Genomic DNA, 56,290 nt, shown 5'->3' on the forward strand with positions numbered 1-56,290 from the left:
AAACCTGATTTAGAACTCCGAAACCTGATTTAGAACTCCGAAACCTGATTTAGGACTCCGAAACCTGATTTAGAACTCAGAAACTTGATTAGGGATATTGTCTGGAGCGAATGATTTAGAATTGGGTAATGACATATTTACGTCTCGAAAATATTACCAAACGTTTTGGCTCTTTTCTTGCCAACGATAATATCAGTATAAGTATTGAACCAGGAAAAATTCACGCTATCTTAGGTGAAAATGGTGCTGGAAAGACTACTTTAATGAATATTATCAGTGGTCTTTATCAACCTGATGATGGTCAAATTTACCTACAAGAGAAATCAGTCACTATCGCATCTCCAAAAGAAGCTATTAAATTAAGTATAGGCATGATTTACCAACATTTCATGCTTGTACCGCAGTTGACTGTTACAGAAAATATTATCTTAGGAATAGAAAAAAACTGGCGTCTCAATTTACGTAAAAAACAAGCAGAAATTGCTGCTTTATCGCAAGCTTACAAATTAGATGTTGATGTCTGTGCTAAAGTTGGAAATTTACCCGTAGGTACGCAACAGCGAGTTGAAATTCTCAAAGTTCTTTACCGCCAAGCTAAGTTATTAATTCTCGATGAACCAACAGCAGTTCTCACACCAATAGAAGTAGAATCTCTATTTAGGATTTTGCGCCAACTTGCAGCTAATGGTAACACAATTATTTTTATTAGTCATAAATTAGAAGAGGTAATGAATCTGTGTGATACAGTTACCGTATTACGACGAGGTCAAGTAGTAGCAACAACAACAATACAACAAACAACGCGGCAAAGGCTAGCAGAGTTAATGGTAGGACGTGAGGTTTCTTTACAACTAAATAAATCTCCTATCTTGCCAGGAAAATTAGTATTATCTGTGCAGGGATTACACGTTACAGATCACCGTGGTGTGATTGCTGTCCGTAATGTATCATTTAATTTGCGCGCCGGGGAAATTTTAGGTATTGCTGGCGTGGATGGGAATGGACAGCGAGAATTAGCAGATGCGATCGCACAAGTCAGAAGTATTAAGCAAGGAAAAATTGAGTTTGTAGATCCCTCGTTTAACAAAGTAGAAAAGATCATTGGTTATATTCCAGAAGATAGGCAAAAAATGGGTTTGGTGTTGCAGTTTAATATTGCTCAAAATTTAATTTTGAAGGATTTTCAGAAATTACCATTTTGCCGTCGCTTTTTATTGCAACCCACAGCAATTAATCATAATGCCAAATCTGCAATCCAAGAGTTTGATATTCGAGGTGCGGGAATTGATGTTAAGGTAAGTCAACTGTCGGGAGGAAATCAGCAAAAAGTAGTATTAGCGCGAGAATTAGCAGGAAAACCCCAGTTAATTGTGGCGATGCAACCAACACGAGGACTGGATGTAGGAGCGACACAAGCAGTACAACAGCGGTTGTTAACTCAAAGAGAACGAGGTGCAGCGATATTATATATTTCTACCGAATTAGAAGAAGTAATGGCAATAAGCGATCGCATTGCTGTAATGTACAAAGGTGAGTTTGTAGATATTTTGGATGCACCGAGGGCGACGATAGAGGAGATTGGTTTGTTGATGGGGGGAGGAAAAACAAAGGTAAAGGATGAAGAGTGAAAGGTGAAAATTACTGATACAACCTCTATTTTTAAACCTATTATCTCACCCCTGATTGCGATCGCATCTGCGTTAGGAGTCGGCGCAATTCTTATTTTAATTGCTGGTGCTAATCCCATTGTTGCCTATACAACTTTATTTCAGGAATCTCTATCTACATATTTTGGATTTGGCAATACACTTACTAAAATGGCACCACTATTATTAACTAGTTTAGGTGTGTTAGTTGCCTTGCGTGCAGGTCAATTTAATATTGGTGGAGAAGGACAAATTTATCTGGGTGCTTTGGGAAGTGCTTTAGTTGGGTTGTATGTGCAAGGATTACCACAAATAATTCATATACCATTGGCGTTGTTCGCTGGATTTCTATTTGGTGCAGTTTGGGGTTGGATTCCGGGTTATTTGAAAGCTGTACGCGGAGTAAATGAGGTAATCACGACGTTGTTGTTGAATTATATTGCAGTGAATTTGGTTAGCTACTTAGTTCAAAATCCCCTCAAAGCACCAAATGCACCTAGTCCTTATTCACCACTGATTGCAAAATCTGCCCAGTTACCGATTATTTTACCAGGTAGTCTCGCCCATGCAGGTATTTTACTGGGGTTAATTGCAGCGGGAATTTTATGGATATTGTTGGTGCGATCGCCTCTAGGTTATCAAATTACCACTGTGGGATTTAACCCCGTTGCTTCCCGTTACGCAGGTATTTCTGTGGAACATACGATTATCATGGTGATGGCGTTAGCTGGTGGTTTAGGTGGATTAGCTGGTGCTTCTGAAGTTATGGGGTTGAAATATCGCTTATTTGAACAAGTTTCCCCTGGTTACGGTTTTGATGCGATCGCGATCGCTTTCCTCAGTCGCGGTAGTGTTTTCGCTGTAGTCCTCACATCTCTATTCTTTGCTGCATTGCGTAGTGGTGCAAATGTCATGCAGCGCAGCGCAGGAGTTCCCGCAACTATAGTTTACGCAATCCAAGGTTTGACTGTTTTATTTATTGCCATTAGTCTAGCAGTGGAAAGACAAGGAGTGAGGAAATAAGGGACAAGGGAGACAAGGGAGACAAGGAGGACAAGGGAGACAAGGGAGACAAGGAGGACAGACTGGACGCAGAGAAAAACTAATCCCTAATGACCAATGACAAATGACCAATGACAATTGACCAATGACAATTGACCAATGACAATTGACTTCTTTTCAGATTACCTCATTGCCAGTCTGCGTCTTGCTGTACCTTTGGCATTTGCTACTTTAGGGGGGCTGTACTCGGAACGTTCGGGGGTGTTGAATATTGCCCTAGAAGGAATGTTATTGACTGGTGCTTTTACTAGTGCAGCTGCTGCTTTTTACACCGAAAATCCCTGGATTAGTATGCTGGCAGGACTGATTTCTGGGGGAATAGTTGGTCTACTCCATGCATTTTTATGTGTGAGTTTATACGTTGATCAATTGGTGTCTGGTTTGGCGATTAATCTTGTGGCTGCTGGGTTTACATCTTTTTTGGCACGGCTGGTATTTCATGGTAGTAGTACTCAGCGTCTTGTAGGAATTGAACCGATCATTATTCCTGGATTTGCCAATATTCCTTTTTTAGGTGCTTTACTGTTCCAACAAAATATTTTTGTATATTTGATTTTTATTTTAGTGATATTGACTACATATATTTTATTTCATACTAGCTTTGGTTTGACTTTACGCGCCGTAGGAGAATATCCCAAAGCTGCTGCAACAGCTGGGGTGAGAGTACAACTTGTACGGTATTTGGCTGTTGTGTTCGGTGGATGTCTTGCCAGTTTGGGAGGTGCTTATTTAAGCTTAGTGGATGTGAGATATTTTGCTGAAGGTATGAGTGCTGGCAAAGGATTTATTGCGATCGCAGCCTTGATTTTTGGTAGATGGAATCCTATTAGTAGTGCTTTTGCTTGTTTACTATTTGGTGCAACCGAAGCTTTACAGTTGCGGATTCAGGCATTAGGAACAAATGTACCATACCAATTTTTGGTAATGTTACCCTATGCGATCGCACTTCTTGCCCTAATTAGTAAGAAAAATAGAGCAACTCCACCAGCAGCGTTAGGTGTTCCGTATTTTCCAGAAAGTCATATCAGCTAACTTAAATCACTGAATTTGCATCTAAACTGTTGTAGTTGGCTACCAATCCAAGTAGCACCCCTAGCTATACATTCAGGACAAACATCACCGTAGCTGTCACCTTTGTCGCTGCACACAATTAATCTCGCTGCTTCCGTTTGAAACAAGCGATCGCATACTAAACACATTTGGTTGTTTGTTAACAAGCTGTTACATTCTATTTGAAACTTCATTTTTTTACTTCCGAAGAAAGTTTTTATTTAAAAACTTATTTGATCACATAAATATAATATTAGTTTCTACTTTAATCAACTAAAAGTCCCTTTAAATAAAAATGCCCCAGAATTTCTGAGGCATATTCAAGTAGCTGCTTAAAGAGAGGTTTTGCTCTTCTCAACATATAGTTTGATTATAAAATCACCTGTTTTAAATAACAGCTTCCTAAAGAGGTAGCTTATACAATTAGTTTTAAATTTGATAAAATTTGACTAGAAATTATAGATTTAATTTGTAAAAGAAATAACTTCAACAAGGCTATAGCCAATAATTTATCTGAAAAATATTCATTTTTCATTTGTTATAGCTGTTCTCAAGAAAAATATATTTATTGCTACCAATATATTAACTCAATATTTTATTGGTATAGGTCAACACTGAATTATTTAATATTTTTTATAACTTTAGTCGGATTAGAGTTAACTATTTATACGAATATATTGGTTTTGAGGTAAAGTCAAACCAATTATTATATTAATAATTGGTGTCCAAAGTGATGAAAGAGGAGTAAAAGTCTTTGTTAGACTTGACTCCTCTATTTTTAAAATCAATTCCACTGGACACACACAGATAGATAATCTGTACTTCTCTTTGGTTAAATTCATAAAATTGACTTTTGCAAGAGATTTGTAATTACTATGTACAATTAGCTATCTCTTTCTCAAATACACCAAGCGCCCGAACTACAGCCTGATCCATGTCGTAGTACTTATATTCAGCCAGTCGTCCAACAAAGATTACTGTACTATTTAGTCTTTCTACCTCTTTGAGGTAAAGAGCTAGCCGTTCACGATTCTCTTCACGAGTTATAGGGTAATAAGGATCATTTTTTCCTGGTACATAAGCTTGAGGATATTCCATTACCAAAGTAGTTTTGGGTAAGGTTTGTCCCGACAAATATTTTTGTTCAGTGATACGAGTAATATCATAATCGTTCGGGTAGTTGACCGTCCCTACTTCTTGATAATACTCTTGATCCAAAGTGTCAAACTGAAAACGCAGACTACGATAAGGCAACTCACCATACATATAGTCAAAGAAAGTATCAATCGGTGCGGTACAGATTATCCGGTTAAACTTAATGTCATCGATAATTTCCCGATAATCTGTATTCAGCAGTACTTTGATATTGGGGTGATTCAGCATTCGGCGAAACATCTCAGTATAACCGTGTTTTGGCATAGCCTGATATCTATCTTGAAAATAACGGTTATCTCGACTGATATAAACCGGAACACGTCCTGTTACTCCACGGTCTAATTGCTCAGGTTTTAATTCCCACTGCTTAATTGTGTAGTGGAGAAAAACATTCTCATAAATGTAGTTAGCTAAAAACTCTAAATCTCCACTGGCGCTTTCACGCAACTTGAGAATAGGGACTTTAATTCCAAAACCGAAGTGTTCTAAAAGCAAGTTTTCCAGCTTCTGTGCATACTGTGGAGGAAAAAGAGCATAGAGGGAATTGAGATTAAAAGGAATAGGTACTTTCTTTCCTTCCACTACTCCCAGCACATGATGATAGTAGTGTCTCCACTCAGTAAACCTAGAGAGATAATCCCAGGCTTTTTTAGACTTGGTGTGGAAGATATGGGGACCATACTTATGTACTAAAATGCCATGCTCGTTGTAGAAATCGTAAGCATTACCACCGATATGATCCCGCCGTTCCACAACTAGCACTCGTTGTGCTAATTGAGTTGCAATCCGTTCAGCTAGCACGCAGCTTGAATACCCAGCCCCTATAATCAGCCAATCTACTTTCATGCTGCTTCTCCTTACTTGTCATAGTTTGGATGTTGAAAGTTTGTTTTACTTTTGAGGTTCCAGATACTTCTGCCAAAATTGCATAGAAGTGAAATCATTGAATGCTTTTTTCCACTCTGCACTGACACTTGACCATCTCAAACAACTCCCAATTGCAGAGTTAAACCAGGTAAATAAAATATGAAGACCAGCTTTTTGATCAAATTCGTACTGATAAGAGTTAGGATTTTCGTCTATCACATAAATAATTCTTTTTTTAGCTAGCGCTTTACAGATAGAATCACGTTCTTTTTCTTTAACACCAAATCGAATAATCACACTTTCATCAGTAATTAGAAAATGTGGAAGTAAATGACCATTAAGTGTTAATAAAGTCAGAATTTTTTGAAATATACTGGCTTTAGTAACTTGATAAACCTCACTCCGTAAACCTGAATTAGCCAGTATAGTTTGGTTTTTATAACTTCTACTAAGTTCAAAAATATTAGAGTGCAGAATCTCTGGATAATTGCTGATAATGAAATTAGGACCTTGCATATAATCTTCAAAAGCTTTAATTACCATTTGTGCAGAATTGTAATCAAAGATGCATAAAGAATAGAGTATGGATTGTGTGAAAGCTTTAACTGTTTTCAAATATTCTAATGAACTATGAATTGAATTAGTTATTAAGTGATTGCGAATGTAATAGTATGAATCCCAAATGGGTCTTTTAGCATAAAATGGTTCGTGCCACACAGCGATAGAAGGAAAAGCCACTATTCCATGATCAAAATGTTCGTTGATTCTTAAACCAAATTCCATGTCATCAATTTTGATAAACAAGGGAAGCGGTAATCCAATCTTTTCGACAATTTCTTTAGAGAAGGCAAAAAACCAAAATCCTCCATAATCTATATTGTCTTCTAACAAAAGTGAGGTAAGTGTGGTGGTATTTCGTAAATCAAGATTGTGCTTGAGAGGATAGCCTGTGAATTTATCTTGCTTAATTTTTCCTTCATCGTCGATAGATTTGTTATATATTGCTCCTGCTTCATATAAGATGTGTTTTTTGTATAAATCAAGCATACTACCAGCTACAGCAAAATCCTTATTTGCATACTCATATAAAGAAAAAAGCCTGTAAATAGCTTCACTGTCTAACTCTATATCATCATCCATGAATAAGAAGTGCGTATAAACCTCTTCTTGTAAAGCTTCAATCAGTCCTTTAGTAAAACCGCCACTTCCACCGACATTGCGATTATAAATAAGTTTAACTTTAGAGTCTTGAAAATCACTTGCATTTAGAGTGACGCCATTGTCCACTACAAAGATTTTGAAATTTTTATCCTGTAATAAACTGTCTTGCAAAATAGTATTTACTGTCTTTTTTAGATAAACTTCTTTTTTGAATGTACAAGTGATAATTGCTAATGACACATCCTGAGAATTTTCTTGTTCAGTTACCACTAAACCTTCTGTAAATAAACCTTGTTTGCTAAAGCAAGTTATTTCTAGATAAATACGACTAGCTTCTTGATATTGCTGGAGATATGGTAAGGAAAATTTCACATAATCTGATAAACTACAATTTTGAAAAATTTGACTGGAAATAGTTTCTCTTGTACTTGCTTCAGAAGTTTCTTTATAAGCACAAACCTTAAAATCTCCCTCTAGTTTCAGCAAATAAGAGAGTGAATTAATATATGTATATTTAGTATAGAACTTTTCGTATAATGAGTTGAAATATGTATTCAAAGAAATGGTACTATCTTCATATAAAATGATTTGGTTTTTGTCTTCATGAAAATTGATTGATACATCATGAGAAATTTTGAAATATAAATCAGAAATTTCAGCAGTTTTAGGAAATTGTACTCTGTTCACTATATGCATATGCTTCCTACCTTTTAGGTGGTTTCCTAAAAAAAATTAGTTTCGGTTCTGTTACCGTCGGAATATCTAAGCTTTAATTGATACTTGATCTAAATGTTGGTGAATGTAATCTACAAAAGGTTGATAGGCTGCTTGAGGAGAAAGTTTGGCGATCGCATACCTATGAGCTTGTTCCTGCATCCATTGACGTTTTTCTTTGTTGCTTAGCACTGTGTGTATGGCTGCTGCGAAATCTTCAGGTGTATCTGCGACAAGAACAGCACTATCTACAACTCCACTCAGTCCTTGAACGCCTACACTGGTGGAAACGCAAGCACGACCATAGGACATAGCTTCTACGAGTTTAATTTTCAATCCGCTACCAGCCAGCAAAGGAACCAGACAGACTTCAGCAGCACCATATTCCGGTTTCAAATCGTTCACTCTACCTAAAAAGCGAACATTTGGATAATTTCCTTGAATTAAATCACACACACTACCGCATACGTGGAGACTGGAATTAGGTATTAACTCTATAACCTTTAGCCAGACATCCTCAAGAAACCACTTAAGACCGTAGTAATTGTGATCCACAGCATTACCAACAAAAAAGCAACGGTTAGCTACTTGCTTAACAGTATGATAGTTATTCAGCTCCGCAGCCTTGGGCATACAAATCACCTCAGACTCTGGTGCCATTCGCTTAAGGTCGTAAGCATCTTCTTTCTGAATTGCTAACAGTATCTGCGCCTTGCGTAACTGTATGGCTTCTGATTCCCAATCCCAATTGCCTGCATCTATGAAAATGCCTATTTTCTTGAAATTAGCAAATCTTTTGTGAAAAATATCGTGAGTGAGGATAACTTTTAGAGCAGTTTCATTAGGAGAAAAGGCATCTAAAATATTAGCTAAAAAAACATAGTTAACAATTACAATATCTGGTTTAAACCGATAAAATTGAGCTTTAGCAAAATCAACTTCTTCGGATGTCGCTAGTAGATCCTGCCATTCTCGAACATGGACATTTGTAGTAGTAGCTTGCTGTTTTTGTAGTAGTCTTTTGAAAGCGTCTCGAACAGCACGATAAATCTTTTTTTGCTGCTGGGGAAGGTAAAAATAAACCAATCGTAATGGTACAGTCAGCCAATCTGATAATGAGTTAAATCTAAGTAAAACACGAGCAATTCGTAAGTTATTACGAATCCATATTTTGTCAGTTGTTGCTAATGCATTCGGAATAAAGCTCCACGGAAATTTCAGACCAGGGAAAGGATCAAGTGATACAAACCCAACTTCACAACCCGCTTTTTGCAAGTAGCCTATGAAATCTAGTAGATACATGTTACTACCACTTGCATAATCAGTGGGAAAATTTCTACTAATAATTTGGATCTTGATTGGTCTATTTAATCCATGTTGTGTTTTTAAAGTAATCATAAAAAAATAATATTTGTACTTTCCTGTATTGAGCAGTTAAAACTTAAATCACAGATTATGAGAAGAAGTTTGTATTAATTTGTGCCAAACATCTAAGGTTTCTTGTACCATTCTTTCTTCAGAAAACTCTTGAGCGCGTATTTTGGCATTCTTTGCCATCTGCTTGATAGGAACAGGATTTCTGAGTGACCATCTCAATTTCTCAAGCAAATCCTGGGTATCTCCAGTTCTAAATAACAAACCGTGAACTCCATGTTCAATTACCTCTGGAATTCCACTTGCATCTGAGGCAATAATTGGTAAACCATATACCATTGCTTCAGCGATCGCATGAGATTGACCACCTTCATAGTGAGTTGGAAAAACAAACAGATTAGCAGCTTGCAACCACCTACGAACATCAGATCGATAACCCAGCATAAAAACTTTGCTCTCAATACCGTACTCTTGTATTTGATTAGATAATTTTTCCCTTTGCTCACCTTCACCAATCCAGACAAATTTCACATTTGGGAACTCTTTAACAATATCAGGAATGATTGGAATGATATCCATGTAACCTTTTTGCTCATGTAAGCGTCCGACTGTGAGAAGAATTTGGCTATTTTCAGAAATTTCTATTTCTTTGGTTAACTGAGTGTAGAGTTCTACATAGTTTGTTTGATTTGTGCCAGGAATAGGCTTGATACTAGCACCGTTATAAATGCAGAGTATTTGATGTTCAGGAATTTGAAATAAATTAGCCACAAGTTTACGATTGTTTTGAGAAATAGCTAATAATTTTTGGTTCCTATTCCTTGCCCAGGCATATGCTTTTAATTTCTTGGGACTATAATTTTGACATCTAGGTGGAACTAGTCCAAAGCGAACAATAGTTGGTACTTTTAGAAATCCACAAGCCATAATACTGCCAAAACAATATTCAGGTAACGGAAGAATAATTTGTACAATATCTGGCTTGACTTTGAGCAGTAATAAAATTGTTCGCACAAAGTATGGTAAATATTTTTTAAAAATTACTTGATTATGATACTGTTTTTCATCAATTTCTAAACGATGATATTGTACACCTGCTGTGATAAAATCCTTAACTAAAGCTTTTGTGCCATCAGATTTTGGAAATGCTACATGAACATTCCAACCTAATATTACAGATGCTGATGCAATTTTTAAAGTATACTCTTCTACTCCACCGCGTATAATTGATGGAATGATCAGTAAAGCTTTCATAATTTTATTTTTTATATTTGAATATTTTCATTTAGTTCCCATATTCTTGGCTGATAAAATAAGCATTGACTCATATTGACATACTCATTAACTCTAAATTGGAAAACTTCGACTGCATCAAGATAATTGTGTCCAGGTTGACCGATGAGTACTTTCATAATATATAAACCAGGTCTCAAGCTAAGATATGGCATCTGGAGTTGAATTTCTTGCCTTTTTGGTATTAGATTAAATTTCACCTGATCACTAAAACTACTCAATCGGAGAATAATTCCTCCCTCTCCAAATTTTTCTTGAATTAAAATAATGACACCCACATCTTCGATATAATTATGAGCTTGATATCCTATGCAAAAATTAATGTGTTGACCACATATGGGTGATTCAATTATTTTTCCTTGATTATCTTTAAAACACAGATAAGTAATATCCAATCCTAGACTTTGATTCTGAGGTTTTTCTGGTATGAATAATGCATTTGTAGAGTATTCTGACTGTTCCCTCAAAAAAAGATCTGCTTCGTACTTACTCATGATTAAATGAGGTTCTCCAGATGCAATTACATTGCCAAATGAAAGATAAACTGCCGTATCACATGCGGTTAATATAACATTTGGATCGTGAGAAACTAGTATTAGAGATGTACCATCTTTGCGTAACTCAGCAAGACGGTGAAAGCATTTAACTCTAAACTTCATATCTCCGACAGCTAGCACTTCATCAATTAGTAAAATATCTGGATTTGTATGAATTGCACTAGCAAATCCTAATCTTGCAGCCATCCCAGAACTATAACTTTGTACTGGTGCATCGATCGCATCTCCAATTTCAGCAAACTCTACAACTTGATCAAATCGTTCATTAATTTCCTTATTAGACAAACCCAAAATTGACATATTGGCATAAATATTTTCTCGCCCTGTCAAAATAGGATTGAAGCCAGCACCTAAAGCAATCAATGGTGCTACCCGACCATTAACTTCTACAAAACCAGTATCAGGTTTAATCAACCCTGCAATCATCCGCAATAGGGTAGATTTTCCACTGCCATTTTTACCAACTAAACCAAGTGCTTCTCCTCGGCGTAATTGAAAATTAACGTCCTTCAACGCCCAGAATTCTTTTGGTCGAATAATATCGTTTTTCTCTCGCAAACCAAATACTTCAGAAGCGATATCTTGAATACCATAGAGTAGCGATCGCTTTAAATCTCGACAAAACTTTTTAGAAACATCGTTAACTGAAAGAACAATTTCATGGTCATCTTTGTATAACTTTGGTGAAATTTTTTGCTCATTGATCTCAATCATGATTAAGAACTCATTCTCTCAACTACATAAGGCATCGCTAGACGATAGATAATCCAAGCTAAAAGTAATCCCACAATTGCAATGAGACTGGCGATCCAAAATCCTTGGGGATTGGATATTACACCTGTTGTTGCCAACTCCCGTGTTGTGACTAACAAAGGTGTAACGGGATTTAGATTGACAATAGTGCCGAATACGCCATGATTGGGAACTGGATAAACTACTGGCGTCAGAAATAGCCAAAATCCAGTTATTAAGGTTAGCCCAATAGAAAAATCTTGATAGAGAGCGCTGAGTGGAGCTAACAGCAGACCAAAAAACGTTCCTAGCAATACTAAATGAATTAATGCGACTGGCGCTAAAAATACGCTCCAAGTTATAGGAATTTTAAACCAAATAAACAAGCCCACAATCAGAATTAGTTTGATGCCAAAATTGAAAAAAACTTCACCTAATTTGGCAAGAATTAGCGCTTCTCTAGGGAAATTAATTCTAGAGAGCATCATTTTGGCAGCGATTACTGCTTGAGGTGGGCCATTCAGTGCTTCGACAAAAGTTTGCCACAATGTCATACTGAACATGACGTAAGCAGGATAGGGTAAGTCGGTAGCACCAAGATTGACAACTCCACCTCCTTGGGCAAGGGTAAAGCCAACTGCCATGAGAATCGGAGGTATAATTGCCCAAAAAATACCTAAAAATGACTGACGGTATTTAGCGCTGATATCTCGAATCATCAGCCGCCAAGCCAACTCTCGTGAGCTTAACAAGTCCCGTCCCATTTGTTTGAATAATTGAAGCGGACGCCTCATTTGACTCTCAGGTCGATGCACTACCTTATAAACTTTGGGGGTTAAATTTTGAGTCTGTTTCGAGGATTTATTTTGTCTCAAATAACGCTGACTTTTGTGCATTATTATTAACTATTTACTGCGGTGAATAAAAAGCATAAGATCGCAAAATTAATTGAGTTCAGATCCTAATCATGGATAAAATTGCTATCAGATTGACACACCAAACATGCGTCGGCGAAAGATTTGAGTCAAGGATCGTACTCCATCGTAGCCATTAGCACCAAACCAACGTATCATTGCGATCGCTAGACTCAAACGTAGATATTTCTCGCTGTAACGTACTTGAGGATAGTGTAAAAGAGCTTGCTCACGGAAATGAATTGCTTTTTTCCAATCTCCATCGTCTACAGAAAACCATGCTAAACCAAAAAATATACTTGCATAACACCGATTTCTCAAATACAACTGCTCTAAAGAAACTGATGCAAATGTTTTTTCAATAACTGCGCTAATATCTTTTATCATTCCTTGACGATTTCTAGAGAAACTGTTAGGAAGTTGACGATAACGCAGTAGAGGTTCCTTAACAACTGCAACGGGATAACGAAGAGCAATACGAACCCACATATCTAAATCTGGTGCATAAGCTAAATCTCTATCAAATAGCTCAACAGTATCAAAGCAAATACGTCGAACCATTGCTGAACTTCCACTAGCAATTGGGTCATTTACAAGAAGTTCATTCCATATATTACCTTCTAAATGGGAAGCAAAAATTCTACCCGTAGGATTGTTTTCTTTATCAACTAAAAGTGTCCAAGTATATACTAAACCTACTTCCGGTTTTTCATCTAAACAACGTACCTGTTTTTCAAGTTTTGTTGGCTCCCACAAATCGTCCGCATCCAAAAATGCGATATATTCTCCTTGAGCATGAGCAATACCAGTATTGCGTGCTGCGGAGACACGTTGATTTGCTTGCGAAATTAATTTGACTCGCGAATCTCCAATATCAGAAGCCCATTCCACAATATTATCTGAACTGCCATCATTAACAATAAATACTTCAAAATCGGTGAAAGTTTGCTGCAAAACACTTTCTAAAGTTTCTGGCAAAAAAAGCATAGCATTATATGCAGGAATGACAACAGATACTTTAGGCATATTTCAACTCCTTTTAGTTAATTCACACCCTTTGCCTTCAGATAAAATCATGCAATTATGTAGTTAATAAATTTAGAAGATTGTATTATCTATCTGATAAATTTTTGATATTCTTCAATTGCTCTGTTTGAATATTGCTCCCAACTTAAATCTTTTTCTTGAAAGCTCTGTGCTGCTTGCCGCTTTTGCTCCAGTACGTTTGAATTAGATGCAAGTAATTTTAATAATGAAGCGATCGCATGATAATTTCCTGGAGATACTATATAACCAGCAGGATATTCTTCTATGTTGTTTTCTAATTTAATCGGCTGTCCACCTTGCATTCTCAAAGCATCTTCACCACCAGTATTTGTTGTACAAATCAGAGGTAAACCACAAGCTAAAGCTTGAGTTACTACATACCCAAAACCATCTTCAATACTCGGCATAGCAAAAACACTGCTATTACGGTAGTAGTCTGCTAACTTTGGTTCAGGAATGTGTCCAAGACATTTGACTTTCTCATCTGCTCCAGCTAATAATTGAGGCGTTTCTGGTGTGGCTCCCCCAATTAATAAAAGCTCACTGTTGGGAATATTAGCTTGCATAAAAGCTTTCACTAAATAATGAATTCCCTTACGTACACTCAGGGAACCTACATAAACTACTCGAAAAATATTATCCTGCTTTTTCCCAGGATAAAAAGTTGCCATATTTGTTCCAAAAGGATTGTGAATCAAGCGTTGTTCAGGAAATTCTTGCTCAAGAAAGCTGCGTTTAGCAAAGAAGCTAGGAACCGCTACTCGGTCAGCTAAATTATATTCCCGCAACTCTTGGTTGACAATTTCTGGATGAATTTCTGTGCAAACTAATCCTAGTTTTTGATATTCCACTTGCAATAATTGTAATTGCACTTTGATATGTGAGGAACTACGCTCTAGAACAAAAGGTATGCCATTTTCTTTAGCCCAATATAGTGCAGGTTCAGAAAAACTTGACCATCCATGAATTAGCGTACTACCTTCTAAATAACCAACAGCAGCATGACCAAAAAGGCGATACAAAAAAGGCTGTGACTTCCTAATTAAAGGATCTCCACCTATTTTTTTGATAGCTTTATTTAATAGTAATGTTAAAGGTAAACTTACGACTTTATGATCAGGCACACCCCAAGAACGAGTTTTGAATTTAGGGTAATTCGTGATTAGTCGATGCAAAACACCGGCTTTGTGAAGTTCCCTCGCCAGTTCAATTGCGTGCCATCGACCACCGACAATAATGCTTACTTTCATGTTCATATTAATAGTGCTTTGATGAAATGAAATACTATTGAGTAACAGCTAATTTGCCTAACACACGTCGGCGTAGAGCATAAATTATCTCCATGAATTGGTTGTAGTTATCAGAACCTAAGTAACGCATCAGTGCGATCGCCAAACTCAAACGAAGATATTCTAAGGAGTAGCGTTTCTGAGGGTAATAGATAATAGCTTCCTGCCAAAATTGAACTGCTTGCTTATAATCTCTATCAGTACTTTGCAGACATTTCCAAGCTAGACACAGGTTCGCTTGATAATAGCTGCGATTCTTCAAGTACAGTCGCTCTGAAGGTGCGGAGTAGAATACTTTCTCAATAAATAAAGGAAAGCATTGCGCCATCAATTGCCAGTTTTTAGACAAGCTAGTAGAAAGTTGACGATAGTAAGTCAAAGGTTCTTGAAGCACTGCAAAGGGATAACGAGAAGCAATGCGAACCCACATCTCCCAATCTTCAACCGCCAGTAAATTGCAATCAAATAAACCGACAGTTTCAAAGCAATCGCGACGAATCATAGGTGAGCTACCACACTCAATGATGTTGTGTTCAATGAGCTGATTCCATACATCACCTTCAGCTTTGCTCGCAAATACTCTTCCCGTAGGTTTTCCAGTTGGATCAATTAAAGCTGTCCAAGTATATACCAATCCTGCTGCTGGATAATTATCTAGACAAAGTACCTGTTTTTCTAACTTGCTTGGTTCCCATAAGTCATCAGCATCCAAAAACGCCAAATACTCTCCTTGAGCATGAGCAATACCAGTATTGCGTGCCGCAGATGCTCCTTGATTTTCCTGAGAAATTAGCCTAACTCGCAAATCTTGTACTTGAGAAGCCCATTGTTGGATGGTATCCGAACTACCATCATCAATAATCAACACTTCAAAATCAGTGAAATTCTGTCTAAGAACACTCCCTACTGTTTCCGGGAGATAAGTCATCGCATTATACGCCGGGATAATCACAGAAACTTTGGGCATATCTTTGAAAATGCTACTTAGTTAGAAAGAACTTGATTGTGTACCTTGATATAGAGTTAGCAATTCTCGGTCAGAAAGAATGCGATCGCTCTTTTTACCCAGAAAGAAATATCCCGATGCAGCATCCAATGTACCCGGTTTATCAATTAGGTAGTAGTCGAAGTATTTCAACCAAAATGATGTCAGCCTTGCAATAACCTTGACTAAAGCTCTTGCAGCTGGTGTTTTGACAAAACTCAGAAGAAAGTACTGATATGACCAAGCTAAAGCCATTCCTGGTCCACACACTGCACCGCTACAAATCTCTTGAAATTTTCGGAATAAACGACGATGTCCTAAGTGGGTAAAGCGAGTAAAGTCATATTTACCCAAGTGTACTTGTTGTATAAATGGAGTTTCTGCATAAACCAAACCATCTTCCTTTAGTACTCGATGAATTTCTTCAACACAATGCTGTGGATCTACAACATGTTCAAGTACAGCCTGTACAATTACACCATCAAAGGAGCTATCTTCAAATGGAATATTGTGTAAGTCAGAAATTAATGCTGTACGAGGACCAAAACAAACATCGCTCTCGACCAGTTCAATTTCAGGAACTGATAAGATAACTTCCATTCCTTTACCTAAGACACTAGCACCAATTACTAAAACTTTAGGTTGCTCGTTTTGCTCCAAAAGTAGCTCCACAAATTTTGTATAGTTTTTCTGACTTTTGATATTGAGAATAATTCCAGGTATCAGCCCCACAAGCAATTTTTCCAGTTTGGATTTTGGTTTCAGTTTAGTATCTTCTTGATTCAGAAAGTCATTAATCCTGAACACACTAGCAGATTCATTTATTAAGATGGGTACACCATCAACAATAGGAAAAATAACTTGGCAATGAGGATTTACGCACTCAAGCAGATAATTAGTTGATAAAATTTTAGAGTTGCAGACTGGACAACAAAGCTTTTCTTGGATGGTTTGTGAGATTCTAATTTGAGTATTTTCTAAAGTTTTAATTTTGGTATGCATGAATATATTCCTCGATATTAACTTGGATTGCAAAGCTCTTTTTTACCTGCAATCGTCTCAAAAATAATCACAAAATCAAGGACGAAGAAAAGCAATCTATTTTTGATAATCTTGTACTGGGTAATTCCGGCAGCATGTAGCAGACTGTGTAAATCTCGAACAGATAACAAGTACATGTACTCTTCAGATGCCCAGTCTTTACCAGTAAAGTGTAGATAGCGATCAAAGATTTTTTTGGGCAAAAAATGTAAGAACAGGGTGCGCGTATGGACTTCGATAGGGAAATATCTGTTTGGTGTCGTAATAAATCCGACTTTTGCTACTCTTTTGATCTCTTTTAAAAATAGAATTTGTCTTTCCTGATTACCAACGTGTTCTAGCACAGCATTTGACCAGCAAACATCAAAAGATTGGTCTGGAAATGGAAATATTTTGCCGTCGTAAACAATAGTTTTTATTTGCGGATACCGAGCGTTAAACTCTTGAGATTCATCAATACTAAGAGCAGTAATTTGATCTGGATAAGGATAATTTTTCTCTAAAAAGTTATCTGTCTGACTAAATTCTTTATCTGTAAAACCGCAATCCAAAATCGTAGTTTCAGCAGTGGGTTGAATCGCATTTAAAAATAACTGCCATTTGCGTCTGCGATTCCATCCAGAGATTTTGTAGGCAAGGGACATATCATCTATTCTCCTGTTGAGGATAATCAGATTACTGCCAATACGGTTCGGTTAAGAATTTTTCGTCATAATTTTGGATATGTAGAGACGCGATATATCGCGTCTCTACAGGATTTAAATGCCAATCGATTTGTCTTATCCGAACCGTATTGAGATTACTGCAATTCGTTCCAATTCCAGCCAGCGATCGCATACGTAGTCCACCAGTAGAAGTAAAAAGCAGTACCACTCCAAACATTATCTGTAAGCATTCCTACGGTTGTGGCGATCAAGACAGCTAACAAAATCCAGCACAAATCGCGTTGATTATTATCACCAGATGCGCGCCAGAATAGTTTGAGCAGATGTAGACCCTGAATGACAATAAAAGTAACAAAAGTAACTAGACCCACTATTCCCCCTTCTACTAAAGCTCGCACATAATCATTGTGAGCAGGAACAGGATAAGGACTTAAACTGTAGTAGTTAGGAAATCCGTTGCTTGTTCCGAGACCGTAACCAAACAGCGGTGAATTCTGCCAAGATTGCAATAAATAATGCCATTGAGAAATCCGCCAGTTGAAACTGTTGAAATCCGAATTTGATAACACAATTGCTCGCGATATGTCTATATCTGAGTTCAGCAAAGGTGTTTGCATAATCTGGTTTAGACGTTCGCGTCCGTAGTCTGTACTAAAAAACAGGGCTGCTAATACAACAATGACTATGACTCCAGCGATCGCATTGGACAGTTTTAAGTTAGGTAAAATTGAGGTTAAAAGAAACGTTGCGAGCATCACCAAACCAAATACAGCACCAGTAGCTACATAGAGATTGGTAAGTAGACCTAGTAAAAGTATCCAATACCAGTGCTGTTTTGCTGAACGCAACTTCCAGCAAGTTAGAGCGATAAACAGTAGCAGGTAAAGTACAAAATTATTGGCGTGAGCAAACGTACCATGAATTCGCACTCCATCTGTATGAGATAGCAGTGAAGACAGTTGCTGCATCAGTCCTAAGATCACTGGTGGGATGAGTGAAATGAATAGCAGGGAAATAATCTTCTCAGGATGTATTCGTCCCCGAAGTTGCATGACAAGCAGATATACCATTAACCAAGAAAATAACCGTGTCCATTCACGGATATTATCTAGCAATGTAAAAGCACCTAACCCCAATCCTCCTAAGATGCATAGTATTGGCCAAATACCTTGCAGCATCACCCATCCAGCAAAGAACCACCAGAACCAATCAGTTTGTATAGGTTGACGTGTCAATAACTTTATCGTCACATATACCAAAGTTAGGATATCTAAAGCTATAGCAAAAGCAGCGGGTATTTGTTGAGCAGAGAAAACATCAAGAGAACTACGCAGAATCAATAAACCTAGTACCGCTTGCTCAAACCTGGTAAAGAATAAGATGACTACAGGAATCGCTACTAGAGCTAAACACAGGTAAAGAGGTTTAGCACCTGCGAGATATCCTGCAACTATACCAACTCCTACACCTACGAACCGAATCAACAGTGGTAAAACAGAAGAATGTCTACCTTGATTAGTCAACATAATTAGCTAGATTGCAAAAGGTTTTTAGCAACTTTAGGCGGAACTACCCTCACTCAAATGTCTAGATGGTCTATAACCATTAACGGGATAGCGGTAATATCGTTCAGTCTGCTGTGTAATTCCATTGACAACTACTCCTATGATAGGTATTTGATTATGTGTTAATTCTGATACTGCTTTTTGCAGAACTTCTTTAATTGTGAAATTAGGACGTGTAACTAACAGAATTCCGCCACTTTGCCGTCCTAATGTCTGACCATCAGCACAAGCACCCAGAGGAGGAGTATCTATAATTACAAAATCATACAGGCGAGTTGCTTCTATAATCACAGACCTCATAGCCTCTGACTCTAGTAAATGTGAAGGACGTCCGTACAAATCACCACAAGTCAATACAGATAGATTAGCTATATGAGTTCGTTGCACTGTTTCCTCTAAGGATCTTTGTGAATCAATCACATCTGTAATTCCTGGCTGGGGAGCTAGATTAAATAATGTATGCAGCATCGGACGACGCAAATCTGCATCAATTAGCAGTGTGCGTCGAGATAACATGGCGGAAATCACAGCCAGATGTGAAGCAACTACCGATTTACCTTCCCCAGTGATCGTGCTACTAACAACAATTGATCGCAACGATTCAGGATTACGAAACTCCAGGTTTTTCAATAGGGTGCGGTATGGTTCAACCAAACCAAGATGATCTAAAAATTGTCCAGATGGTTCAAGAGCGATCGCATGAGCTGGTAAAGATGGTAATACTCCCAACAATGGTAGTTTTAGTAAATCCTCAGCTTCGGAAGCATCCTTTAAAGTATGATCCATAAGCTCTAGTAACAGAATAATACCTGTAGCTAAAGCAGTTCCAAATACAATTGCGATCGCCAATACGGCTTTTTTATTGGGTAAGGAAGGTTTTTTTGGTGGTTGTGCTGCTTCAATAATTTGGATATTACCAACCAGTTGGGCTTCAGCAATCCGTGCTTCTTCCAGTTTGCTTTGCAGTAACTTCAAAGATTCCACAGCTTCTTCCCGTTTGCGTGTGAGTGGAGTCAGCTGTTGCTGTTTAATTGGCAATTGTGCTAGACGAGCTTGGAGATTATTACGATTAGCTTGGACAGATCTAAACTTCTTTTCCACAGCCAAGCGCTCTACATCATTAACAATCAGTTCAGAGGTTAAGTCTTGGCTGATTTTATCACCTGCTACAGAGCTAGAGGAAATAGATTTACTTCTAGGCGATACACGAGCTAATCCTTGGAAGTACAAAGCACGTAAACCGTTTCGTTGTCCCAGCAGATTCATAACAGTCGGATGACTATCTGTTAAGGACAAACGAGCTTGAACTAGCTTGGTTTCGATCTCTGCTAATTTAGTGCGTAACGCCTTGAGTTCTTCATCTTGACCACCACGCACTGCTGCATAAGCTTGATTCAGAGCTTTGGCGTCGGTGACTTGTCGCAGTGAACCTTCCTTGGAACGCAATTCTTGAAGTTGAGCTACAAGAGTATTCTCCTGCTCTTCCACAGTCGCTAAACTATTCACCAGACTTTTAGTTTGCTCATCAAAGGAGACAATACCACTACTTTGTCTATATTTATTTTCCTTCTGTTCAGCCTCTTCTACCCGCTTGCGAGCATCAGGAACCTTTTTTTCTAAGAATTTGCGGACATTTGCAGCTTCTTGACGGATAACTTGAGTATTATCCTCAACCATTGCTTGAGAAATTGCATTGACGACTTTGGTTGCAAGCGTAGGGTCTTTGTTGAGATAGCTCACCTCCAAAATATTAGTAGCGGGAACAATTTTGACTTTCAAGTTTCGACTCAGTTGTCCAACTGTCAGTTCATTTTCCACTGAACTAAATCCTGATTCCGCAGCAACCTTCGCTAGCGCTTTTTGAAGAACCCGTTGCGATTTGATTAATTCTGCTTGGTCAGCTAGGGGATTAGAATTTCCTGATGTACCCGGACTGAGTTGAGTCAGATCACGTCCCAATTCCGAAACACTTACCCTTTTTTGATCAAGTATTAGTCGCGTCGATATTTCATACAGCCGTGGGGTAATTATAAGGTAGGCGATCGCTCCACCAATAACAGCAGCAAATGTCACTAGAGCAGGTAAAGCACGCCGCTTCAATATAAATGGTAAAGATGATAAGCCTTTTTCCATAATTTTTGGGGAACAGGGAACGGGGAACGGGGATTGGGGACAAGGAGGACAAGGGAGACAAGGAGGAGAATAAACACCAATGACCATTGACTATTGACTCTTGACCATTGACTCTGGACTATTGACTACTAGTTCAGGGGAGTTCAACACAGTTGTATATAGTTTCAAGGTTTCTGAGGTAATGTGATCCCAACCGTAGTGAAGCTGTACATGTTTTTGTGCATTTTCAGCCATTGCAGCCATTTGTCTTGGGTGATTAATAGCCCAATCTAGAGAACGAATACAAGAGTTGAGGTTTCCAGCTTCAAAAAGCATTCCCCGTCCTGCACAAATCAATTGCTGATGGGGTGGAATATTACTTGCCAGTACTGGTATACCTTCTTGCATTGCTTCTAACATCGCCAGAGGAAGTCCTTCTAAATCAGAAGGTAGGACAAATAACCCCGCACCTCGGACAATTTCCCACAAACGAATACCTCTAAGTTCGCCTGCGAATACGATATTGGAATTATTCGCTATCTTTTCTAACAATTTTGTGGTGAAGGATTTTGTATCGCTGACACCTCCAGCAATAACTAGTTTCCATCCCTGCGGTTTCAAGATGTTGAAGGCTTCGATGAGTAAGTCAGGACGTTTTTCAGGTACTATTCTGCCTAAAAACAAAATGTAGCGTCCTTTAGTAAGTCCTAGCTGAGTTGCATAGGTGAAATTTGGGTCTGACTCACCGTAGCTGGCTGGAGCATTAGGAATGTAGATTGTCTCCCGATTATAGGTTTGTAAAAAGTAGGATTTGAGGGCATCAGATACCACAATAATTCCATCAGCAAAACGTACTGCTGCTTTCTCACCCATCTGGATTAAGCGAGTAGAAAAATTGCCCCACTTGGCACGTTGCCAATCTAATCCTTGACAGGTGACTACTACTTTGGCTGAGGTGGTAATTTTAGCTAAACCAGTAAACAGAGATGGACCCAGAGCATGGAAATGAATAATATCGTATTTTCGACCAGTAGCAGCGATCGCACTTAATGCTGAGGTCAGAAAAGCATCCACACCTTTGATCTGCAAACCAGGTAAGGAGATGACTCGAACTCCTTGAAATTTATGATGAACAAGCCAAGAAGCTTGGGTATAGGAACAACGAGCAAATAAATCCACTGTGTTACCCTGTGCTGTCATGCGCGGATATATTTCTGCACAGTAATGTTCGATTCCACCCTGTCTAGGAGGTAGACCTTTTGCACCAATCACGGCAATCTTCATACCAAAATACCAATCAGTTGTGCTTGTGCTCTAAAGCCTCTTTATATAAGAGTTAATTTGATTCATTCCAGCGTTGCCACATTTGACTATAGATTTCGTTAATCACGGTCTGTGCAGCATAGGGCTTTGCAGCCTTTGTACAAGACTCAGTTGGATAATTTTCTGGATGCAGCAATATTTTGTGTAAGGCATCTGCTATAACCTTGGGAGTGCGTTCTTGACAAACAACTCCAGTATTAGCAGTCAGAATTTTTGGTGTTTCACCGCATCTAGTCGTAACTACGGGTGTTCCGCTAGCAAGTGCTTCCAGAACTGCTAAGGGTAAACCTTCATATGCACTGCTGAGAACAAAGACGTTGCTGATCCGATACAAGTGTGCCATGTGCGTTTGATCTACTGCACCAAGCATAGTTACTTGCTCAGATAAGCCTAATTGCTCAATTTCTTCACGGACAATTTTTGCTAATTCGCCATCACCTGCTAAGAGTAAATGAATATTGGCAATATTCAACGCCGCAAATGCATGTAGTAACAAAATCGGGTCTTTTTGTGGGTGTAATCTACCAGCAAACAGCACAAAACGTGTATCTTCTGCTAACCCCAAATGAGATGCTAGTTTACATCTTGCTGCTTCCCGTTCTTCCTTTGTCAACGGGTAGAATATTTCATTGTCAAATGAATTTTTGATGTAAGTAACGCGTTCTGCTATTTTTGGATAGCTTTGTCGGTACAGTTCTGCGGTATCAGTGTTACATGAAAGAATTTGGTTGAATTGTCCAAGTAATATTTTTTCCAATGCAAAATAAGCTGCGGGAAATCTTCGCCACAGAATCGCTTTTTTGTCACCCCCAGCCTGCATCTGTGTCCGAATATCATTATGAACAAACAGAGTTTTCTCCCCATACCAATTAAGGGCTGCTAAGGTTGGTTCTAAGCGATGAAAATGCATGAAATCTGAAGCAAAACAATGCCCTAAAAGAGCAGTGGTATATTTCAATGTAGTAGGTATTAAACTTCTAACATTGTCATTTTGCAGAGTAAATAAAGGTAGGAAACTAATTACCCTACCAGCTAATTCTGCTTCTTGCCAATTAGCTACAGTTTGCTTGCAGCTGCATCCTGTTCCTACTAAGCGCACCTCAAATTCACTGGGAGCGTACTTAATAAAGCTCTTAATTAGTGTCTGAATTCCACCAATTGTAGTATTCCAAGGATTAAATTGATAAAAAATAGTCAGAACAGGTTTACGCATGAGATGCACCCTGCACGGTTACTGTGCAATTAATTAGGTGTTTTTATTCCTAAAAGTTCTCAAGAAATATTGGCTACTTTTTTCATCCGAGTTTAAATTTTAGATTTTGGATTGATGAAACATAGGTAGCAAACCTATGTCGCCAAATTGATTACTTTTCTAATTCTGGAATCTGAGGGCTTGTACCCTGCTCGGAATTATTCGTTAGTTCTGTATTTTTTTAATCTAAAGACATTGATGATTTTTGAATTCCTCCGATAGTAGGATTGCGTGTTAAAGTTATTTTTTGAAACTGTTTAGAAAATACCTACGCATAGCCATAAAACTAGATTGCTCTTGCATATAGACTGAGCAAGCTTTTTAATTCATAAAACACGCAAACAAAAATTTATTATTTTTTCATCAATGCTTTATTACGCCTTTAATTAAAAATCGTAATCTTTTTGAAGTTGAATTTCATTCAGTTCTACAAACCTTTACACAATCTTTATATAAAATCGAAACTGATATCAATCACCATAAAAAAGTATCGCAAATGACTAGTTATTGGTTAAAATTAATATAAGTATGGAAGGCATTTGCATCCTAGCTATAAAGATTTAATGAATCTTTGTAACTAAGCTCTGTGACTAGGAAGTTATGAGTATTTGAAAATAAAATGATATATCAAGTAACAGCTAAATATCATTTAGTTTATAGTCCCAATGACTTAGCAACACGCCCTAAAAGTTCCTGCCATCGTTTGGAAATTTCACTCTGACTAACCCTCAATTCAGCAGCTACTTGATTTTGTGTTTTTCCATAAATCTTTGCTTGCCATAATTGAAGATACTTTTGGTGTGGATAGCATTGATCAAGTTGATAAATTGCCTCTATCGCTTTGAGTATTAAATCTGTACGCTCTGTTGCTTCTAAGATACTAAATTCATCAGGAATCGTATCTAACAGGCATATATCTGTTCCAGGGATGTTGCAATCTAAACTTTGGCACTTCCGCAGACTTTCTTGACGAACAAAATCAATAATTGCATATCTAGCTACAGTAATAGCCCAGCGATAAAACTGTTCCACTCCTCCTTGGTGAAACTTGTCAGATTGAAAAGCTTGAATAATTTTCAAATGTGCATTCTGAATGGCATCTTCCCAAGATAAACCAGTACCTTTCGTGTATTTGCGAGCAATCTTTTCTAATCTCTGGCGATAACCTGATTGAAGTAGCATTTCGGTATAATCAGACCATGATTCTTGTGTAAGTCCCATACATTAGTTCCTTGATTGCTGGTGACTATTAATTAGATAGTTAAAGGTTTTTCCACATTAGTAATTATCGAATTGAAGTATTATTATGAGCAGAGATAGGAGCGCGAATAATTTTAGCAAATCAATTGATTGGCTCAAAGCTCAACTATTTAATTAGCTCTTATCCGAACCCTATTACAGGTGGGGAAGTAAAAATTCAAAATTCACCAGTTTTCATTAAATTTACTCGTGATGAATGGAAGAAACACTCAAAACTAAAAATCTTGATTGTCTAAAGATTTTGGCTAGTGTTTCTTCAGAGTAAATAAATTTAGAGACTTGCTCAAAGAGCAGATTGCTCTGATGATTTTTTCTCACTCGTTATCAATTCGGGTTTTTGCGCTCAAGCGCATACTTGTTGAAGGTAATTACCCAACTCAAAATGATTTTTCTATTTTTTTCCAAGACTTATCAAAGAGATTTAAATCCAAATTTCTAAAATTTTCGTTGATTCTTATACTTTGTATTCCACAGAAATCTCTAAACGCGGATCGACTCCCCACAACATAGTGGCTTAGTTATCACAAAATCTTCAGTGATGCATCTATATAGCTAGATCATGCATCAAACTAATTTTTCTGGCCTAGTCATTATTTAAAGTTCAATGACTATCTTATCAGCATCCTCCAAAGAGGAGAGATGAGAATTATTTATATTTTGTTCCTTTAGGTAGAGGTATTAATTATTTTTTAATAAATATCACAAATCAATTTGAAGCTTTTAATAAAAATCCCAATTTTAGAAACCTCCTTAATTGAGCTTATATGACTGCCATTCTGCTCAATACGTATTCACTTATTCTGCAAATCCCTAATTTTGGCAATTCATTTTGGAATATTTTGCGTTGAGAATTCGTTAATAAAAGTAAGCACAGATCATAATTGAGTTCATTAAGTTTAGAAATAGTCAACAAAGTTTGATCATGAGCAAACATTTGATTGGCTATATATCTCGATGTGATTTGTGATGTGAAGCGATATAGGTACCTTTTTGCTTTGAAAAAATGCGAGTTAAATCTTCAGCTTGATTCAGTTAATTTAAGGAGAACAGAGTATGCAACTTCTCGATTTAGAAAATAAGGAACTGTTGAGAGAAATCTCCACTGAAGAATTTGCTAACGTCAGTGGTGGTGGTCTTCTAACTGCTGCTGCGTATAATACGGTAACAAACATTATACCAGCACTAGCAAATTCTGCTGCACAAAGAAATACAACATTCCTGTTTGCTATTAACGCACAGACAGCACCTGAAAGTTCCGTCAGCCCATAATCTGCCTGTTGCTTGCCATTAGTTTAATTCTTCAGATGAGGTGAATAACGCGCCTTTGTTCGGTTCTAGTTAATTTTACCGGATACTCACTGCTTAAAATTGAGTGGGATGGGCGCGTTTACTAAACCTCCTATGACATGAAGTGATGTGCGTACCTTTTTGCTCTGAGAAAATGTGAGTTCACTCTTCAGCTTGATTTGATTAATTAAGGAAAACAAAGTATGCAACTTCTCGATTTAGAAAATAAGGAACTGTTTAGGGAAGTCTCTACTGAAGAATTTGCTAATGTCAATGGTGGTGGAATCATTACTGCTGCTGCGTATCTCGTAGTTTTAAGGGCAATTAATCCTAATCTGGCAAGGAGTCCGGTAGCACTAAATACAGCATTTCTTTTGGCAATTAATGCGTTACCAGCTCCTGGCACCTACAATTCTCCATAATCATTCTGTTACTACAGAAGTTAAGTTTGTCGTATACTATTGTTCTTTTTTTGATAGTTTAATTCTGCTGTTGCACCATTGTTTTATATTCATTGTCGTTACTTCATATAGCTGATACCTTGGTTTGTGGAGATAAAAAAGAAGTGGGTAGTCCTCCATCACACCCACCTACTTAACCTTCTGCGCCATACTGGAGCTTTGTGTATCCCTCACTTAGCTCCTTTTCTATACCTTGAAACTCAGCGTAATACTTCTACTAAGTCATTAATTTTGAAATTATTTTTTCCTGCCATAGGTGATAATTGTGTATTGACACTTAACCTATAAAAGTGATTAAAACGGGATGAAGCAACCCAAGCGGGTAATGTTTGCTGGCGCTTTGCTATAAACACTTTCTGAAAGTTTGTATAAACTTTTCCACTTCCAGAGTCACGTGTTGGTACTACACAGCGTTGACAAGGATTGATCCCTAACAGGTGTATATCTCCGACTCGAAAGGGAACAAAATCATCTTGTTCGCCAAATAATCTATCTTCCCAAAATGCTGGTACACCGTCGATCTCGATATTGGCACGTATACGACGGCGCATTTCATCTATACTCACACCAGCAAACCAGGAGGCCACTTCAGTTAAGGTTGCTGTACTAATAATTGTTGGACCTGGTGAGACAGTATCATCAGGAAAACCGATCAAAAGATTTTGTTTTAGTTTAACGACAAACCCAAAAAATTTACTTAACCAATCTTCCAGCATTTGCCGTTCATAATCCAGATGAAAAACTTGTTGTAAGTTATTCTCTGAATTTTGTAACAATACAGTTCTATTTTCTAAATTATATTGCGATCGCAACAAATGGACTTTGGCATGACGCTTACCATTAACAAACTTATCCTGTTCGTCAACAATTGCAAATTCACGATCATACTGTAGCGCACCACTAGATAAGACTCTTGCTGTCTCTACTTCAAGACCATTTAGTGATTTAATCGGGTAGATTAAAATCTTAGCAACGTATGGCATGAGTTTTTAGTTGGCCATTTGTCATTTGTCATTTGTCATTTGTCATTTGTCGTCTGTCGTTTGTTATTGGGTATTGAGAAAAGACTTGTTAAATAATTCTCCCTTATCTTCCCACACACCCCACTCTCCCTTGTCTCCCTTGTCCTCCTTGTCCCCTTTGTCTCCCTTCCGATCCCCAATCCCCAATCCCCGTTACCCCTTCGCCCCTAATCCCCACTCCCTTGGGGGAGTGGGGGCCCCGAGTTTCCCAAAGGGGACCCCTACCTTCCCCAATCCCCATTTACGGATACAATGGTGACTTATCAATACCACCAACGTTATCTAGGGGCCAAAAACGAATTACAGCACGACCAATAATATTTTCTCTGGGAACAACACCCCAGCAGCGACTATCGTAACTGCTGTTACGGTTGTCACCTAATACTAAATAGGAGTTGGCAGGTATGGTTACAGGTTTAGACAAAAATGGTGGTTGTGGCCCGGAAGTGCAAACATTGACTACTGTCTGCTGTGAAGGCGAAAGATATTTGTTTTCTGTAAGAGGCTGATTGTTGATAAATACTTTACCGCTTTTGAGTGCTACTGTTTCTCCTGGTAAACCAACAATACGTTTGATAAAAGCATCTTGATATTGTTCTTCTTGTAGCTCTTTTGTGGGTGAAAATACTACAATATCTCCCCTTTGGGGATTGGAAAATTTATAACTTAACTTATCAACAATAATCTTATCTGCTTCCCACTGATTGGGCGAACCATGTAGGGTTGGTTCCATTGAACCAGATGGAATCCAACGGGCTTCGGCTACGAAGGTACGAATACCCAAAGCCAACACGATGCTTAATACAATTGTTCTACCTAGTTCTCCTATCCAAGAACTATCAGGTTTTTGACTAGAGTTGTTGTTATCAGACACTTGATTTTGCATGAAATTACTTGACTAAAAGCACAAGATACTATCTTTATTTTTTCTGTTTAGAAACGCGAACTAAATAAAAAACACTATCTCATCCTCTGTGGAGAAGTTCAAAGGGATGTCGTAGGTGGTAAGTCAGTCGGGACAAATGTAGAGACCAGAGGTGGCTCGTCTCTACTCGTTGGGATCGTCATTTGTCAAAAGTCATTTGTCATTGGTCATTAGTAAGCTTTTTAGCCTTGTTTACTTTTCGTAACTCGCGTTAGGTTTATTCCCACCGACTTCCTTCTAAGCTAAGTATATAAATTAGTCGCATGTTATGTAATCTACAATCCTTTAGAGATGCTACATTTGTTCATCTTAACCGTATAATGGGGGTTTTTCAGTTACATTTTCAAATTTACAAGCTTGCAATGGAAAGTGATAGACAGAAATTCAGGAGTTTATGCGCTTCATAACTAAATTATTTATTCATGATTAAAAAATAAACTTGTTTTTGATGAGTGACAAAAATTCATCATTAACAATCAAAAACAATCAAATAAAGTCTAACCTAAAAGAATAATTCTTGTTAATTACGGGTTTGGTGGGTATGGGGTATAAGAGTATAAGTGAAAAATATCTCTTGCTTTAACACTTGAATATCCATGTCATCTTCAACTAATTTACTAATTCGGCACGCTCGCATAATTTTACCCAATGGAGAATTAATGCTTGGGGATGTGCTGACGCGCGATCGCCTGATTGTCGAAATTTCTCCAGAAATATCCACAGAACAAACACCTATTAAAGAAATTGACGCAGAAGGGTTAACTTTGTTGCCAGGAGTGATCGATCCACAGGTACACTTCCGTGAACCAGGATTGGAACATAAAGAAGACTTGTTTACTGCAACTTGTGCATGTGCCAAAGGCGGAGTTACTTCGTTTTTGGAAATGCCAAATACACGTCCCCTGACAACTACTCAGCAAGCACTTGATGATAAACTGGAACGCGCTCGGAATAAATGCCTAGTAAACTATGGCTTTTTTATTGGCGCAACAGCAGAAAATCTCCCAGACTTGCTCTTGGCAAATCCAACTCCAGGGATCAAAATCTTTATGGGGTCGATGCATGGGCAGTTGTTGGTGGATCAACAAGAGATTCTAGAAGCAATATTTGCTAAAGGAAAACGTTTAATTGCTGTCCACGCTGAAGATCAAGCCAGAATCAACCAAAGACGCCAAGAATTTGCTGGTATTCATGATGTCGCAGTTCATTCTCAGATTCAAGATAATCAGGCGGCACTCTTGGCAACGCAGCTGGTATTAAAATTGTCACAAAAATATCAGCGACGTCTACATATTTTACATATGTCTACGGCTGAAGAAGCAGAGTTACTGCGTCAACAAAAGCCAAGTTGGGTGACAGCAGAAGTCACACCACAACATTTATTTTTGAATACAAGTGCCTATGAAAAAATTGGTACATTAGCACAGATGAATCCGCCTTTGCGATCGCCCCATGATAACGAAGTTCTGTGGCAAGCTTTGCATGATGGCATTATTGATTTTATTGCCACTGATCATGCACCCCACACCTTAGAAGAAAAAGCGCAATCTTACCCAAATAGTCCTTCAGGAATGCCAGGGGTAGAAACTTCTTTACCTCTAATGTTAACAGCCACAGACCAAGGACGATGCACTCTCGCCCAAGTTGTTAACTGGATGTCTACTGCTGTAGCCAAAGCATTTAACATCCCCAACAAAGGAGCGATCGCACCTGGTTATGATGCTGATTTAGTCCTTGTAGATTTGGAAACTTATCGTCCAGTTTTGCGCGAAGAATTATTGAGTAAATGCGGTTGGAGTCCTTTTGAAGGTTGGAATCTCACCGGATGGCCTGCTTACACGATAGTCGGTGGTGAGATTGTTTATGAAAAAGGTAAATTGCATACACAAGTACGCGGACAAGCCTTAAGATTTGGTGAGTAAAGGGGATCGGGGATCGGGGATCGGGGATCGGGGATCGGGGATCGCTTAAGGTGGGGTTCCCTCTGGGAAACTCACCGGNTTTTTCGTCATAATTTTGGATATGTAGAGACGCGATATATCGCGTCTCTACAGGATTTAAATGCCAATCGATTTGTCTTATCCGAACCGTATTGGCTCCGCAGTTATACGGTAAAATTTTACTCATCAGGGTGGTAAATTGCACAATTTGCCGCCAAATTAGTCTAGTAGATATGTACTGATTAAGCTTTAATCAAAGGTAAAGTTACTGTAAACGTCGTACCCACTCCCACTTCACTGTTAACTGTAATATCGCCTCCATGGGCTTCCAAGCACCTTTTCACAATTGCTAACCCTAAACCAGTACCGGGAATTGAGCCAACATTATTAGCACGATAGAAGGGTTGAAAAAGTTGTTCTTGGTCTTCTAAAGGAATACCAATTCCTTCATCTTTGATTTTGAAAATAACATTTTTATCTTTAAATCTTAGTTCCAAATAAACAATACTATCTGGATGAGAATATTTAATAGCATTGCTAAGTAAATTTCCTAAAATATGCCGTAATAAATTTTCATCGCTTAATGCTTCAGTTAGTTTTCCAGTAGTCGTAAATACAACTGTAATATGTTTATCAGCTGCTATTAATTGAGCTTCTTCAACCAGTTGCCAACATAAATCTTGGAAATCAAGTAAAGTAAATTCCCGCTCAAATCTACCGGAATCAACTTTACCCAAGAGGGAAACTTCATCCAATAGCTGTGACATATTTTTAATAGCAGAACGAATTAATTTGTAATGATTTAATTTCTTTTCTTGAGATAGTTTGTCACCACTATTTTGTAACAACCCCGCCGCCAGCAAGATTGTATTTAAGGGATTACGGATATCGTGAGACAGCATAGAAACAAATTCAGATTTAAACTGATTGATTTCTTGGGCTTTGACTAACTCTGCTGTTCTTTCTTCTACCCGAATTTCTAAGGCGTGATTGACTGCACGTAATGATTCTAAAGTTTGCTTACGCTCGATCGCATATTTTAAAGCACGAATCAATACTTCTACATTCACCTGTCGCTTGACAAGATAATCTTGCGCTCCTTTGCGTACCGCTTCTAAGGCAAGTTTATCGTCATTAGTATTCGTTAATACTACAATTGGTACAGTAGGAGCTTGACTCATCAAAGGCGCAAGAGAAGTCAAGCCTTCGCTATCTGGTAAAGTCAAATCCAAAAGAATGACATCAAAATCACAGGTAATCTCATTACAATTACTGAGTAAGGACAACGCATCACCTAATCTCTTGACATTCAGCAAAGTAAACTTATGAGACTGGGCTTGCTTCAGAAACTCTTGTAACAATCTAGCTTCCGCCAAATTGTCCTCAATCAATAAAATTTTGATTGAGCTTGCAATCATAGTATCAATGGGGGTCGGGGAATGGGGATTGGAAACTCACCGGTCCCCACTCCCCCCAAGGGAGTGGGGATTGGGGATTGGAGATTGGGGATTGGGGATTGGGGATTGGAGATTGGGGATTGGGGATTGGGGATCAGACGCGGTGAATCAATCAAAAATATTCTCCCATGTCCCCCATGTCCTCTTTGTCCTCCCTGTCTCCCCACACTCCCTTGTCCCCGATCCCCGATCCCCGATCCCCGATCCCTACTCATACCGTTGTTCAACAATACCTACTAGAGATTGCAAATCAAATTTTTCATCTTCTCCACTCAAGCAAATTCCCGCACTCATTACGGTTAAATCTGTTTTAGAAATAGCGCTGGTGTGATGTTCGCCGTCAGCAGTTGTCCAGTTTACAACCCAATGATCTTGGCGATCGCGAAATTCATGTAATTCTCCACCACCCATTTGCAATGCTTTTTGCAACAGCTTTTCATCACGTTGTGGTTGCTGCAAAGCTGCGAATTCTTTGGTTTGTTGGGCAACTATTTCATACACTGTCCGCATTTCTGGTGTCATACCCCGAAAGTGGAGTTTGTCTGGTGGTGTGACTTGTTTGAGGTGTTCTCGCAGTTTTTCAGTAATTAATGGGTCTGCACGGCGATCGCATTCGTCAAACCACCAAGCAGCGCCATCAGTGCGGGCAATAATTACCTCAAATTTGGCTCCCTCTGTAACTAAATTTACCGCCACTGGTCGGCAATATCCACACCGTTGTCGCATATCAGCTTCGTTGACTGGGTAAGCTAACCAAGTTTGCGATCGCAATGGATGAGCAAGTTGCAAACGCATTGGTTTAAGATATTGTAGATATTCGGCAATTTGGGGTAAGTTAGGTTCTTCAACTACCGCTGCGATTTTGTCATCTATTGGTTGAAAGATACCCCAACCTTCAAATGTACGAGGTTTAGGATTAAATGTATAAATTATTCCTGCTACTCTAGTTCGTACCTTACCACCACGGACACAAGGCGCGATAAAGTGGGTGGAACGTATGTTATTTTCCTCGGCAGCGAGTTGGTTAATTAGCTTACGGATATCTGTCATATATAAATAGTTCCAAAAAATTAAATTTAATTATTCATTTGTAGAGACTCTTAACAAGGAAACAATGTGTGTAACAAATTGTGTTTAAGTACTGAAATTGTTTGACACTCTAAGAAGACTGTTTAAGAGTTTAAACCCATTTAAATGGGTTTAAGCTATAAGCCGGAAATGTATTTAACGGCAGTCTACACCAATTGCAAAATGTTAGTAACAATTTTTTAGTGGGCTTCTTTAAAACTACGCTAACATAATGCAAATATTCAACAAGCAGTGTTTTGTTTACCCACATAAATTAAAAAGACAGTCGATGAGTAATCAATTTCCAGAGTACAATCCTAGTGGCATCGGACAAATCAATGGCAACCTCTTCGGTTTACCTTTCGATTATGAGTCTGCAAATTTAATTGTCTTTGGTGTTCCGTGGGAAGTTACCGTTTCCTATGGTGCGGGTACGGCGAATGGTGCACAAAGAATTCTGGATGCTTCACCGCAATTAGACTTGTTTGATTTTGATCACCCTGATGGATGGAAACAGGGAATTTTCATGGCAGAAATTCCCCAGGATATTATAGATAAAAACGCATACTATCGTTATTTAGCTGCAACAATCATTGAACGCTTAGAGCAAGGTCAACAATTAACAGAGACACCAGACTTAACTCCTGTTCTCACAGAAATTAACCAAGCCTGTCAACAGCTGAATCAATGGTTATTTGCACAATGTCAAGAAGCTATGAATCATGGTAAAAGAATAGCAGTGATTGGAGGAGATCACAGTTCCCCATTAGGTTATTTTCACGCACTAGCAGGTAAATATTCTAACTTTGGTATTTTACATATTGATGCTCATGCAGATTTACGGGATGCCTATGAAGGATTTGAATTTTCTCATGCTTCTGTCATGTTTAATGCTATGAAAATACCGCAAATTTCCAAATTAGTACAGGTAGGTTTGCGTGATGTTTGTCATGATGAAGTGGAAATCATTAGTCAATCGAATAGTCGCATAGTTGCTTATTACGATTCAATGATGAAACAAAAACTTTACTCTGGAACTACTTGGATTGAAGTATGTCGATCAATTATCGGTCATTTACCCGAAAACGTTCATATTAGCTTTGATGTTGACGGTCTTGATCCAAAACTTTGTCCGAGGACAGGTACTCCTGTTCCTGGTGGATTGGAATTAGAGCAAACTTTTTGTTTATTTCGTGAATTAGTAAAAAGCGGTAGAAAAATAATTGGCTTTGATGTTTGTGAAGTTGGTGATGCTGAATGGGATGGTAATGTCGGGGCGCGGATTATTTACAAGCTAGCAAATTTTATGGATTTATCTCAGAAATGATTAAGTAAGTCAGTACAAATGTAGAGACCCGAAATATGAAAGTCTCTACTCGTTGGATTTGTCATTTGTCATTTCTCATTTGTTATTGGTAAGGTATTAAAATAGTTCCCCGCAGGGGTAGAGTAATCTAAAATCCAAAATTGAATGACTCCAAAAAGAGATTCCAAAGCAAATATCTTGGTAGTAGATGATACACCTGATAACTTGCGGCTTTTGTCAGCAATGCTTACTGCACAAGGCTATGAAGTTCGTAAAGCCTTAAGTGGGAAAATGGCCATTACTGCTTGCCAAATGGTTTTGCCAGATGTAATCTTGTTAGATATTAATATGCCAGAAATGGATGGCTACGAAGTTTGCAGACAATTAAAAGCTAATGAAAGAACTTGTCGAATCCCAGTTATTTTTATTAGCGCCCTTGATGATGTTTTAGACAAAGTAAAAGCTTTTGATATTGGTGGTGTAGACTATATTACTAAACCATTTCATGGAGTAGAAGTCGTATTAAGAATAGAAAATCAGCTAAAACTATGTTTATTACAAAATCAATTACATCAAAAAAATATTTTATTACAAAAAGCTCTTGATGATTTGCAAGCTTCTCAAGTTCAAATGATTCAACGAGAAAAGATGGCAGCATTAGGACAGTTGGTAGCAGGGATTGCTCATGAAGTTAACAATCCAATTAGTTTTATCTACGGCAACCTTGAATATGTTGGTCAATATGTACAAGATTTAATAAATTTAATTGAAGCGTATCAACGAGAATATCCATCACCCACATTAAATATTCAAGAAATAGTTAAACAAATAGACTTAAGTTTTTTGATCAACGATCAACAAAACCTCATGGATGCAATGTATAGGGGAGCAGAACGTATCCGTTCTATTGTTGAAGCACTACAAAATTTCTCCCGGCTCGATGAAGCACAAATGAAGCGTGTAAATGTCCATGAAGGTATAGATAGTACTGTAGTAATGTTGCAACATCGACTTAAGAAAACAACAAATCGTCCTGCAATTACAGTATTTCAAGAGTATAGTGATTTACCCTTAGTTACTTGTTATGCGAGTGAACTCAACCAAGTATTTATGCATCTATTGAATAATGCGATCGATGCTTTAGATGAGTCAAGTGTCAATAGTCAATTGTCAATAGCAAATGACCCAGAACAACGAACAAAGGACATAGGACAAATTCACATTCGCACGATGCTGACAAACTCGGATACCGTAAAGATTTGTATCGCTGATAATGGACCTGGGATATCCGAATCAGTGCGATCGCGAATATTTGATCCGTTTTTCACTACAAAGCCACCAGGGAAAGGTAGTGGACTAGGATTGGCAATTAGTTATCAGATTGTCGTGCAGAAACATCAAGGAAAACTCACCTGTAACTCACTACCAGGGCAAGGGACAGAGTTTATCATCGAAATTCCTCTCCAACAAACCGAATTAAATTAGGCAAATGCCTACAACATTTTTCTGTCACATAGCATAATAGATAATGTGACTGATCACCTCAACCCCTTGCAATCGCTTAAAGAAGGTCACTGGTTCAAGCTCATTTGCGGAGCCAGCTTTCAACACCTGCCTGCGGTCAGAAGTTTAACATTGGCCTACACACTAGCAGGTGCTGATTGTATAGATGTGGCTGCCGATCCGGCTGTAATTGCCGCAGTTCGAGAGGCGCTACAAATTGCCGCTGAGTTTGCCGAAGACGCACAAGCACGAGGCTTTGCCAACAAAGGAAAGTCACCCTTTTTGATGGTTAGCCTCAATGATGGGGAAGATCCACATTTTCGCAAAGCAAAATTTGATTATACAGAGTGTCCTGCAAATTGTCCCAGACCATGTGAAAGAATTTGCCCTGCACAGGCAATAAAATTTAGCAATACACCAGAGCATTTTTCAGGAGTGATATCCAACAAGTGCTACGGTTGTGGTCGTTGCATACCAATCTGCCCTTATGGTATAATTGGTACAAACTCTTACGTAATAACACCAGAAGCGATCGCACCATTGATTTTGTCAACTGGGGTAGATGCCATCGAAATTCATACACAAGTAGGACGTTTAAGCGAATTTCAGCAATTGTGGCAAGCAATAGCACCCTGGGTTGAACAATTGAAGTTAGTAGCAATTAGTTGTCCAGACGGAGAGGGTATGATTGATTACCTACATGCTCTGTATGATGCGATCGCTCCACATAATTATGCCTTAATTTGGCAAACCGACGGACGGCCGATGAGTGGTGATATTGGCGATGGCACCACCACAGCCGCAGTTAAATTAGGGCAAAAAGTCTTGGCAGCAAAACTACCTGGATACGTGCAGTTAGCAGGCGGCACGAACAGTTACACCGTTGCTAAGTTAAAGGCGATGGGACTCCTGAGGAAAGGGGGACAAGGGGGACAAGGAGGACAAGGAGGACAAGGAGGACAAGGGGGAATTTCTCCCATATCTCCCCCCTCCCCCTGGTCTCCCGTGTCTCCCTTGTCTTCCCCCTCCCCCTTGTCTCCCATTTCCGGGGTCGCCTACGGCAGCTACGCCCGTGTATTGCTGTCACCAATTTTAGAGCAGTTAGAAGCAAGGGAGGTGAATGACGCCAGTGTCAAAACAACTGTCCGCCTAGAAGATGAACCAGAATTGCTCTGGCAAGCTGTTGGACTTGCCCATTCTCTTGTTTCCCAGCTCAAGTCCCAACAGTAGGGTACGGGCAAAACCTCGTGTCCATAAAAGCATATCGCTATCTCTAAAAACGTCACCATAATAAGCATGACGATTACAGAAGATCTCCAAAAATTGTTAGATATTTTGCCCCAAGACCTGCGGCAAATATTAGAGAAGCATCCCCAACGAGATAGTTTAGTGGAAGTGGTTTTAGATCTGGGCCGTCGTCCAGAAGCCCGCTTCCCTCATCAAGCTGAGTATCTGAGTGAAATAGCCATCACTCAGAACGTGATCGATGATTGTATTCAGCGAGTGGGAAGCTTTGGCGGAGATAACCGAGCCGGAATAGAGCAAACTTTGCATAGAATCAGTGCCATCCGTAACCGCACCGGTAAGATTATTGGCTTGACTTGCCGTGTTGGTCGAGCGGTGTTTGGAACCATCGGCATGATTCGCGATTTAGTGGAAACTGGTAAATCGATTCTGATGCTGGGACGCCCAGGTGTGGGTAAAACCACTGCCTTACGAGAAATTGCCCGTGTTTTGGCGGATGAGTTGAACAAACGCGTGGTGATTATTGACACCTCTAATGAAATCGCTGGTGATGGCGATGTTCCCCATCCGGCAATTGGAAAAGCTAGGCGGATGCAAGTTGCTCACCCTGAATTACAACATCAAGTGATGATTGAGGCTGTGGAAAACCACATGCCAGAGGTGATCGTCATTGATGAAATTGGCACAGAACTAGAAGCTTTAGCTGCTCGTACTATTGCCGAACGGGGTGTACAGTTAGTAGGTACTGCCCACGGAAACCAAATTGAAAACTTAATCAAAAACCCAACTCTTTCGGATTTGGTTGGTGGTATCCAAGCTGTGACATTAGGAGATGATGAAGCTAGACGCCGGGGCAGTCAAAAAACTGTTTTGGAACGTAAAGCACCTCCAACTTTTGAAATTGCTGTGGAAATGCTAGAACGCCAACGCTGGGTAGTGCATGAGAGTGTTGCTGACACAGTCGATAGTTTGCTCAGAGGACATCAGCCGAGTCCACAGGTGAGAACTGTTGATGAAGAAGGCCAAGTTAAGATTACACGCCAGTTAATACCTTTGAATGGTCGTTCCCAAACTCTCGCCAAAGAAGAGTCATTTGTACCAGCACGACAGTCAAACGGCTGGCGTTCATCTGGTCAAATGCAAGCATTACCGTTACCAGTTACCACCCAACCAACCAAGTTGAGTAGGCACAATGAATTTGACCGCCTACTAGATGAATCTTTCAATTACTTTGGTGGCTTTGATGATGCTGATAGCAAACTAGCAGGGCCAAATGGTGAAGATTTGCCACTGCATATCTATCCCTATGGTGTCAGCCGTAGTCAATTAGAACAAGTAGTTGAAGTTTTGAATTTACCAGTGATCTTGACAAAAGACATCGATAGTGCTGATGCAATTTTGGCATTGCGATCGCACGTCAAAAACCACGCTAAATTACGGCAAATGGCTAAAGCCCGACAAGTGCCAATCCACATGATTAAATCTAGTACCATACCGCAAATCACCCGTGGTTTGCGGCGGTTACTCAACATCGATGATCCGGAGGTGACTGACGATCGCGAACTGCAATTATTCCTCCACAGCGCCACTGATGATGAAATTGACGCCTTAGAGGAAGCCAGATTAGCAGTCGAAAATATTGTCATTCCCAAAGGACAACCTGTGGAATTATTACCCCGTTCTCCTCAAGTGCGGAAAATGCAGCATGAGTTGGTGGAACACTACCGCTTAAAATCCAATAGCTTTGGGGAAGAACCAAATCGGCGTCTGCGGATTTACCCAGCGTAATATTGTTTGACAAAAATCCTCATACATATTGGATTTTTTGTAGGGGCGTAACCCAATATGGTTATGTATAGAGACGCGAAATTTCGCGTCTCTACATGACTACAAACTAAACTCCGCAACATCATCTTCACCCATATCTGTATCTTTACCCACAGCAGTAGGTTTAAAATCAGCACCATGAATTAACTCATCAAAAGACTTGCTGGGATTTTGATAAATTATATTTAAAACACTCAAAAAATCTCGGACAATTTCACCCGGAGTTAATAATGCTGCTGCACCCAAGCGATTGACAATTTCTTGGACAAATTCTTTTAAATCAGAAGTTTTTAATGTCTGTGTATAAGCAAAATTCAGGGCATGAATTTCTGTTAAAGTTTGCAAAAGTAATAGGATTTCTTCTTGACTCAAAGGATTGAGCCGCATCACAGGCCCTAAAAATTCTTGTACACCAGCTTGAGCCACAAAACGGCTTTCTTTTGTTCGCCGACGCCAAGCAGGATCAGCAAATAGTCCGCGGTTTGGGTCTTCTAAAAATTTTGTTGTTCCACCGATAAACACTCCGAGATTTTCGGCTTTACACTGCATGGTGTCGTTAAAAATTGCTAGCAGCCTGTTGTAATTTTTTTCGCGAGTGACAGTAGTGGGAATTTGATATATATTTGCTGCTTCATCAAGCAAGACTACAAGCCCTTTGTAGCCAATTTCCGCAGTAAATTTAGCAATTAATTTAATGTAATCATACCAACTATCATCATCAATAATTACCCGCACTCCTAAAGCAGCTTTGGCTTCTGTTTTCGTGCTATATTCTCCTCGTAACCAACGCAAAGAAGCATTTTTTAGCTCATCATCATCTAGGCGATAACCACGCCAATAAGCAATAATCACATTGCCAAAATCAAAGCCATGAACTAAGTCTTCTATATACTGAATTACTTCCCTAATTTTGGCTTCTACTTGGTCATCAAAACCATCATCGTTGGGACGCATTCCGGTTTCTTTGGCAACTTCTTGTTGAATTTTACTAATCCATCCCTCTAAAATTGCTATTAAAGCACCGCCATCAGGGCGAGTTTTTGTAGCAAGGCGACTCATTAATTCTCGATAAGTTGCTAAACCTTCGTTGTTGCTTCCTGCTAGTCGGCGTTCTGAACACAAGTCAGCATCAGTAACGACAAAACCTTGTTCCATCGCACGATTGCGAAGTAACTGGAGCATAAAGCTTTTACCCGAACCATAGTTCCCAATTATGAAGCGAAAAGCTGCTACTCCTTCTGCAATGTCATTGAGGTTTTGTAATAGGCTTTGTAGTTCTTTTTCCCGACCTACTGCTATATGTTCTAGTCCTACCCTTGGTACAACACCCGCGCCAAGAGAATTGATGATAGCAGTGGAGACTTTTTTCGAGATTTTGAGCTTTGCCATGTAAATTCACCTCAACTCCATGTATTTTAGCTTGAAGGTGAGCTTTGCTTTCATGTAGGATAAGGTCAATCGATTTTGGATTACTCTACGAGAAGCCGCTTACGCGTCTATGGATTTTAGATTTTGGATTGACCGAATGTAAGAAGCACCTCTATTATGATTGCTATTATTGCCCAAAGTCTTCGTTTCTACTTAATATTTTTGTAGATTGCGATCGCTCTTTCTACGTCACTTTTATACTCTGGATAAATTTCTGGAGTTGCTACATTTGGATCAATGAGCAATTCGCCAATCGTGTTATTAGCATTTTCATTGATAGAATCAATTAATAAATTTGGCATCGTAATATTAGCTTCAGCTATTTTTTTTATAGCTGCATTTGGATTATCATTTTCTATAATTGCTTTTAGTACTTGAATTTCTGATTCAGATAAATGATTTAGTAAGCTAGACCATTCTGACGAAAATTCCTCTAGATTATTTGATATTTCTAGCTCATCTACTGTATCAAGTAAATCAGCAAATGGAAAAAGATCTAAATCTTCTTCCTGATTATTTTCTAATACATTGCTGGAATCTAAGTTTTCTATTTGCTGTAATAATTCCCATACTTGATTTTGTAAATGATCTCGTTCATCTTGCAATAAGGAAATTTGACTTTCCAATTGTTGGATTTGTTTTTGTTGCTCTGTTACTTCTGCTTTTAAGGAATTTAAATTAATTTCTGTTTTTTCTGTTTCTAGCTTTTTGTCTAGCAACAGTTGATTTTTTTGCTGATGTTCTGTTTCTAGTTCTTGGACTTGAAGTCTCATTTCATGTAATTTTTCTTCTAGTTGGGGTTTAAGTCTTTCTAGAAGAGTTAAGTTACTTTCTAAGTCTTGCCTTTGCTGCAACAGTTCACAAAGTTGATTATGTAACTGATTGATCTCAGCTTTAGAAACACTACAATTTAATTCTAATCGACGTTTTTCTGCATTGATAGCGGACAAGGAATTATTATGTTCTAATTTGGTTTTTTCTAGTTCGGCAATTTCATTTTGGATAGTACTAATTTGTGATTCCAACTGTTTTTTTTCGATAGCATAACTGCTTAACTCACGACTAAGACTATCTCGTTGATTTCGACGTTCATTTATTTGATTTTGTAATTTATTCGATTCTTGATATAACAGAGAATGTTGAGTTTCTAATTCATTTACTTCTGCAACTACACGAGATTTTAAATTCTCCAATTCTTTAATACGTTTGTGGAGAGAATCTAGAACTAGCATTTCACTAGCTCGGCGTCGCTTGTCTATAAACAAGGCTGCGAGATAAGTAGAAAATATTGTGATGACGCCTGTGAAAAAGGCACTTTTAACATCCCAACTAAAGACTAAACCAAGTCCAAAACTCGCACCAAAGGCAACTACACCGAGAATAAGTCGATTACTTACTGTTGCTGACTGCATATTGCTGGTTTTGAGCATTTTTCTTTCTTTTGACTTTTAATTTTTAACTTGGATTGCAGCAAGATTCAAATCTGCTTTTAAAAAATCTACAAATTGTCGTGCTGTTCTTCCAGAACGACCATTATGACGAGTGGCCCATTGTAAAGCTTTGTATTCTAAATCTGACTGACTGATATTAATTCCTGCTAAATCCGCAAGATGCCGGATAATTTTTAAATAAGTTTTTTGATCAGCTCCTTCAAAAGTGAGAGTCAGACCAAAGCGATCGCTAAAGGAAAGTTTTTCCTGCATTGTATCCCAGGCATGAACTTCATCCTGATCGCGGGGAGCAGGTCTATCAGCGAAAAACTCTCGCACTAAGTGGCGACGATTAGAAGTAGCGTACACCACAATATTTTGGGGACGTGCAGTTAAATTCCCTTCTAACACGACTTTTAACGCCTTAAAAGCATCGTCATCTTCCTCAAACGAAAGATCATCAACAAAAATAATAAATTTATGCGGTACTCCTCGCAAATGTTCGATAATCACTGGTAAGTCTTGCAGCTGAGATTTCCCCACTTCCAACAGTCGTAAGTTACTCTCTCCATACTCATTCAGTAAAGCTTTCACTAAAGAAGATTTACCAGAACCACGACTACCATAAAGTAATACGTGTAGAGCCACCTGTCCTGACAACAAAAATTCTGTATTCTTCAACAAAGCTTCTTTTTGCGATTCATAACCCACAAGCTCGCTTAATTTAACTGTATCAGGATAAGATATACCCAAAAACTGCCCATCTTGCCAACGTAGGGCTTTGTATTCTGCAAATAAACCAGTACCGTATTGCCGATAGTATGCCGCTAAATCTTCTACAGCGTCTGACCAATTTTCTAACTGTTGTAGAGAACTAATCAACTGCGTTTCTACACTTGCTATCCCATCCTGGTCTAGATACCACACTACTGGTGAAACAGGTAAATGAGCAATATTTTGTACCCATTCACTCAAAACAGCGCTGCTACATTCATACAAATGTTGGAGTGCGAGTAAATCATGTTTGGCTGCTGCTACCAAAGCGTTTGGTAAATTCTCAAACTCTTGCTGTTGAGCTTGTTTTGTAAAAGGATTTTCAGCTTTAAGAATTTGAGTAATCAGATATTCTTCCCAGTTTTGATTTTTTGTCGCTAAGGCTTTAAAGTAACTGCCATAAGCTTGCAGACAACTTCTAGCATCCGCTTCACTGTAACGAATCGCTTGCAACAGATCAAGAAATGCTATACCTACTTCCGTTTGCAGGACAGATTGGTACAGTAAAAGAGAAGCTGCTTGGCGTTGGAGAACTTGAACCTTTGCGTAAGACGAATTACTTGCCGTAGGCATGACTTGATTATCCATCTATCAATTGGGTTTTTTAGCTAAACAGCTATGCTAAATTGTCTGCCGGAGCTTGCAGGAAAATTAAAATCTACATAGGTTGTAACAATGAACTTAGGTACTGTTGCCGCCCTTGCTTACGGCATATTAACAGTAGTGGGTGGTATTGTAGGTTACGTGACAGCTGGTAGTAATGTGTCACTTTTTAGTGGCAGCATCAGTGGTTTAGTACTTATATTTTCGGTTTTCATCCAAATTCAAGGTCAAAACTGGGGTTTGACTTTAGCAGCTATTGTTACAGCGATATTAATAGTTGTTTTTGCATTTAGATTAGCTAAAATACGTAAGTTTATGCCTGCGGGATTGATGACAATTTTAGGTATGTTGACACTAGCGCTGATTGTACATCAATTTCAAATTATGAGATTGGGTAGGGGGGGATAGTCAGTTATCAGTTATCAGTTATCAGTTATCAGTTATCAGTTATCAGTTATCACTATTTAAAATTTCTTTCCTCAGAGACTATTAAGGAATTTGAAATTGCTTACCTTTGCACTTAACGTTTGATTAAATTTTGATTTAGTTAATTAAATTTTTGTTGCGAACCACAATAGCTTTATCGGGGAACCGGTGTTCTATGTCATCATGTCACAATAGAACACGTATCCTTTTTTATCCACAGGGAATCAAGCATGGCTCTCCGTCTAGGTGATACAGTACCGAATTTTACCCAAGCCTCAACACATGGCGATATTGATTTTTATGAGTGGGCGGGTGACAGCTGGGTAGTGCTGTTTTCTCACCCCGCAGACTATACACCAGTTTGCACTACTGAGTTAGGAACTGTTGCCAAACTCAAACCAGAATTTGATCAGCGCAATGTTAAAGCGATCGCCCTGAGTGTTGATGATGTTGAATCCCATACAGGCTGGGTAGGAGACATTGAAGAAACACAGAGTACTAAACTCAACTACCCAATTTTGGCAGATCCAGATCGTAAAGTTTCTGACCTTTACGACATGATCCACCCCAACGCGAATGCTAGCGTGACGGTGCGGACAGTATTTATCATTGACCCGAACAAAAAATTGCGTCTGACTCTGACTTATCCTCCCAGCACTGGACGCAATTTTGATGAAATTTTGCGAGTGATTGATTCGCTGCAACTAACTGATAACTACAGCGTTGCTACTCCAGCTGACTGGAAAGATGGTGATGATTGTGTGATTGTTCCTTCACTCAAAGATCCTGATGTACTGAAGGAAAAATTCCCCAAAGGTTATCAGGAAGTCAAACCCTATTTGCGGATGACTCCCCAGCCAAATAAATAATTTACTTGCTCACAAAACCTCACCTTCTTGATGATTAAGTAAGGTGAGGTTTTTTATCTGACGTTTCTGACCAAAAAATTTGGCTGACCACAGCTTGTTTGCTATCCGCTAAACACTGGTCAACAGTGGACAAGATAGCCAGTCTAAGTCTTTAAGGACTACGTTATTTAGGTTATGACACCTACAGGTGCTTTCCAGCTTGTAGCTCTGTCGTCAAGGATTAAACAGGTGTATTTAGCGCTCGCCAGTGTCTTTGACTTAACAAGCCTAAATAACATTGACGAGGAAAACATAACCTGAGTAATCAGAGGACAAATGTCTAATTTTGTATTTGTAATTGACACTGGACTACAACCACTTGACCCTGTACCACCAGGACAAGCAAGACGACTGCTAAAACAGGGCAAAGCCGCAGTTTATCGGCGTTACCCGTTTAGCATTATTCTGAAATACGCGGTTCCTGACCCAAAGACTCAACCTCACCAACTAAAACTTGACCCAGGTTCTAAAACCACAGGATTAGCAATTGTGCAAAGTGACAAGGTTGTGTGGGGTGCTGAATTAACTCATCGTGGACAACAAATCAAGAATGATTTAGAGTCGCGTCGCGCAATTCGTCGTAATCGGCGTAATCGCAAAACCAGATATCGCAAACCACGGTTTTTAAACCGCACACGTTCTGTGGGGTGGTTGCCACCTAGCTTGCAATCCAGAGTAGAGAATACCTTGACTTGGGTTAATCGCATTTGCCAATACGTACCTATAACTGGGATATCTCAGGAATTGGTGAAGTTTGATACTCAAGCAATGCAAAACCCAGAAGTATCTGGTGTGCAGTATCAACAGGGTGAACTTACTGGGTACGAGGTTAGAGAATATCTACTTGAGAAGTGGGGCAGAAAGTGCGCCTATTGTGGTGGTGAAAACACACCACTAGAAATAGAGCATATTCACCCCAAGTCAAAAGGTGGTTCTAATCGCGTGTCCAATCTCACCTTGGCTTGTAGTCCATGCAATCAAGCCAAGGGAAATAGGGATATCAAGGATTTCTTGGCACAAAAGCCAGATGTGCTGAACCGGATTCTTAAACAAGTAAAACAACCATTAAAAGATGCATCCGCGGTTAATTCAACAAGGTGGTGTCTATTCAATCGGTTAAAACAAATTGGATTACCAATTGAAACAGGAACAGGTGGTAGAACCAAATACAACCGCACTAGGCTGGAACTACCTAAAACTCATTGGTTAGACGCGACGTGTGTTGGTGTGGTGGAATCTTTGCGAGTGTTGACTCAGCAACCATTGCTCATCACTGCTAAGGGTTGGGGTAATCGCCAAATGTGTACACCCAATAAATATGGTTTTCCCACCAAACACAAAACACGGTACAAAACTTTCTTTGGTTTTCAGACTGGCGACATGGTACGCGCAATTCTCCCAACTGGGAAGTTTGCAGGAACTCATGTTGGTAGGTTAACCATTCGAGAAAGTGGAGTTTTTGAAATGAGAACACCAAAAGGCAAAGTCAGCCCTGTGCGCTATAAGTACTGTAAATCAATTCACCGCAATGATGGCTATATGTATTCTTTTTCCACAAATGTCCAATGAAATAACGATTAGAGGAATAGCGATCGCTTCAAAATTTCTGCACTAGAAACACTTGCTCTCCCATTTTTTGGAATATCTCAATGCAACCTCTGGCAATGTTATTGCATCAGCTTGCATTGTTATTACATCGGCTTGCATTGTTAATGTATCGACCTGCATTGTTAATGTATCGACCTGCATTGTTAATGTATCGACCTGCATTGTTAATGTATTGACCTGCATTGTTAATGTATCGGCTTGCAATAATTAGCNCTTGCATTGTTATTACATCGGCTTGCATTGTTATTGTATCGACCTGCATTGTTAATGTATCGACCTGCATTGTTAATGTATCGACCTGCATTGTTAATGTATTGACCTGCATTGTTAATGTATTGACCTGCATTGTTAATGTATCGGCTTGCATTGTTAATGTATCGGCTTGCAATAATTAGCCCATTTTGTCTTTAACCTTTATTTTAAGTCTATTCCAGGACGCGATCGCACCATATAAATAATGTTGTCTCGAAAAACTTGCATCTATTTCTTGTAGTTTTGTCTTATCTGTATTAACACCAGAATAAGTAAGAATTTTTATAAGAACAAACTAGGTAAATTTTAATATGGATATCAAAAACGGCTTTGTAGGTACTGTCGGTAACACACCACTCATTCGGTTAAACAGTTTCTGTGAACAGACTGGTTGTGAAATTCTCGGTAAAGCAGAATTTCTCAACCCTGGTGGTTCCGTAAAAGACCGCGCTGCACTTTATATTATTGAAGATGCAGAAAAAAAAGGCTTACTAAAACCTGGTGGCACAGTTGTAGAAGGAACAGCAGGTAATACTGGTATTGGATTAGCACACATTTGTAATGCTAAAGGCTACAAATGCCTAATTATCATTCCTGATACCCAATCTCAAGAAAAGATGGATGCTTTGAGGGCGTTAGGTGCCGAAGTTCGTCCCGTTCCTGCTGTACCCTATAAAGACCCCAACAATTATGTCAAGTTATCTGGTAGAGTCGCCAGTGAAATGGAAAATGCGATTTGGGCGAATCAGTTTGATAACTTAGCTAATCGTCAGTCTCACTACGAAACCACAGGCCCAGAAATTTGGACACAAACAGAAGGAAAAATAGACGGTTGGGTAGCAGCAACTGGAACTGGTGGTACTTATGCTGGTGTATCTTTGTTTCTCAAAGAAAAAAATCCAGATATACAATGTGTAGTTGCTGACCCAATGGGTAGCGGACTTTACAGCTATATCAAAACTGGCGAAATCAAGATGGAAGGCAATTCTATCACCGAAGGTATTGGTAATAGTCGGATCACCGCGAACATGGAAGGCGCACCAGCTGATGATGCTATTCAAATCCACGACCAAGAAGCCCTACGGGTAGTTTATCAACTACTGCGGAAAGATGGCTTATTTATGGGTGGTTCTACAGGTATTAATGTCGGCGCAGCTGTAGCTTTAGCAAAACAGCTCGGACCAGGACACACCATCGTTACCATTTTGTGTGACAGTGGTTCTCGCTACCAGTCACGGATATTTAACAACGAATGGCTACAATCAAAAGGGCTTTTACCAGAATAGTCAAGTGTCATTGGTCAAGTGTCATTGGGCATTTGTCAAGTGTCATTGGGCATTAGACTTCTTCACAAATGAGTATACACAGCCTTGTACAGCAACGGCCAAAACTTAATTTTTGGATAATACCAATTCTTCGTGAAGCTGCACAGAATTTTACCCCACCCCTTAATCTCCTCCCCGATTTCGGGGAGGGGAAATTCGAGCGTAAGCGAGAATTGGGGTAGAGTTCTTTCTCTGTAACTTCATATTAAATTGGTATAAGTCTATTGGTTAACAGTTAGTAATTATTAGAAAAATAAATAACCAACAACAAATAACAAATAACAAATAACAAATAACAAATGAAATGTATTCGTGTTTGCCAAAATCGTACTTGTCGTAAGCAAGGGGCTGCTAAAGTATTAGCAGCTTTTGACGTTATATCTGTCCCTGATGTCACGGTAATGGGTAGTAGTTGTTTGGGACAATGCGGTAATGGTCCAATGGTATTGGTTGTACCAGATATGGTTTGGTACAGTGGTGTTCATCCCAGTGAAGTATCTTTAATAATTGAACAGCATTTATTAGGTAATCAAATTGTAACCAAGATGCTCTATCATCGATTTCATCCCCAAAGACAAAAACAATAAATGGGTGTGGGACTGTAAGGGTTTAGGGGAGCCAGTGCGTTGCGCGGATTAAGAGCGTTGTAGCACAAGCGCGTGTGTAGGAAGAGTTGTATTTTCATGCTTTGGGATTTTCCCATGAAAGGTTAAGTTGAAAATGGGTTAAAGGGTAAGGGGGAAAGGAAAGATTTTATGAATATTCAGCAGCTACGTGAATCATTAAAATTAAAGTGGGTAAAATACTATTTTCAAAATCGTCCCTGGTTAGTAAAAATGCGAATCTGGGGTACTTATGATGGTGAACGTCGCCCTTCTTCTGGCTTTATTTTGGCAACTTTATCTGTTTTAGAACCAGAACTGGATGAGATATTGCCTTTAATTTTGGAATTAAATAATAACCCTGATTGTATAGTTACAGCTTTGGGTTTGAATTTCAATCCTGAAGAAAAATTGTATTTAGTTGAAGAAGATAATAATGATGATGATGTAGAGGTAGAGGTAGAGTTAGTTCAAGAAAAAATACTTTCTGAAACATTAACTCAAGGCAAAGTTCATTCTCAAGCTCAAGCTACACTTTCATCACAAAAGTTACAAGAAACTAATGGAGTTGTGAAGCAGGAGACTGGTAATAGAGTCAGTACGCAAGTACACAATCAGAAAAAATCTGGATCATCGCTGAGTGTGGTAAGTCAATTGGAAAATAGGGGTATACCAGTACCTGCATTAGCGGTAATTAATAGAACTAACAAGGGTAAAGCTTTACCTGCACTTGCTGTTATTGGTATAGCTGAAAGCAGTGGTAATAATAATAAACCTGTGCGATCGCTCCTCATTAGCAGTAATATCAAAAGGGAAACTCAGCTAGTATCATCTGCGATCGCTATCAGCAAGGTGGACAGTAAAACCAAGTTAGCATTCATACCACCACAAGACTTGGTAGATAATGTCAATTCAGTCCCTAATAAGCAAAACTATAAACTTGCTTGTTGGATAGATGACTTTTGTCAAGGTGCAAGATGGGACAAAGACGAAGCTACTCATATTACCTATTGAGTTTAAAAAACCCGCCTGCGATTGAAATCGCAGTCTCATAGTTCAAGTCTGCTTAAGCAGACTACTTGATTTATTTGAGTAGCACTCATCTACTTCAATTTTTCTCTAGCGATTCATCTGCACCAGTATAACCAGTCGCCACCCAAACCAATGATCTCACGCCATCGCGGATAGATTTACCAATGGGTTCTGCTTGAGAACTACTAGAAGGAACTGATACTGGTTTAAAAGTAATTCCTCGACTACCCAAAACAATCTCACCGATGACTGTGGCGCGTCTCATATGATAGTCAGAAGTAATTAAGTAGACATTTTTGATGTTATTTTTTTCTAAATCATCCACTAGGGTGGTAAAGTTCTCTACTGTATTATTGGCTCGATAATCCAAGTGTAAGCGTTGATGATTAATCCCCGCTTTGGCAAATACTTTTTTTGTTGCTGTTGGGGGACTACCTCCAGAAATCCAAATTGGTAGGTTAGGATGCTTACGAGCAAAATCGGCCGTAAATTTTTCTCGTTCTAATTTTTTTGTGGAACCACCCAAGACTAAAATTGCTTGCGGTTGTGTAAATTGACCTTGGATTTCCTTATAACCCCACAACGTAACTAGTGGTAGGGTGAGAATCATCAATCGAGAAGATAGATTTTTGAATAGTGGCTTTTTCAAGGTTCTATTAAGTTCGTCAGGTTCAACAAATGTTCTTGAAAAAGAATTGAGAACAACCAAAATTTGAGAAATTATCCCAAATTGATTTTTGGGTGATTTCCCTTTTTGGCAGGCGATCGCAAATGCCAAGAAAAAAAGGCATCGATCAACTTGCTGCTAGATTTTAGCTGCTATTGGGGCAGATGCAAAGTGTTTGTGCAACCTCAAATATTAAACTTTTTAGACAACGGGACTGGCCAGACTCGAACCGGCGACCTAGCGCTTAGGAGGCGCTCGCTCTATCCAACTGAGCTACAGCCCCAAAATTATGGATATCACTTCTCATGATACCACTTATAACAGTTATCAGTTATCAGTTATCAGTTATCATTTTTTCGCTTGGGTGGAAATTCTCCAGCATAGGCATAAAATGACTGTTCACTGTTCACTGCTTACTGTTCACTGTTTTAATGAGACTGCCAAGCATCATTCCAAGGCCCGCCGCCTATTTCTAATCCACAAGCTGAACTGTGTGCTTTCAGGATAATTTCTGTGTAATTATGCTTTTTTTTTCGCAGTTCTATGTGTAATTCCCCTTGTAAGGTGTCACGACAGCAAAATAGCAAGCCCTCTTCTGTTGGCGCACGTAAGGGAGTTCCTGGTAAATCAGTGATTCCTGTTAATTCAACTTCGTAGTGAGAATTTCTGGCTTGCATTTGCCATTTACCCCAAGGTTGAATATTCCAGCTAACTTGGGAGTTCCAAGGCACAAACTCGTAAAATTTGCCTTGATAGTGGATACCAATCATGGCTACAGATTCCATCCACCACAGCACCCCTCGTCTACCACCGCCAGCAGTTAGGGCTAAGTCAGGAATCTCTGAAAAACTATTGCAGTTTGCCCAAAACCATTTTTGAGGAAAAGCGCCACCCCAATTTTTTTCACCGTAAGCAGGGGCGTTAGTAAATTCGTAGCGTTTGCCATTCCAGTCAATCCAACCGCTAGCCAAGCCATACGCCATCAAAATTTGCCAACCTGGTTCAAAAATCTGCAAAAATGACAACCAACCTGCGGTTGATTGTTGTATGCTACTGCGATTTCCCCAACCATACATCGGTTGAATTTTATATTGCCAACGGCAGTATTGACCAGTGCTGGGATCGCTGATTATGCCTTGATTTAAGGTAGCTGTGGCTTGATAACCTTGTTGCACATGAAGCTCAAATTCTTCTGGTAGCAGGTAAAGGGGTTGAATGTCTAGATTACTTTGACCCCAATGACCCAAAGCTAGCACATCCGGCTTCGCCCAAAAATTCTTGACTTCTGGGAAGGTACGACACAGATACTCATCATTCGGCCCCAAAACTTGTGCTGCACCACCACTATGGGGTTTACCGCCGATGGGGTCTTCGATAGAGTACATAAAGGCGAAGGATTGATCTTCATCAGGTAAAGTCACGCGGTAGTACCAACCTTCAAAAAAGCGACGGCTACTGTGATCCCAGTGATAACCACTGTGAGGAGTTTGGGTGGTGTCAAAAGGATTGCTGAGAAAATCAAGCATGATTTCTGTTGACAGGGATTTAGGAGTGTAAAAGGAGATGGATGTTAGGAAATCGCATTTAAATTCACCTAACACTCTTTTTTAGTATGGGCGATCGCACTCACTTGTTGGCAGTCTCAATCAAACAAGTTTGATCGCCACACTCTACACCTCTACACTCTTACACCCCTACAACTAATCCATTCTCCTGCCTTAAGCAGTACCTTTTTTTATCTCTGGTGAGTAATGAGGATTTCTAGGCACAGATTGGAGAACTTTCTTAGCAGAAGATGAAGATAAGTCCTAAAACTACGTTGCACGTTCTAGCTGTTTTACCTCCCAGCCGCAAGTACAGCAGTCCACCAAATATGACCAAACTCCACTGGCTAGAAGTTACTGAATACGTTTCTCTATACGCTTCCGCAATTGGAACCTTCGCTGCTACAGTCACTCAACAAGTTGTCTACGCAGCATTTCCTTTAACTGTAGCCCTTGGTTTGAATATCACAAACCGAGAACGGTTGAAGCGTTTAAATGATCAATATCGACAAAATGCGATCGCTCAATACGATCAATTAGTTGATCCATTTAGACAGCGCTTAGAAAACTTTGATGAATTTACACAACGATTAAGTCAAACAACTCAACAACAAATAGAAGAATTACGACAAAATCAAAAAGAGCAAAATACTGATTCTAATCAACAACGCTTGGCACAATTTGATGCATTTAGACAACAGTTGATGAAAGCGACTGAGTTACAAATCGAACCGCTCAAAGAAAATATTGATCAATTCAATGCCTATACTCAACAATTAAATACAACTACTCAGCAACAAATCGAACCAATCAAGCAACATTTGATTGAACTCAACGCCTATATCCAACAATTAAATACAAACACCCAGCAACAAATCGAACCTCTTAAACAAAATTTTAACCAATTGAACACTTATACTCAACAGTTATATACAAGTATTCAACAAATCGAACCTCTTAAACAAAATTTTGCTCAACTTGATAATTTTACTCAACAGCTAAATGCTAGTACTCAAAAGCAATTTGAACTCCTCAGACAACAAGTACTAGAACTTGATGCACAGACAAAAAAAATCAGTACCAATCCTCAGCCACAAGTACCAAATCTCGATGCTTTTAGTCAACGCTTAGAACAACTAGAAAATTTTGCCAAACAGGTAAATACAAATATTGAACAGCAAATTCAACCGTTGAGACAATACGTTACTCAACTCAATGCTTATACACAAGGTGTAAATAAAAATACTGAAACACAAATAGAAGAATTTAAATACGCGATCGCACTACTGCAAACAGAAATGCAAAATTTAGCAGAGTCTTTAACTCAAACTGAACAACGTCTGAGTCAAGAAGTTGCAACAAAAATCAAACAACCTCAAGTAAATATTACAATCCCAACACCCGTAAAGCCTCAATCACAAAATACAGTTCTCCATCCTCAACCACCAGAAGCAGAAAAAACTGAGACACCACCAGCTTTACCACCAGTGGCGATCGCGCCGACAACATCACCAACAACGGAAACACAAAAACCGAATTCTCTCCCTACTTTAGAAGAACATTTAGAACGAGTAGTTTCTGTCGCTTTTAATCCAATTTTTACTGATCCAGCTAGGAGAATATTAGCTAGTGGTAGCCATGATAAAAGTGTTAAACTCTGGCGTTTAGATACTCAGAAAAGCCGCACTTTTACAGTTTCTGGAAAAGTCAATTCTATTGCTTTTAGTCCTGATGGTAAAATCTTAGCTTGTGGTCACGACGACAAAACAGTTAAATTATGGGATGTGAATACAGAAAGAGAAATTTGTAATTTTGTTGGACATAAAGAGAAAGTTTATGCTGTGGCTTTTAGCCCTGATGGCAAAATTATCGCTAGTGGTAGTCAAGACAGAACTATTAAACTTTGGTCTGTTGATCACCAAAAAGAGATATATACGCTGACAGGACATATAGATGAAGTTTTATGCGTAGCTTTTAGCCCCAATGGTAGACTAGTCGCTAGCGGTAGTGGGGATCGGGATCAAACTATTAAAATTTGGCATCTCACCCAAGATAAATTCCTCACTCTTAAGGGTAAATCTAGTTCGATGGGAAGAATTTATTCTATCTGTTTTAGTCCTGATGGTACAACTTTAGCTAGTGGTCATCAGGATAAAACAATCAAATTTTGGGATGTGGAAAGTGGTAGAGAAATTAGTTGTATCACTGGAAATGATGAGGAAGTTTATTCTGTTGCATTCAGTCCAGATGGAAGAACTTTAGCCAGCGGAAGTTACGGCGGAAATCTAAAAATATGGCAAGTAGATACGGGTGAGGAACTTAATCATATTGCCATTAATCAAGGTGCGATTTATTGTGTTGCTTATAGTCCAGATGGGAAGATCATCGCAACAGCCAATGGAGACAAAACAGTCACACTTGTCAATTGTGAATTTAGAGCAACACGGCGAAATCGAGATATAGAAATAGAGAAAGGATTTGATTAATGTAAATGTAGGGTAGCACAGATGTACGCCCCTACAAAATACTTTTTAAGCAGCCAATTTTTCTTGCACTAATACATATGGTTGGACAATTAAAGTCTGAAATCGCTTAGTGCGATCGCTATTCCAATTACCCAATTGATCTAAAGAGGGTTTAGCAATCAATTGCTCATCAATCCAGTTTTGGACTTCTAAAACTTTATCACTAGCGATCGCCACTCCTACATCCAATATATCTAATCCTATTGCTACCACAATCACTGCATCTCTTTGTGCGTGGGGAATTAGCCAGTCCCACTCTGCTACATCTAAGTTTTCTGTTAATTCTGCTCTTAAATTCTGATCAGTCATTAGTCATTAATTAAACTATCTTTTTACTATTTTAAATAAAGCTGACACTAAATTACACGTTTTATATTAGTTTTTTCATTCTCTATATTCAAGTGATTACTAGTAATCAGAACTAGACCTCTGATTTCATTTCATCAATTTCAAATATAGAAACTATAACTCCAGCAATCGGAATTGCAATAAAGATTCCCAATAAACCAGCTACTCTCGCTCCTACTAGTAAAGCAAAAAATACTACTACAGGATTAAGATTCAGCGCACCTTGCATAATTCGAGGTGCAATGAGATTATCTTGTATTTGTTGGAGTATGATACAAGCAACTAATACCTTGAGAGCCAACCAAACACCTTGAGATAATACAATTAAAGTAATTGTAGCAATTCCCAAAGTTGCACCGATACCAGGAATAATGTCAAGTATCCCGACGATAACTGACAATATCAAAGCAAAGGGAACTTTTAATAATAAAAAAAGAATAAAAGTAGAACCCGTCAGAAATAAAGTTAATAACAATTGACCTTGAAAAAAACCTAAAAAATTGCGTTGAATTATACTCGTGAATCTACTACGACGGTGTTTGGGTATCACTTTAATCATCAAATTCCACAACTTGTCTCCATCCAGCAGCATAAAAAAAGCAACAACTGAGATTAATATAAAAGTCACAAAATTAGTTAAAAATGTTTGGAGAATAGTCAAGCTAGCCACAAGTTGATTTATTGCTTGATTCCGTATCTGTTCTTCCAGAAAAGTTAAATCTAGCTGAATATTGCGTGAGCGAAAAATCAATTCAATTCGTTCTAATAGGGGAGCTAATGAATTTAAAAAAGCTGTGAGGCTATCAATTAATTGTTGTCCTTGTGATAGAATAGTTAAACCAACAGTAATTGTCAAACTACCAATAATCACGATACTGAGTAAAAAAACCAAAATTACTGCTATATGATGAGGTAAAAAACGTTTTAGCCATTTGACTGGATAGCTCAATAAAAAAGCCAAGATAGTAGCAAAAGTGAAAATAACAATTACTGGTTCAAAATAACCTAAAAGCTGTACAAATGCCCAACCAGAAGCAACCAAAAGCAGAAACCTGACTAATACAAGATTATTTAATTTAGACCAAAAATTATTAGTTCCCCAGCTACTCATGAGTTATTAAAGATAATGTATATTCAAGTTAATATTTATAATTTTTAATTTCAGATTAGTAAGTATTTATTATTATGGATTATTTGCAACAACTACCAATATCATACTTACCAATGACATTTACCTTATACTCTTTAAGTACTAATAACCACTTTCCCAAAGTATATCTTTCTGTTTTATGAACTAATAACTTCAATTCCAAAAGAGAGAAGTATGCTCACAAGACAACTATCTAAAGGCGTGTCTTTCTTGATTTCATAAGCTATGGGTGGGATTAAGTGCAATATCGGTACAGATGTTAGCATCTACAACAAGAGAATGAAAAATCAACCACTAATGCAATCTGCATAGAATTTTCCGTTGTAATTTTGGGGTTGTAGAGACGCGATATATCGCGTCTCTACAGAATTTAAATGTCAATCGATTTGTCTTATCCGAGCAGTATTGACCACCGATGCACATAGATGGATCATGAGTTTGCTACTAAGTTAATCTTCTTTATCCCCGATCCCCGATCCCCGATCCCCGTTACCCCTTATCCCCAGAGGGGGCCCCACCTTCCCCAATCCCCAATCCCCGATCCCTATTCCCCAAAAGTTTCA

At 38.7% G+C, this 56,290-nt stretch carries 45 protein-coding genes and 1 tRNA gene; 17 read left to right on the top strand and 29 right to left on the bottom strand.

The genetic code is table 11. From position 1 onward, the window contains the following. Positions 1-128 precede the first annotated feature (128 nt). From B4U84_RS18955 to B4U84_RS18965, 3 genes are all read left to right on the top strand, one after another. Positions 129-1,628, top strand: coding sequence for an ABC transporter ATP-binding protein (locus tag B4U84_RS18955; protein ID WP_131120051.1), 1,500 nt, complete (start codon positions 129-131; stop codon positions 1,626-1,628). Positions 1,629-1,631: 3 nt separating this feature from the next. After that, the gene (locus tag B4U84_RS18960; protein ID WP_131120053.1) at positions 1,632-2,669 is read left to right on the top strand and encodes an ABC transporter permease; all 1,038 of its coding nucleotides are present in this window, start codon (positions 1,632-1,634) and stop codon (positions 2,667-2,669) included. A 138-nt stretch (positions 2,670-2,807) separates the two neighbouring features. Beyond that, entirely contained in the window at positions 2,808-3,740 is a 933-nt protein-coding gene (locus B4U84_RS18965; protein ID WP_131120055.1) for an ABC transporter permease, read from the top strand. Here B4U84_RS18965 and B4U84_RS18970 read toward each other — a convergent pair. The 17 genes from B4U84_RS18970 to B4U84_RS19050 form a co-directional block, all read right to left on the bottom strand. Then, a complete protein-coding gene (locus B4U84_RS18970; RefSeq protein ID WP_017310689.1) occupies positions 3,737-3,952 on the bottom strand; it encodes a hypothetical protein in 216 nt (71 codons plus the stop codon). The two genes, B4U84_RS18965 and B4U84_RS18970, sit on opposite strands and share 4 nt — an antisense overlap. A gap of 679 nt (positions 3,953-4,631) precedes the next feature. Next, positions 4,632-5,759 (bottom strand): UDP-galactopyranose mutase, encoded by a 1,128-nt coding sequence (gene glf, locus B4U84_RS18975; RefSeq protein WP_131120057.1) that lies wholly within the window; start codon positions 5,757-5,759, stop codon positions 4,632-4,634. Between the two features lie 45 nt (positions 5,760-5,804). After that, positions 5,805-7,637 (bottom strand): glycosyltransferase family 2 protein, encoded by a 1,833-nt coding sequence (locus B4U84_RS18980; RefSeq protein ID WP_131120059.1) that lies wholly within the window; start codon positions 7,635-7,637, stop codon positions 5,805-5,807. A gap of 66 nt (positions 7,638-7,703) precedes the next feature. Further along, the gene (locus tag B4U84_RS18985) at positions 7,704-9,053 is read right to left on the bottom strand and encodes a glycosyltransferase (RefSeq protein ID WP_131120061.1); all 1,350 of its coding nucleotides are present in this window, start codon (positions 9,051-9,053) and stop codon (positions 7,704-7,706) included. Between the two features lie 48 nt (positions 9,054-9,101). Then, the gene (locus B4U84_RS18990) at positions 9,102-10,283 is read right to left on the bottom strand and encodes a glycosyltransferase (protein WP_131120062.1); all 1,182 of its coding nucleotides are present in this window, start codon (positions 10,281-10,283) and stop codon (positions 9,102-9,104) included. A gap of 11 nt (positions 10,284-10,294) precedes the next feature. Beyond that, on the bottom strand, positions 10,295-11,593 hold the full coding sequence (locus B4U84_RS18995; protein WP_131120064.1) for an ABC transporter ATP-binding protein: 1,299 nt from the start codon (positions 11,591-11,593) through the stop codon (positions 10,295-10,297). A gap of 2 nt (positions 11,594-11,595) precedes the next feature. Then, entirely contained in the window at positions 11,596-12,375 is a 780-nt protein-coding gene (locus tag B4U84_RS19000; protein ID WP_476426321.1) for an ABC transporter permease, read from the bottom strand. 219 nt (positions 12,376-12,594) lie between these two features. Continuing rightward, complete coding sequence (locus B4U84_RS19005) at positions 12,595-13,551, bottom strand: glycosyltransferase family 2 protein (protein WP_131120066.1); 957 nt, start codon at positions 13,549-13,551, stop codon at positions 12,595-12,597. A gap of 89 nt (positions 13,552-13,640) precedes the next feature. Beyond that, a complete protein-coding gene (locus tag B4U84_RS19010) occupies positions 13,641-14,828 on the bottom strand; it encodes a glycosyltransferase family 4 protein (RefSeq protein WP_242677663.1) in 1,188 nt (395 codons plus the stop codon). Positions 14,829-14,856: 28 nt separating this feature from the next. Next, positions 14,857-15,828, bottom strand: coding sequence for a glycosyltransferase family 2 protein (locus B4U84_RS19015; RefSeq protein ID WP_131120068.1), 972 nt, complete (start codon positions 15,826-15,828; stop codon positions 14,857-14,859). A gap of 21 nt (positions 15,829-15,849) precedes the next feature. Further along, a complete protein-coding gene (locus B4U84_RS19020; protein ID WP_131120070.1) occupies positions 15,850-16,848 on the bottom strand; it encodes a methyltransferase domain-containing protein in 999 nt (332 codons plus the stop codon). A 17-nt stretch (positions 16,849-16,865) separates the two neighbouring features. Beyond that, positions 16,866-17,531 (bottom strand): methyltransferase domain-containing protein, encoded by a 666-nt coding sequence (locus tag B4U84_RS19025; protein WP_131120072.1) that lies wholly within the window; start codon positions 17,529-17,531, stop codon positions 16,866-16,868. 155 nt (positions 17,532-17,686) lie between these two features. After that, positions 17,687-19,078, bottom strand: coding sequence for an O-antigen ligase family protein (locus B4U84_RS19030; RefSeq protein ID WP_131120074.1), 1,392 nt, complete (start codon positions 19,076-19,078; stop codon positions 17,687-17,689). 33 nt (positions 19,079-19,111) lie between these two features. Continuing rightward, on the bottom strand, positions 19,112-21,250 hold the full coding sequence (locus tag B4U84_RS19035; protein WP_131120076.1) for a GumC family protein: 2,139 nt from the start codon (positions 21,248-21,250) through the stop codon (positions 19,112-19,114). Between the two features lie 90 nt (positions 21,251-21,340). Continuing rightward, the gene (locus B4U84_RS19040; RefSeq protein WP_131120078.1) at positions 21,341-22,513 is read right to left on the bottom strand and encodes a glycosyltransferase family 4 protein; all 1,173 of its coding nucleotides are present in this window, start codon (positions 22,511-22,513) and stop codon (positions 21,341-21,343) included. A 52-nt stretch (positions 22,514-22,565) separates the two neighbouring features. Continuing rightward, entirely contained in the window at positions 22,566-23,765 is a 1,200-nt protein-coding gene (locus tag B4U84_RS19045; protein WP_131120079.1) for a glycosyltransferase family 4 protein, read from the bottom strand. A gap of 693 nt (positions 23,766-24,458) precedes the next feature. After that, entirely contained in the window at positions 24,459-25,025 is a 567-nt protein-coding gene (locus tag B4U84_RS19050) for a sigma-70 family RNA polymerase sigma factor (protein WP_131120080.1), read from the bottom strand. A 1,092-nt stretch (positions 25,026-26,117) separates the two neighbouring features. On the opposite strand from B4U84_RS19050, the gene B4U84_RS19055 reads away from it, so the two are divergent. Both B4U84_RS19055 and B4U84_RS19060 read left to right on the top strand, forming a co-directional pair. After that, complete coding sequence (locus tag B4U84_RS19055; RefSeq protein WP_131120081.1) at positions 26,118-26,333, top strand: hypothetical protein; 216 nt, start codon at positions 26,118-26,120, stop codon at positions 26,331-26,333. Between the two features lie 221 nt (positions 26,334-26,554). Beyond that, a complete protein-coding gene (locus B4U84_RS19060; protein ID WP_131120082.1) occupies positions 26,555-26,773 on the top strand; it encodes a hypothetical protein in 219 nt (72 codons plus the stop codon). 239 nt (positions 26,774-27,012) lie between these two features. On the opposite strand, the gene B4U84_RS19065 is transcribed toward B4U84_RS19060, so the two are convergent. Next, on the bottom strand, positions 27,013-27,795 hold the full coding sequence (locus B4U84_RS19065; RefSeq protein WP_131120083.1) for an MOSC domain-containing protein: 783 nt from the start codon (positions 27,793-27,795) through the stop codon (positions 27,013-27,015). A 280-nt stretch (positions 27,796-28,075) separates the two neighbouring features. Then, positions 28,076-28,720: a signal peptidase I gene (gene lepB, locus B4U84_RS19070; RefSeq protein ID WP_131120084.1), complete on the bottom strand. Its 645-nt coding sequence runs from the start codon at positions 28,718-28,720 to the stop codon at positions 28,076-28,078. Between the two features lie 635 nt (positions 28,721-29,355). On the opposite strand from lepB, the gene B4U84_RS19075 reads away from it, so the two are divergent. Then, a complete protein-coding gene (locus B4U84_RS19075) occupies positions 29,356-30,681 on the top strand; it encodes a dihydroorotase (RefSeq protein ID WP_131120086.1) in 1,326 nt (441 codons plus the stop codon). Positions 30,682-30,941: 260 nt separating this feature from the next. Here B4U84_RS19075 and B4U84_RS19080 read toward each other — a convergent pair whose 3' ends face one another. Next, entirely contained in the window at positions 30,942-32,117 is a 1,176-nt protein-coding gene (locus tag B4U84_RS19080; protein ID WP_131120088.1) for a hybrid sensor histidine kinase/response regulator, read from the bottom strand. A 246-nt stretch (positions 32,118-32,363) separates the two neighbouring features. Continuing rightward, positions 32,364-33,206, bottom strand: coding sequence for a hypothetical protein (locus B4U84_RS19085; protein ID WP_131120090.1), 843 nt, complete (start codon positions 33,204-33,206; stop codon positions 32,364-32,366). 307 nt (positions 33,207-33,513) lie between these two features. On the opposite strand from B4U84_RS19085, the gene speB reads away from it, so the two are divergent. The 4 genes from speB to B4U84_RS19105 all read left to right on the top strand — a co-directional run bounded on the left by speB (position 33,514) and on the right by B4U84_RS19105 (position 39,066). Further along, positions 33,514-34,551: an agmatinase SpeB gene (gene speB / locus B4U84_RS19090; protein ID WP_131120092.1), complete on the top strand. Its 1,038-nt coding sequence runs from the start codon at positions 33,514-33,516 to the stop codon at positions 34,549-34,551. Between the two features lie 144 nt (positions 34,552-34,695). Then, on the top strand, positions 34,696-36,015 hold the full coding sequence (locus tag B4U84_RS19095) for a hybrid sensor histidine kinase/response regulator (protein WP_131120094.1): 1,320 nt from the start codon (positions 34,696-34,698) through the stop codon (positions 36,013-36,015). 45 nt (positions 36,016-36,060) lie between these two features. Then, positions 36,061-37,263: a circadian clock protein LdpA gene (gene ldpA / locus B4U84_RS19100; RefSeq protein ID WP_131120096.1), complete on the top strand. Its 1,203-nt coding sequence runs from the start codon at positions 36,061-36,063 to the stop codon at positions 37,261-37,263. Between the two features lie 66 nt (positions 37,264-37,329). After that, positions 37,330-39,066 (top strand): R3H domain-containing nucleic acid-binding protein, encoded by a 1,737-nt coding sequence (locus B4U84_RS19105; protein WP_131120098.1) that lies wholly within the window; start codon positions 37,330-37,332, stop codon positions 39,064-39,066. A gap of 99 nt (positions 39,067-39,165) precedes the next feature. Here B4U84_RS19105 and B4U84_RS19110 read toward each other — a convergent pair whose 3' ends face one another. The 3 genes from B4U84_RS19110 to B4U84_RS19120 all read right to left on the bottom strand — a co-directional run bounded on the left by B4U84_RS19110 (position 39,166) and on the right by B4U84_RS19120 (position 43,325). Then, entirely contained in the window at positions 39,166-40,494 is a 1,329-nt protein-coding gene (locus B4U84_RS19110; RefSeq protein WP_017310715.1) for an ATP-binding protein, read from the bottom strand. 188 nt (positions 40,495-40,682) lie between these two features. Then, positions 40,683-41,963: a tellurite resistance TerB C-terminal domain-containing protein gene (locus tag B4U84_RS19115; RefSeq protein ID WP_207390968.1), complete on the bottom strand. Its 1,281-nt coding sequence runs from the start codon at positions 41,961-41,963 to the stop codon at positions 40,683-40,685. Positions 41,964-41,981: 18 nt separating this feature from the next. Continuing rightward, on the bottom strand, positions 41,982-43,325 hold the full coding sequence (locus tag B4U84_RS19120) for an ATP-binding protein (RefSeq protein WP_131120100.1): 1,344 nt from the start codon (positions 43,323-43,325) through the stop codon (positions 41,982-41,984). 87 nt (positions 43,326-43,412) lie between these two features. On the opposite strand from B4U84_RS19120, the gene B4U84_RS19125 reads away from it, so the two are divergent. The 6 genes from B4U84_RS19125 to B4U84_RS19155 all read left to right on the top strand — a co-directional run bounded on the left by B4U84_RS19125 (position 43,413) and on the right by B4U84_RS19155 (position 49,475). Further along, a complete protein-coding gene (locus B4U84_RS19125) occupies positions 43,413-43,748 on the top strand; it encodes a TMEM14 family protein (protein WP_131120102.1) in 336 nt (111 codons plus the stop codon). 248 nt (positions 43,749-43,996) lie between these two features. Then, positions 43,997-44,635 (top strand): peroxiredoxin, encoded by a 639-nt coding sequence (locus tag B4U84_RS19130; protein WP_017310719.1) that lies wholly within the window; start codon positions 43,997-43,999, stop codon positions 44,633-44,635. 315 nt (positions 44,636-44,950) lie between these two features. Next, entirely contained in the window at positions 44,951-46,243 is a 1,293-nt protein-coding gene (iscB, locus tag B4U84_RS19135; protein WP_131120104.1) for an RNA-guided endonuclease IscB, read from the top strand. Between the two features lie 602 nt (positions 46,244-46,845). Further along, entirely contained in the window at positions 46,846-47,820 is a 975-nt protein-coding gene (locus B4U84_RS19145) for a cysteine synthase A (RefSeq protein ID WP_131120108.1), read from the top strand. A gap of 338 nt (positions 47,821-48,158) precedes the next feature. Further along, a complete protein-coding gene (locus B4U84_RS19150; RefSeq protein ID WP_044449023.1) occupies positions 48,159-48,446 on the top strand; it encodes a (2Fe-2S) ferredoxin domain-containing protein in 288 nt (95 codons plus the stop codon). Positions 48,447-48,614: 168 nt separating this feature from the next. Continuing rightward, a complete protein-coding gene (locus B4U84_RS19155; protein WP_131120110.1) occupies positions 48,615-49,475 on the top strand; it encodes a DUF5331 domain-containing protein in 861 nt (286 codons plus the stop codon). Positions 49,476-49,569: 94 nt separating this feature from the next. On the opposite strand, the gene B4U84_RS19160 is transcribed toward B4U84_RS19155, so the two are convergent. The 3 genes from B4U84_RS19160 to B4U84_RS19170 form a co-directional block, all read right to left on the bottom strand. Continuing rightward, a complete protein-coding gene (locus B4U84_RS19160) occupies positions 49,570-50,103 on the bottom strand; it encodes a YdcF family protein (protein ID WP_026081905.1) in 534 nt (177 codons plus the stop codon). Positions 50,104-50,369: 266 nt separating this feature from the next. Continuing rightward, positions 50,370-50,443 (bottom strand) — tRNA-Arg (locus B4U84_RS19165). A 145-nt stretch (positions 50,444-50,588) separates the two neighbouring features. Then, complete coding sequence (locus tag B4U84_RS19170) at positions 50,589-51,686, bottom strand: tocopherol cyclase family protein (RefSeq protein WP_131120112.1); 1,098 nt, start codon at positions 51,684-51,686, stop codon at positions 50,589-50,591. A gap of 347 nt (positions 51,687-52,033) precedes the next feature. Between B4U84_RS19170 and B4U84_RS19175 the strand changes: the two genes are divergently transcribed. After that, complete coding sequence (locus B4U84_RS19175) at positions 52,034-54,190, top strand: WD40 domain-containing protein (RefSeq protein ID WP_131121009.1); 2,157 nt, start codon at positions 52,034-52,036, stop codon at positions 54,188-54,190. A gap of 45 nt (positions 54,191-54,235) precedes the next feature. Here the strand turns inward: B4U84_RS19175 and B4U84_RS19180 are convergent, their stop codons facing one another. Both B4U84_RS19180 and B4U84_RS19185 read right to left on the bottom strand, forming a co-directional pair. Continuing rightward, the gene (locus tag B4U84_RS19180) at positions 54,236-54,538 is read right to left on the bottom strand and encodes a DUF2288 domain-containing protein (protein ID WP_017310728.1); all 303 of its coding nucleotides are present in this window, start codon (positions 54,536-54,538) and stop codon (positions 54,236-54,238) included. Positions 54,539-54,650: 112 nt separating this feature from the next. Next, entirely contained in the window at positions 54,651-55,688 is a 1,038-nt protein-coding gene (locus B4U84_RS19185) for an AI-2E family transporter (protein ID WP_131120115.1), read from the bottom strand. Positions 55,689-56,290: the final 602 nt, after the last annotated feature.

The organism is Westiellopsis prolifica IICB1 (assembly GCF_004323185.1).
GTDB classification, from domain to species: Bacteria; Cyanobacteriota; Cyanobacteriia; order Cyanobacteriales; family Nostocaceae; genus Pelatocladus; species Pelatocladus prolificus_A.

Bases quoted from the DNA above. Each gene is read 5' to 3' on its own strand.
- B4U84_RS18955 (WP_131120051.1), top strand. From the start codon at position 129: ATGACATATTTACGTCTCGAAAATATTACCAAACGTTTTGGCTCTTTT.
- B4U84_RS18965 (WP_131120055.1), top strand. From the start codon at position 2,808: ATGACAATTGACTTCTTTTCAGATTACCTCATTGCCAGTCTGCGTCTT.
- B4U84_RS18970 (WP_017310689.1), bottom strand. From the start codon at position 3,952: ATGAAGTTTCAAATAGAATGTAACAGCTTGTTAACAAACAACCAAATG.
- glf (WP_131120057.1), bottom strand. From the start codon at position 5,759: ATGAAAGTAGATTGGCTGATTATAGGGGCTGGGTATTCAAGCTGCGTG.
- B4U84_RS18980 (WP_131120059.1), bottom strand. From the start codon at position 7,637: ATGCATATAGTGAACAGAGTACAATTTCCTAAAACTGCTGAAATTTCT.
- B4U84_RS18985 (WP_131120061.1), bottom strand. From the start codon at position 9,053: ATGATTACTTTAAAAACACAACATGGATTAAATAGACCAATCAAGATC.
- B4U84_RS18990 (WP_131120062.1), bottom strand. From the start codon at position 10,283: ATGAAAGCTTTACTGATCATTCCATCAATTATACGCGGTGGAGTAGAA.
- B4U84_RS18995 (WP_131120064.1), bottom strand. From the start codon at position 11,593: ATGATTGAGATCAATGAGCAAAAAATTTCACCAAAGTTATACAAAGAT.
- B4U84_RS19000 (WP_476426321.1), bottom strand. From the start codon at position 12,375: ATGGGACGGGACTTGTTAAGCTCACGAGAGTTGGCTTGGCGGCTGATG.
- B4U84_RS19005 (WP_131120066.1), bottom strand. From the start codon at position 13,551: ATGCCTAAAGTATCTGTTGTCATTCCTGCATATAATGCTATGCTTTTT.
- B4U84_RS19010 (WP_242677663.1), bottom strand. From the start codon at position 14,828: ATGAACATGAAAGTAAGCATTATTGTCGGTGGTCGATGGCACGCAATT.
- B4U84_RS19015 (WP_131120068.1), bottom strand. From the start codon at position 15,828: ATGCCCAAAGTTTCTGTGATTATCCCGGCGTATAATGCGATGACTTAT.
- B4U84_RS19020 (WP_131120070.1), bottom strand. From the start codon at position 16,848: ATGCATACCAAAATTAAAACTTTAGAAAATACTCAAATTAGAATCTCA.
- B4U84_RS19025 (WP_131120072.1), bottom strand. From the start codon at position 17,531: ATGTCCCTTGCCTACAAAATCTCTGGATGGAATCGCAGACGCAAATGG.
- B4U84_RS19030 (WP_131120074.1), bottom strand. From the start codon at position 19,078: ATGTTGACTAATCAAGGTAGACATTCTTCTGTTTTACCACTGTTGATT.
- B4U84_RS19035 (WP_131120076.1), bottom strand. From the start codon at position 21,250: ATGGAAAAAGGCTTATCATCTTTACCATTTATATTGAAGCGGCGTGCT.
- B4U84_RS19040 (WP_131120078.1), bottom strand. From the start codon at position 22,513: ATGAAGATTGCCGTGATTGGTGCAAAAGGTCTACCTCCTAGACAGGGT.
- B4U84_RS19045 (WP_131120079.1), bottom strand. From the start codon at position 23,765: ATGCGTAAACCTGTTCTGACTATTTTTTATCAATTTAATCCTTGGAAT.
- B4U84_RS19050 (WP_131120080.1), bottom strand. From the start codon at position 25,025: ATGGGACTTACACAAGAATCATGGTCTGATTATACCGAAATGCTACTT.
- B4U84_RS19055 (WP_131120081.1), top strand. From the start codon at position 26,118: ATGCAACTTCTCGATTTAGAAAATAAGGAACTGTTGAGAGAAATCTCC.
- B4U84_RS19060 (WP_131120082.1), top strand. From the start codon at position 26,555: ATGCAACTTCTCGATTTAGAAAATAAGGAACTGTTTAGGGAAGTCTCT.
- B4U84_RS19065 (WP_131120083.1), bottom strand. From the start codon at position 27,795: ATGCCATACGTTGCTAAGATTTTAATCTACCCGATTAAATCACTAAAT.
- lepB (WP_131120084.1), bottom strand. From the start codon at position 28,720: ATGCAAAATCAAGTGTCTGATAACAACAACTCTAGTCAAAAACCTGAT.
- B4U84_RS19075 (WP_131120086.1), top strand. From the start codon at position 29,356: ATGTCATCTTCAACTAATTTACTAATTCGGCACGCTCGCATAATTTTA.
- B4U84_RS19080 (WP_131120088.1), bottom strand. From the start codon at position 32,117: ATGATTGCAAGCTCAATCAAAATTTTATTGATTGAGGACAATTTGGCG.
- B4U84_RS19085 (WP_131120090.1), bottom strand. From the start codon at position 33,206: ATGACAGATATCCGTAAGCTAATTAACCAACTCGCTGCCGAGGAAAAT.
- speB (WP_131120092.1), top strand. From the start codon at position 33,514: ATGAGTAATCAATTTCCAGAGTACAATCCTAGTGGCATCGGACAAATC.
- B4U84_RS19095 (WP_131120094.1), top strand. From the start codon at position 34,696: ATGACTCCAAAAAGAGATTCCAAAGCAAATATCTTGGTAGTAGATGAT.
- B4U84_RS19105 (WP_131120098.1), top strand. From the start codon at position 37,330: ATGACGATTACAGAAGATCTCCAAAAATTGTTAGATATTTTGCCCCAA.
- B4U84_RS19110 (WP_017310715.1), bottom strand. From the start codon at position 40,494: ATGGCAAAGCTCAAAATCTCGAAAAAAGTCTCCACTGCTATCATCAAT.
- B4U84_RS19115 (WP_207390968.1), bottom strand. From the start codon at position 41,963: ATGCTCAAAACCAGCAATATGCAGTCAGCAACAGTAAGTAATCGACTT.
- B4U84_RS19120 (WP_131120100.1), bottom strand. From the start codon at position 43,325: ATGGATAATCAAGTCATGCCTACGGCAAGTAATTCGTCTTACGCAAAG.
- B4U84_RS19125 (WP_131120102.1), top strand. From the start codon at position 43,413: ATGAACTTAGGTACTGTTGCCGCCCTTGCTTACGGCATATTAACAGTA.
- B4U84_RS19130 (WP_017310719.1), top strand. From the start codon at position 43,997: ATGGCTCTCCGTCTAGGTGATACAGTACCGAATTTTACCCAAGCCTCA.
- iscB (WP_131120104.1), top strand. From the start codon at position 44,951: ATGTCTAATTTTGTATTTGTAATTGACACTGGACTACAACCACTTGAC.
- B4U84_RS19145 (WP_131120108.1), top strand. From the start codon at position 46,846: ATGGATATCAAAAACGGCTTTGTAGGTACTGTCGGTAACACACCACTC.
- B4U84_RS19150 (WP_044449023.1), top strand. From the start codon at position 48,159: ATGAAATGTATTCGTGTTTGCCAAAATCGTACTTGTCGTAAGCAAGGG.
- B4U84_RS19155 (WP_131120110.1), top strand. From the start codon at position 48,615: ATGAATATTCAGCAGCTACGTGAATCATTAAAATTAAAGTGGGTAAAA.
- B4U84_RS19160 (WP_026081905.1), bottom strand. From the start codon at position 50,103: ATGATTCTCACCCTACCACTAGTTACGTTGTGGGGTTATAAGGAAATC.
- B4U84_RS19170 (WP_131120112.1), bottom strand. From the start codon at position 51,686: ATGCTTGATTTTCTCAGCAATCCTTTTGACACCACCCAAACTCCTCAC.
- B4U84_RS19175 (WP_131121009.1), top strand. From the start codon at position 52,034: ATGACCAAACTCCACTGGCTAGAAGTTACTGAATACGTTTCTCTATAC.
- B4U84_RS19180 (WP_017310728.1), bottom strand. From the start codon at position 54,538: ATGACTGATCAGAATTTAAGAGCAGAATTAACAGAAAACTTAGATGTA.
- B4U84_RS19185 (WP_131120115.1), bottom strand. From the start codon at position 55,688: ATGAGTAGCTGGGGAACTAATAATTTTTGGTCTAAATTAAATAATCTT.